Here is a 57,671-nt window from a genome sequence, read left to right as displayed (position 1 = left end):
CGCACGGATTCCCAAGGGAGTGCTGTTAGTTGGGCCTCCTGGAACTGGTAAAACTTTACTAGCAAAAGCGATCGCTGGTGAAGCAGGTGTACCTTTCTTCAGTATTTCCGGTTCGGAATTTGTGGAAATGTTCGTTGGTGTGGGTGCATCCCGCGTCCGCGATTTGTTCAAGAAAGCTAAAGACAACGCCCCCTGTATCATCTTCATCGATGAAATTGACGCAGTAGGACGACAACGCGGTGCTGGTATCGGTGGCGGTAACGACGAGAGAGAGCAAACCCTGAACCAGTTGCTCACCGAAATGGACGGGTTTGAAGGTAATACAGGCATCATTATTATTGCTGCGACCAACCGTCCCGACGTACTAGACTCAGCCTTGTTGCGTCCCGGTCGCTTTGACCGCCAAGTAACTGTCGATGCACCCGATATCAAAGGACGTTTGGAAATCTTACAAGTCCATGCGCGGAACAAGAAATTAGATCCTAGTGTATCTTTGGATGCGATCGCTCGCCGCACTCCTGGATTTACTGGTGCTGACTTAGCCAACTTACTCAACGAAGCAGCAATTCTGACTGCTAGAAGACGCAAAGAAGCTGTCACCCTCCGCGAAGTTGATGATGCGGTCGATCGGGTAGTCGCTGGGATGGAAGGTACTCCTTTGGTAGATAGCAAGAGCAAGCGCTTAATTGCATACCACGAAATTGGACACGCCTTAGTGGGAACTTTGTTAAAAGACCATGACCCAGTGCAGAAAGTTACCTTGATTCCAAGAGGACAAGCGCAAGGTTTAACTTGGTTTACTCCCAACGAAGAACAAGGGTTAATTTCTCGTTCTCAGTTGAAAGCCAGGATTACTGGTGCTTTGGGCGGTCGCGCTGCTGAGGAAGTAATTTTTGGGGCTGCGGAAGTCACAACTGGTGCTGGTGGAGACTTGCAGCAGTTATCAGGAATGGCGCGGCAAATGGTGACTCGGTTTGGCATGTCTGATTTAGGGCCATTGTCGTTGGAAAGCCAGCAGGGTGAAGTATTCTTAGGTCGTGACTGGACAACCCGCTCTGAGTATTCTGAATCTATCGCCTCTCGCATTGATGGACAAGTGCGAGCGATCGTGGAAGAATGCTACGAAAACTCGAAGAAGATTATCCGTGACCATCGCACTGTCACCGATCGCTTAGTCGATTTGCTCATCGAGAAAGAAACCATTGACGGCGAAGAATTCCGCCAAATTGTGGCTGAGTACGCTGAAGTCCCTGAAAAACAGCAGTACGTACCGCAACTGTAACCACTGTTTTCAAATCACTGAAATGGGTATGGTCAAAAGGCTATACCCATTTTTATTTTAAGTATTAATACTAGGATATTTTGTTTTGTGTCAGGGAATACTAAGTATAACTAAAAATTTGATCTTGCTATGCAATACCTAATCTACCCGATCGCAATTTACGTTCTACTGATTGTTATTCGCTATCTCATTCTCTTTTTACTACTTTGCAAATCTCAGATTCAATATCCCAAGTACCAGATTACAAAGGCTGAGACTGTTCCTATCTATTTAAAAGATTTATTTCAAACTCCCATTAAAGAACTAGAGCAATTCGGCTTTCTTCCATGCAGCTATTTGCAATATCAACCAATGGGCAAAGCCTATCAGCAAACAAATTGGGAACTTCTTTTATATAACAAAGCACTCAAAAGCTATGCCACAGTAGTTATTCGTTGTTTAGCCGAACCTGTCAATTTATTCGATATAGAGTTTTATACCTTTTTTAAGGATAGAACTTTATTACTGACTGTCAACGGCAAACAGCATGGACTTATAGGTGAGTTTCCCAACACTATTGTTCAGGATGTTTATACCAGCGAAGTATCAGTACAATGGCAAACTCATCAAGATCATCTCAAACAATTAACTACCAGCAAAACACCTTGTGGTTTATCACCAGAGTCTTTTGCTCAAGCACTACAGACACAGATGAGTGGCTATGTTAGTAACTTAGCCAAGACGGGTAAAATATCACCAATCAAGGGAACAGAGTTATTTCAGATACATTGGTTAACAATCTTGAGATCGTTTAACCCGATGACGCAGGGTAATAAGAAAGCAGCAAATATCATCAAGCAACGCAGACAACAAGCCAAAACTGATTCCAGCATTTTACAAGAAATCCCTATAGAACTGGAAGTTGAGGGATTTAAACAAATGGAATACACTCAAACAGGTTTGGTGGGTAAAAAATTTCGCACTTGGCTTTTGTTTGGTAGTCTAGGGTTGTTTATCGCCAGTTATACAAGCTTTCTTAATCCACAAAGTGTGGTGATTTTCATCGCTGTACTGTTTTTCCATGAAAGCGGACATTTATTGGCAATGAAACTGTTTGGCTATCGTGATACCTCTGTTTTATTCATACCGTTTTTAGGCGCTTTAGCAACCGCCCGTAAAGATGACGCCACACTCACCCAAAAGTTTTGGATATCTTTAGCAGGGCCATTACCAGGGTTAATTTTGGGGATTGGGTTGGCGGTTCTTAGTGCTTATCCTGATTGGGTACGAGAAACAACTTGGACGCTGATATTTCTAAATTTGTTCAATCTCCTCCCGGTTTATCCTCTAGATGGAGGACAAATTGCTGATTTACTGCTGTTTTCTCGTTTCCCTTACATTGGTGTTTTATTTAAAGTCTTTGGTGTGATTATCTTAGGATTTATCGGAAAAGATAGACCAATGTTGTTGTTATTTGCGATGTTGATAGCTATGGGTATCCCTAATAGCTTCCGCAGTGCTAAAATTAATCAAAAACTTCAAAAACAATTGCGACGAAATCCACCCATAGCTCAGGAAAATCTTTTGGATTTCATATTCAAGTATCTGAAACAACTCGGATATGGAAACTTGCCTTTCAGTAAAAGATACACCTTAGTAAAGGGATTCATTCAACAGCACCACGAATCCCATAGTAAATGGAAAACTAGAGTTTTTCTATTAGTTATATACTGTGTAAGCTTGTTAGGTGGAATGTTAGGTACTCTGCAAGCTATGACTCCTAGCTGGGTAAATTTATTAACTTATTACTCTCAAAATTCTCAGCAAAGACTTGAGCAGATTAGAAAAAATAGACAACAACAAATTGAGATGACAACTGCTACTTTACGTACAAATCCCAATGATGTTAATGCTTATATAAAGCGATCGCGGGCGCGTTTGGGACTGCATGACTATAAAGGCGCAGTAGCAGATTATGACCAAATTGTGCGCTTAAAACCCCACGATATTGAATCTCGGATGACTCGTGCCAACTTTCGTAATAGATTAAAAGATTATAAAGGCGCGATTCAAGATTATAACGAGATTTTGCGCCTTAACCCCAAAAATGTCAATGTTGTCTATTACCAGCGAGCGCGAGTTCTTAATTATCTGGAAGACTATCAAGGAGCGATCGCTGATTACAACGAAATTATTAAATTGGATGCCAAAGATACCTACGCTTATATCTCTCGTGGATATACTCGTCAAAAACTCCAAGATTACAAAGGTGCGATGTCTACGACGGGCTACGCCTACGCAGATGCTAACTATGTAATTCAACTAAATCCTCAAGCAGCAGCAGCATATATATTGCGTAGCCAAATTCGTCGTCATTTGGGAGATAATCAAGGAGCGATCGCAGATGAGCAAACTGGAAGTACTCTTTTTAAATCTATGGATGAGGAAGATCATAGCTGATAAAAACCAATTATTAAGGTTTAATTGAAGTAATATCAGAATTTCGCCAATCACCAATTTAGAAAATCCGAAACTGGCAGCACAGAGAATGTATACATAAATCTACCCACTTTGATTTACACAATTTATGAAAGCTAAATTATTAACTCTTGCTTTTTTAACGTTGGCAGTTTCTTCTTTAACTGTCAGCACAGTTGTAGCACAGGCAAAACTGACAAATCAATCAAAATTGTTCATTAATGGTGTCGGACGTGTTCGAGTTGGGATGACTGTTTCCCAAGCGGCAAAGGCTGCTGGTACTAAGCTAGTGGGCGATGCACCTAATAATAATTGCTACTATGTTAAGCCACAAAACCAACCCAAAAATCTTTCGTTTATGGTTACAAAAGGTCGCATTTCTAGAGTAGATGTGCGGCAAAATACCCAGATTACTACCCTCAAAGGTGCAAAAATTGGCGACACAGAAGCGCAAATCAAGTCTCTTTACCCAGGACAAATTAAAGTCACACCTCATAAATACGTCCAAGACGGCCATTACTTGACATTTATCCCGAAAGACCGTGCTAACCAGAACTATCGTGTGGTATTCGAGACTGATGGTAAGCGTGTTACTCAGTTTCGCTCAGGTAAACTACCGGAAGTTGAATTTGTTGAAGGCTGTTCTTAATTTGAGATATCATTAAACTTACTTCCCTAACTTCCGCAACTTGCGTAGCTTGCTGCACAACGGCCGCGCTCAGTGACCACCGTAGGCATCGCTGCACTTTACTCCCAAGATGATACCATGCAGTTAAGCGTGATTGAGAGGTGATACAGTGCCGTACAGCGCCTTTAATCTTAGTAAAGTAAAAACAGACTTTAAATTAATCTTTGTTGAAAATCAAGATTTATTTGTAGATGTGCAAGCAATTTCACCTAGTGAATATCTAAATTTGATTTTCTCTGAGCATCTACCATTGGTGACAGCAATAAATACAGAAAAAGCTCGTTCTGAACTAATTATTATGCCTGTTTTAATTGAAGTTAAACGCTTTTTTAAATCCCAAATTAGTATATTTTCTGGTTCAGAGTTTAATGTAGATGCTTCTAAAGACTTAGAAGGACGCTGTGATTTTATTCTCAGTTGTTCACCAGAACAATATGATATTACTAGTCCTGTTGTGACTATTGTAGAAGCTAAAAATGAGAGTATTAAATCTGCTTTAGGACAATGCATTGCCACAATGTTTGCATCTCAATTGTTTAACCAGCAACAAGGAAATATTATCAATGAAATTTATGGTGTAGTTACAACAGGAACAGATTGGAAATTTCTCAAACTTTCTGAGAATACCATTTTTATCGATAAGAACGATTACTTTATTAAAGAAATAGACAAAATCTTAGGAATTCTGACAACGACTCTGATGGCTTGTCCTCAATTTTAGTTTGGGGATAGTTCGTACCATCCCCATTTTTTATCTTTCCACTTCATCCACTGCTTTGGGAACTCCCGCAGTTAACACTTCATGTCCATCAGATGTAACTAACACATCATCCTCAATCCGAATACCAATACCAATCCATCGAGGATCAGTCTCAGGTTGATCTTCTGGTAGTTTGGTATCAGGCACAATATATAATCCCGGTTCCACTGTCAAAATTTGGCCTGGTTGTAAAATCTGCGGTTTGTCTTCACCGTGCTGGTAAACACCCACATCATGAACATCCAACCCTAACCAATGACTGGTGCGGTGCATATAATATGGTTTATATTTCTCTTCTTCAATTAACTTATCAATTTCACCTTTGAGGATACCCAGTTCAACTAAACCTTCCGTGAGGACGCGCACTGCTGTATCATGAACTAATTTGAAGGGATTACCTGGTTTAATTTGAGCGATCGCTTGTTTTTGCGCCTCTAAAACAATCTCATACAGCGTCTTTTGTTCTGGCGTAAATTTACCACCCACAGGAAATGTCCGCGTAATATCCGAGTTGTAATAACCGTAAGCACAACCGGCATCAATTAGCAGTAATTCTCCATCCTGCATTTGACGATTATTTTCAATGTAGTGCAGTACGCAAGCATTCACCCCAGAAGCCACAATCGAAGGATAAGCCGGACCTAACCCACCCCGCACTCGAAAAATGCGTTCCATCTCCGCCTGAATTTCGTACTCATAACGTCCGGGTGCGGCGATTTCTTGGGCATAATTGTGTGCTTCGACTGCGATCGCAACTGCTTGACGCATCAACCCCAACTCAGCTTGACTTTTTATCAATCTCATGCTATTGAGAACGGGGCCAGTATCTTCAATGGCGATCGGCCCCGTACCGCGTTTAGGATAAGTTCGTAGTAGACTTTGGTAATGTCTCAGGATTTGGTCATTGAAAGTGCGATCGCGTCCTAAGTGATAATAAATCCGGCTGGCTTTTTCCAAATACTGTGGTAACTTTTCATCTAACTCGCTAATGGGGTACGCTTCATCAGCACCATAAATTTCTTTGGCTGCATCTACCCCAGAAAGGTAACCAGTCCATACTTCCTTTTCGCGATCCTTTGGTTGGACAAATAGCACAAACCGATGTTCTGAATGATGCGGTGCTAACACTGCTACTGCTTGTGGTTCATTAAAACCAGTCAAGTAGAAAAAATCACTATCTTGGCGATAAACATACTCGACATCGTTATGCATCACTGCCATTGGCGCACTGCGAAAAATGGCTATACCATCACCAATTTTTGCCATTAACTGCTCACGACGCTGCCGATATTCTGCTTGCATAGCTGATGTCTTTATAAAAGTATTGTGTTATTTTACACTTTTGGCAACTAAAGGATGCATTCCTGCCTCTTAATAGTTGCTAATCTAAGTTATTCTAACCCAGGACTTACGCACAGGTAAGGGAAAATCGAACCACAGAGGACGCAGAGGACACGGAGAAATAAGAGTTTGAGAGGTTTTTTGCGTAAGTCCTATAACCAATATTTGTTTTCACTCAAGTCATAAATCATTCGAGAATACTCAATTAAGTAAGTAGGTCAAATTAAATATAAAACCTCACCCTCTATTCGGCTGACCCCGACAATAATAAGGAGAAGGATTGAGGTTGAGGTTTGATATAGATATTTAATTACGCTTACCTACTCATCTTGAAAAGCTCAGATCCCGGACTTCTTTAATAAGTCCGGGATCTAGTTATTCATAAAATAAATTAGATAAACAACTTTTCTCTGGAATTTATCATATTATAAAGCACAAAATGAATTTTAGAATTGCTTATATAGAACTTGAAAAATTTATCTGAATCGTTTAAAGTAAATAGATATTTATCTTGAAAAAACAACATTAATAAAGAAAAAATAATTATAAAGAAATCTTAAAACTCTCGTAAATGTTATTTAATTACAGAAAGAGATTATCAAAAAAAGTTAAAAAAATATGATAACCAATGATAAAAATACACCATGCCTGAAAGTACGAATTCCTCACCCTTAGCTTTGAATACATCTAAATGGGCATCAGACTCTTTTGCCAAATCACAAATCTTGACAAATTCTTTTGAGAATTTAAATTATGATCCGGTGGGGTTTTTGAGTAAGAGTTCCTCACCAACACTACAAACTGAAGCAGCAACCACGCCTGTCAAAGCATCATCAAATCCTAATCCTAATCCTTACTTAACTAGTGCGGCGATTACTCCTGACTTTAACGGTGATGGCAAAACGGACAAAGTTTGGGTAGATTCTACAACCGGTGAGATTATCATTCGGTTGATGGATGGTGCAAAAGTTATGGAACAGGGTTCTTTAGGTAAATTTGACCTAACTGCCTATGATTACAAAATTGCCGACTTCAATGCTGATGGCAAAACCGACTTCTTATTACGCAATAAGACAACCGGCGAAAATAGCATTGTGTTGATGGATGGAACCAAAGTTGGTACTGCGGCTTCTCTAACTAGCGTTGATCCAGCGTGGACTCCTCAGATTGGCGATTTCAATGGCGATCGCAAAACCGATATTTTCTGGCATAATGCTACAACTGGTGAGAACGCTATTTGGCAGATGGATGGCACCACCGTTTTGAATGCAACTGTTTTAGATAAAACAGACCCAGCGCTAACTCCTACCATTGTTGATTTTGACGGCAATGGTAAGAGTGATATTTTCTGGCGCAATCAGACAACCGGCGATAACACCGCTTGGTTTATGGATGGTACACAAAAGACTGAATTGGCGCTGCAATCACAAGATGCCGCCTGGACTGCTAGCCTCGGTGATTTCAACGGCGACTATAAGACTGACATTCTCTGGAGAAACGCTCAAACTGGTGAGAACAAGGTTTGGACGATGAATGGTATCTTAGTCACAGAAGGCGCTTTGGGGACACTTGACTCAGCCTGGACTTCTAAAATTGGCGATTTCAACGGCGATGGCAAGACCGACATCTTCTGGCACAATGGCACAACTGGTGCGAATACTGCTTGGTTGATGGATGGTACAACAGTTGCTACTGAAGCTTTCTTACCGGCTAATAACGCTGCCTTGACACCATCCCTTGGCGACTTCAACGGCGATGGCAAGACCGACATCTACTGGCGCGATCAGACAGCCGGTGCAGACAAAATTTGGACTATAGATGGGACGACGGCGGTTGAGACTCCCATCAGCGATGCAGATAAGCTTACCGGAGAGTGGTATACGTTTTAAAAGCTGGAGTTGGGAGTTGGGAGTTGGGAGTTAGGAGTTAGGAGTTAGGAGTTAGAAATCTTCCACTGCTTCCCCTACTCCTGTGATTCTGAAAAGTTTTAACTCAAAATTTGTAACTTAAAACCTGAATCACGCTATTTTCCGGCAAATCTTTCGAGTTAATGGAAATACTATCTCCATCGCTACGCCGTACTGTCATACCTTGCATCAAGGTCAGAAAATTATCCAGTGGTGAAATATCGCACTTAGCAGCATCAGCACCCTGTGTCCGGTAATGGGTTGGAATCACTATCTTGGGATTTAAAATTTGAACAGCCTGCTTTGCTTCCTCAGCATTGTAGGCTTTTGCACTGCCTCCCACTGGAATGAATGCGACATCGGGACGCCCCATCAAGATTTTTTGCTCAATGGAAATGGGTGCAGCAGCTCCGCCTAAGTGTAGGATATTAATTCCGCCTTGCTTCCAACTCCAAGCGGTATTTGAACCAAACTGCTTACCACTTTTGCGATCGTGGTCTATGGCAATTCCTTGAAACTTAATGCCTTTGAACTCGTAAACTCCCGGTTCGTAGATGAGTTTTGCATTTCCCGGTAGTACGTCCACAGCACCTTCATCCAGCAGTTGACTGCTAATCAATACCAAATCTGCTGCAACTTTTGGTTGACGATACCCAGCAGTACAACCGGCCGCCCGAAATGGATTGACGAGAATTTTCGCACCGCCACCAGTAAAAAGAAAGCAAGTATGACCCAACCACTGAACTGATAAACCGCTAGATTGTGCGTCAGCTTGATATTCAGAACCCAAGTTAGTAACCAAAGCTGTGACTAACCCCGCCCCAGCATAGCCCATCAACTGTCGTCGTTTCATTAATTATGCTCTCGACTGTAACTGTTCCAGAAAATTTCGCAATAACTGTTTTCCTGAAGATGTCAGGACACTCTCGGGGTGAAACTGGACGCCCTGAATATGAGGATATTTCCGGTGTCGCACTCCCATAATGGTGTTATCTTCAACCCAAGCGGTGATTTCTAACACATCTGGGCAAGTCTTACGTTCTATCACCAAACTATGATACCTGGTGGCAATTAAAGGATTTTCTAATCCCTGAAAAACCCCCACCCCAGTGTGAGACACTTGAGAAGTTTTGCCATGCATCAACTCTGGAGCAGCAATTATTTTACCACCGAACACTTGACCGATGCTTTGATGTCCTAAACAAACGCCCAAAATTGGCAAATCTTGCCCTAGCTGTTCAATCAATTCTAAAGAAATACCGGCATCTTCCGGGCGACCTGGACCTGGAGAAATAACCACGGCTTCCGGCTTTAATGCCCGAATCTCATCTATGGATATCTTATCGTTACGAAAAACTTTAATATCATCTGCCACTGAGAATTCTGCTGCCAATTCTCCCAGATATTGCACTAAATTATATGTAAAACTGTCGTAATTGTCGATAACTATAATCAAAGCTGATAACTCCTGGTTTTTACCACTCATCAGTTGCAAAAAGCATAGACAAATATCTCATGCTATTTGTTCGCTAGGTGTAAAAATAACGCTGACGTGGACGGCTAAAGATTACCAAGTAATCCTTTACCCAGGATGCTTGGCGCGACGCCGAATAGCCCGTCGTAAACATCGCCTCACTTTTGAATTGCTTATAATGTGTTCTCCAGGGGATCGGACAGAGTGCGATCGTCTTATCGGCTCACTTGGCGAAGGCAAATCACGTCTACAAAGTCGATATAATTAACTTTACCAGAGGAGGGAGCAATAGCGTACCAGCTACCAGCACCGCTACCAAAGCAGAAACAAGCACTGCACCAGCCGCACAATCTTTAGCAATTTTTGCCAATTCATGGTATGTCTGCTTAACGGTTAAGTCCACAAGAGACTCGATTGCTGTATTTAGTAACTCTAATGCCAAAACTAAACCACTAGTTACACCAATTACTGCTATTTCTACCGCTTGCAGATGTAAAAAAACGCTTAAAGCGATCGCTAACGCGCAAACACTTACGTGAATGCGAAAATTACGTTGAGTTTGAAAACTATAGCTGATTCCAGCCCAGGCATATTTAAAACTAACAAATAAATTAGAGGCTACTTTCCAGGAGAATTCCCGTTCGTTAGACACAAGTGTTTGTAACGAGGTAGGCGTTGGTGATGGAGAAATTTTTTGGGACATAGACTTAAAAACACAAAAACAGAGTTGCTACAGTCGGAATATTCGCCGATTTTAATGGCAGAATTAACTTTGAGGCAATCTTTAAGCAATTTTCCACAGAAGTATTATAAAAGTATTATCCAAAATTAACACTATAGAAATACACAAGCTACTGTTATTCCATGTCAATAGGAATACCTACCGCATTCAGCAATCTCACTTGCTGTTCTAACATTCGCCCCAAACTTTCTTCATCAGGATGATCCCAGCCCAAGAGATGTAACAAACCGTGACTAGCTAACCAGGCTAGCTCAGTTGGTAAGCTATGTTCCTGCTGTTGAGCTTGACGTTGTGCTGTATCTACAGACACAATTATATCACCTAAATATAATGGTACAGAAGCAAGCATCTCCTTGCTTTGAGGAAAATCCACCTCCAAAGCAGCAAAGGCTAAAACGTCTGTAGGCTTATTTTGTTGACGATATTGGGCATTCAGTTCTTGAATTTGCGAGTCATCTGTCAAACGCAGCCCTATCTCATAACTTGGCGCTGAGGGAATTTGAGGGTGAAGTATTTCCAACCACTGATTAAACCAATTTTCCCAAGTTTCAGGAGGAATTCGGGGATCAGTATCATCAATTTTTATAGATGTTGTCGGGGACAACTCGTAAAAATCATCCTCCACGTATAGTTCAACGCTCAGGGGCACACAGTCTCCTAGTCTGAGGTTTATAGTTTGTCGTTAACACTGTTTTAAGGCAATTAGTCATCTATCCTTTGAAATATAAATGACTAATGACTCATGATAACTCTCACCAGTTGCTCTCATAGCTTAGTGAGTTAGGTAAGCAAGACCAACAAGGAGAGATAAAAGTCCTACGGCAGTTAACGCAAAATGCTTTAGGGAAGTTCCACCCTTTTGCACCATGTTTCGCATGGCGAGTTTTACGTAGCTAGGTTGAGGTTCTGTTGAAGGAGTGTTGCTCATAGTTATTTGTCCACAGACTCTTTTATAACTGTAACAGTTGGTCTGGAATAGAATGGCGATCGCCTGTATATTACTCAGGAATTTCTCTGAAAAAGCCCAATCAGAGGAAATCGTGCGATGTCTACGACGGGCTATTCGGCGTCGCGCTAATCTTAAATACTAAAAAATAAATAACAAGTGCTAAGTAATATTAAAAATAATTACTTAGCACTTGTAAATAATCCCAAATTATGCAGAAGCGTTTTCTACTAATTTATTTTCTTGGCGCAGATAAGCTTGAATAAATGGATCAAGTTCGCCATTCATCACATCGCCAATCGCCGTTGTTTCTGTATTTGTACGTAAATCCTTCACCATTTGGTAAGGATGAAATACATAGTTACGGATTTGGTTTCCCCAGGAGGCTTCTACCATATCGCCACGAATTTCGGCAATTTCTTGGGCGCGTTGCTCTTTGGCTATGACCAACAGCTTTGCTTTGAGGCGATTTAGGGCTTTTTCTTTATTTTGGAGTTGCGATCGCTCCTCTGTACAGCGCACGGCTAGACCAGTGGGAAGGTGAACAATCCGCACCGCAGTTTCTACTTTGTTGACATTTTGCCCACCTTTACCACCAGAGCGAGTTGTGGTGATATCCAAATCTTTATCTGGAATATCCAACTGCACAGAATTATCTATCTGCGGCATCACTTCCACCCCTGCAAAACTGGTTTGTCGCTTACCGTTGGCATTAAAAGGTGAAATCCGTACTAAGCGATGTGTACCCATTTCCGATCGCAAGTAACCATAAGCATAGCGACCAGTAATTTCTAGGGTTGCCGATTTAATTCCAGCTTCCTCACCCTCCGACTCTTCAGCTAAAGTTACTTTATAGCCATGAGCTTCGCCCCAACGGGTGTACATCCGCATCAGCATAAATGCCCAGTCTTGGGAGTCTGTACCACCAGCACCAGCACTAATCGTCAGTACAGCACCTTCGGCATCATAGAGACCAGAAAGTAACTGTTGTAACTCCCACTGATCCAGGTCACGATTTAGCTTAGTGATGGTAGATTCTGCTTCTTGGAGTAGTGCCTCATCGGTTTCTAACTCCAATAATTCAACAACTGCCCTAGTATCTTCTAAATTGGCGTGCCAGCGATGGTATTGTTCGAGATGGGCTTTCAGGTCGTTGAGTTCTTTTGATGTTTCTTGGGCTTCGGTTTGATTATCCCAAAATTCTGGCTGTGCTGATATTTTTTCGAGGTCTTGAATTTTGGCTGTCAGTGCAGGTACGTCAAAGATACTCCTGGGTTTTACCCAGGCGGCCAGACAACGTTTCGATTTCGCGTTTGAGTTCTAGGACATCCATAATGGTTGCTGAATGATAGATAGAGCTATTGGGATTGGAAAATTGCTCTTTATTCTACTTATGTTTCTTGATTTTAGCTGTAGTTGGGCAAATTTTTTCTGCACCACTTATATTAAGTTACAAAAGTTACTCGGAATTATCAAGCGCTTCTTGGGTAACTGAAGTAGTGTGATTTAGCTGTTGCAGATAGGCTTTGATAAACAAATCAATTTTACCGTTCAAAACCTCTACCGCAGCAGGTGTTTCTACATTGGTGCGTAAATCTTTTACCTTGGTGTAAGGATGCAAGATATATTCCCTGATGAGGTTGTTGGATATAAATCCTATCTGCCGGGATTGAATTTTGTCAAGCTGGACACCTTGGGACAGTGCGTAGGCGTAGCCAGCCGTAGCCATCGCAAACAGTTTACTCTTGAGAATAGCTAGGGTTTTTTCCTTGTTTTGCATTTGGCTACGCTCTTGGTTACAAGATACACTAATCCCAGTAGGAATATGAACTATCTTTACCCATATTTCTGTGCGGTTGACATTCCCCCGATGACGATAATAAGTAATTTCCAAATCCTTCTCTGGAATCTCCCACTCAACAGACTCACCCAATATTGGGAAAACTTCTACACTAGCTAAACTCGTCCGCAAGCTGTTAGTAACATCAAAGGGCGATATTTGCTGTAGTTGATGTGTGCCTGTTTCTGATTTGAGGTAGCCGTATGCACAACTTGCTGTAATTTCTAAAGTTGCATATTTAATTCCGGTCTCATTGCCCTCATAAATCTCTACTACATCCAATGGATAATTGTGGCTTTTTCCCCAACGGCAGTACATTTGCAGCAACATATATGCCCAGTATTGACTGTCTGCATTATCAACCTCAGCAGTAATAGTGAGAAATGCACCTTTTTTGTCCTGGGGGTCAGACAATAACTGTCGTATTTCTGCTGTTTCGAGTTCTTTTTGGAGTTGGGTAAGGTTGCTTTGCGCCTCTTGCCACAATTGCTCATCGGCTGATAATTCCAGCAATTCCAGCGCAGCCTTAATATCTTCTAAAATCGAACACCAGCGCTGATATTGCTGATGCTTGTAGAATATGGAGTATTCAATTTCTTGAAGGACTTCATAAGCACGGGTTGGATTATTCCAAAAATCTGGTTGAGCAATTACTTGATCTAAATATTGAATTCTTCCAGTCAAATATCGGAGGTCAAAGACAGTCTTCGGCCTTACCTAAGATATTAGACAACTTTTCTACTTCGATTTTGATATTTAAGAATTCAAGCATAGTTTTGCTCACTTGAGGCTTAACTTATCTACATATTCTACTATTAAAACGATGAAAAACCCGTGGCTGCTGAAAATTTAACCACGGGTTTTACTTTATAAAACTTTACTTTTGTTATTGCCTACAGACAATTAATTGCGGCCATTTATGGAAATTAGCAACCGCAAGATAAAGACGAACAAGTTGATGTAGGTGAGGTACATCGACAAAGCAGCAGGTAGATATTGGTCATCGCTGTAAGTGCGGGGCAAGATGTAGAAATCGACGACAGAAACCCCAACAAATAGAAATACTCCTAAACCGGAGATGGCAATTTCTAACCAATTTGGCGTGTAAACACCAAACATGGCAAACGCGAATTGGGCAAGGCACACAACCACCAAAGCGATAACGCCAAGATTGATGGTTTTTGTCAAAGCCATGCCATCTTGTTCAGAAAGATTTGAACCAATTTGACGGGCGAAAATAAAAGTGACGCCACAACCAAGGGCAGCCAACCCAATACCTTGAATGCCAACACCTTGGGATCTCAAAGCGACAAATACTAAACCACTGAGAGTATATCCAGATAAGAGGCTGTAGGTTGCCAACAGGGGTAATGCAAGAGCCTTGTTACCTTTTTGGGCAACATTTTGGGCAACAAAGAACAAAATTAACTCCAAAATCACCGCACCAATGAAGGTGGGAAAGAAGATTCCGGGGTTAGTACGGATAACTCCTAAACCGCCGTAGGTTCCTAATGCCGTTAGCACCAATCCACCACCGACGTAGGGGAGGGCGTTGGCGATTACGTTTGGGCCAACGAGGGCGTGAGATTTAGCCTCACGGATAGCTTCACGAAAATTACTGGTATTGCTCATATTGAAAAACTATTTTTTAGAAAAACGTTCTGCCTATTCCTATTCTTACCGAGATTTATGGCGATAAACCAGCAAGGGATTGCCTAATTTAAGAGACAACTAAAGAAAAAAGACGATGTAAAGTTTGAATTTTTATGTGAAAAACAAACAGAACCTGCAATATAGGGGTTAACAAAATCATGCGTACAAATACTGAATTATGGAGTGCAGCCCCTTATAAGTTCAGTGAAACGACGATGGCTTATTCTGCCCTGACTAAGCAAAATAATAACAGCTTAAAAGAAAATATACGCAGCTCCATTTTCTGAGGAATAGGAGTTACAACAAAGGAATGTATATGGCAGCAAGTGAGTCCTCTTTACGAACTGATGGTATAGAATTATTACACTTGTACCACCAGAATCCCTCTATTAAACTTCGTAATAAACTTGTACAGTTACATACTGGCTTAGTACGGAAGATGGCTCATAAATTTAGCCATCAATGTAATGAACCTTATGAAGATTTAGAACAAATCGGTTATTTTGGTTTGATTAGGGCAATTGAGCGTTTCGACCCTAGCCAAGGATACGCTTTTAGTTCCTTTGCTGTGCCATATATTCGCGGTGAGATGCTGCACTTTTTGCGCGATCGCAGTACTCTATTAAAAATCCCCCGCCGTTGGCAAGAATTATATAATGAAGGGCAAAAGATTCGCAAGGATTTGGCAATGTCTTTAGGTCGCCAGCCCAAGGATGCTGAAATTGCCAGCCATCTCCGGGTATCTGTGCAAGAATGGCAAGAAACCAAGTTGGCTGCTCAAAACCGGATGCCTTTGAGTTTAGATGCAACCGCAGTTAATTATGTTGATTGTCAAATAACTTTGGGTGAGGCACTTCCTTGTCCTCGTTCTCATGTTCTTCTACAACAAGAAGAAGAACGCCAACAACTGCAAGGTGCAATCAATATGTTGGAAGAAAAACCCCGCATGGCAGTTGAAATGGTGTTTTTGAAGGAACTTTCTCGCAAGGATGCGGCTAAGAATATTGGCACAAGTCCGATGACGGTAACGCGGTATCTGCAAAAGGGAATCCAAGATTTGATTTGCTATTTACAACCGCAGGTAATGCCTACTGGGTCGTAGTGATTTGAGGGTTGGAATTTAAACGCAAAGGGGCGCAGAGGTAAGCGCAGAGGGGCGCAAAGGTTTAATTAAGGGAATTTTTTTGGTTAGTCGTGCTAAGTCAAAAATGCGATGAGTAATGACTAATTATCGAGATTTTAAATCAGCGATCGCACCTTTGGTCATAGCAGCTATAGCTTGATCTGTGGCTTTTGGCAAATGATAATATTTACCACCTGCTGTTTGCGATAATTCTTTAGCAAAGCCAGTAGATACAAATTTACTTTCTGTATCGATTACTAATAGTTGCATCCCTAAAGCCCGGATTCTGGCAGCAATTTCTAATAATTCTCCTTTGATATCTGGCTTTTCTCCTGGTTCTAGCTGTTCACCTAAAGAACGCGCTAAGGGAATATTACCCCGCCCATCGGTGATTGCTACAAGGACAACTTGCCCAATATCTCCACTCATCTGAGCATTTAAGCCGACGCGCACAGCTTGAGTTAAACCATGCGCTAAGGGCGAACCCCCACCACAGGGCAACCTTTCCAAACGGTTACGCGCCAAAGCAATAGAACGTGTTGGAGGCAATAATACCTCTGCTTGTTCCCCCCGAAAGGGAATTAATGCTATTTGGTCGCGGTTTTGATAAGCTTCTGTTAACAGTTGCATCACCGCACCTTTAGCCGATTGCATTCGATTCAAGGCCATTGAGCCAGAAGCATCTACCACAAACACTACCAGCGCCCCCGCTTTGCGTACTAGGCGTTTTGAGCGAATATCAGGCTGTTCTACAATAACTTTTCTATTTGGTTGTCTTTCTCTTCGGGCTTTTTGATAAGGAGCCGCTGCTCTCAGCGTGGCATCTACTGCAATGCGTCGCGCTTTCCCCTTGGGCAACATCGGCTTAATGTAGCGTCCCCTGTCATCAGAAAAGATGACACTGCGACTACCAGATTTACCTTGCCGCTTCGCCATTTGAGTGAAATACAGCACGTTGTCATCAAGGATTACCCCTTCTGGATCAAAAATGAATTCTTCCGGGATGCTAGGGGGTTCTTGCTCTTGATTTTCTTCTTTTTCTTCTTGTTCCTCTTGTTCCTCTTCTGATTCGTCCTGGGGTTCTTCTTGATTCTGTTGCGGTGGCGGTGGCGGTGGTGGTGGTGCTTGTTCGGGTGGTGGTGTCTGCACAACTGTGGCGCGTGGTACAATCACCAGTTCTACAGCACGGCGCAAATCTTCGGCATTAACTGTTGTTCGTCCCTCCAAAGCCGCCGCAGCTTTAGCTACCCGCGTGGCGAATAACTCAGCGCGATGTCCCTGAACTTTGCCGCGAATCGCCTCATCTACTAAGTAGGCAATTTGTTCATGGGTGATGATGACTTCTTTCAACCATTCTCGTGCCAAGATGATTTGGGTTTTCAGGGAGTCTAAATCTTCGTTGTACTGTTTGAGGAAGTCTTGGGGAGATTTAGAATAAGCGATCGCCACTTCAACTGCTTCTACTCTTTGATCTAAGCCGAGTACACCGTCAGCAGAGAGGGCGATCGCAATTCTATCTAACAAATGCTCCCGTAATCCGCCTTCTTCGGGATTGTAGGTGGCAATAAATAGAGATTTGCACGGATGCTGAAAACTAATCCCTTCCCGTTCTATCTGGTTGCGTCCTTCAGATAATACTGTTAAAAGCTGATTTGATATTTGGTCATCTAATAAATTAATTTCATCTACGTACAGTACACCCCGGTTTGCTGTAGCGAGTAATCCCGGCTGAAAAATCGTGTCACCTTGTTTTACCGACTTTTCCACATCTACTGAACCTAATAGTCGGTCTTCTGTAATACCTAGAGGAATTTGTAAAAAAGGCGCGGGGATAATTTCAACGGGGACATCTTCAATGTCTTTGTCTGCATACTCCGCCAACAGTTGATCGTCCCATTCTTCGGGGTGGTTGGGGTCACAATTACTGATTGAGCCTTTGACAACTTCAATCGGCGGTAGTAGAGCATGAATAGCACGAGCCATCACAGATTTTGCCGTACCGCGACGACCTGCGATCGCCACTCCTCCCAAACCAGGATCAACTGCGGCTAACAGCAACGCTAATTTAATTGCTTCTTGACCGACTACGGCACTCAAAGGAAAGGCAGTGATGGTGGGATTGATAGTAGGCGCGGACATTGTTTGCTGTTCATAGCGAGTCTTGTCCTTTAGCATACCAATTTCTGACACATTTAGAATAAGTATTATGGCAATCAGAGAAAGGTAAGGTTATGAGTATTGCTCAGGCTAAACGCTTCACACTAGATGAATACCACAGGCTTGGAGAATTGGGCTTTTTTCATGAAGATGACCACATTCAATTAATCAACGGGGAAATTATTGAGATGGCATCCAAAGGTAAAGCTCATGAAACTTGTTTAAGAAAACTGTGGAAGGAACTCCCCAAAATCCTGGGAGACAAGGCTACTTTGCAATCTCAAGCCCCGATTGCTTTGCCACCTAACAGTGAACCTGAACCAGATTTTGCGATTGTTCAAAACCGTGCTGATGATTATCTGTCGGCTCATCCTAAAGCGGCTGATGTGTTATTGGTGATGGAGGTTTCAGATTCTTCTTTAGCTTATGACCAAGATGTGAAAATACCTCTCTATGCTAAAGCGGGTATTACTGATTATTGGATATTCAATTTATTCGATAATTATTTGGAAGCTTACAGTGAACCATATCAGGATAATCAAGGCAGATATGGTTATTCAAATAAGCAAATTTTTTTGTCAAATGAGGTAATAACTTTTCCCTGTTTTCCTGATTTATCTCTTGATTTAGCTAGGGTATTTCCGCCAAAACTGAATGTTTAAACTTTGTTAGATAAATGAGATAGGATTCAGTCATAAGAGGATGTTTGAAAATTATTTTTCTGTAACTTTAGGCACTTTAGATCCCCCCTAACCCCCCTTAAAAAGGGGGGAGCCGGAGTCAAAGTCCCCCTTGAAAAGGGGGATTTAGGGGGATCTAAAACTTTTGATACCGATAAGAGAACTTTTCAAACATCCTCTAAAGCGCAAGTTTTTGGTAATGTCTCAGCAGCAGAATTCCTAGTTTCCTGCCGAGCTTCGTGTCATCCCTTCGACTGAGTATTTAGCCTAAACTAATTGACTAGACTTTCAATGGAAGGCAAGAAGTTTAAAAACTTTAGTCACTTTATTGATGCTGGGGTAAAGGATGGTAAGGTTCAAAAGCAAAGTCAGGAGTTGTTTTTAATCGAGTTAGACAAACTGGCTGCTTAAAATAGCTTTTAAAAACCTAGTTCCGAAAAACTGGGTTTTATCAAAACCGCAAACTGCGGTTTTTTCATGTCTAAAGACAATGACATTTGAAAAGTTCCCAACAATCAATTTAGGCAACAACACACAAGATAAAAATGCACAAACTTCTAATATTCCATGATGAAAAACTTCTCCGCCGTGCGCTTACCCACCGTTCTTATGTCCATGAAAATCCCGGAGAAGGTGAACATAATGAACGCCTAGAGTTTCTCGGTGATGCTTTGCTGAATTTCTTAAGTGGCGAGTATCTATATAAGTGTCACCCAGAAATGGGAGAAGATGAATTAACCCGGCGGCGTTCGGGGCTGGTAGATGAAAAGCAATTGGCAAAGTTCGCCGAGGAAGTAGGTTTAGACTTTAGAATGCGATTAGGAAAAGGCGCTATTCGAGACGGAGGCTTCCAAAATCCTAATTTGGTCAGTAGCACCTTTGAGGCTGTCCTTGGTGCTTACTATTTAGATAATGATTCTAATATTGAAGCAGTTCGCGCAATTATACAACCACTATTTGATTCTGTAGATCCTAAGCATATAATTGTGTCTCGTTCTAATGTAGACTCAAAAAATCGCTTTCAAGAATGGGTACAACGCAACGTTACTCCAAATCCTCCCAAATATTTTACAGAACAAATAGGAGGCCCTTCTCACGCGCCAGAATTCATAGCCAAAGTATTGGTAAATGAAAAAATTTACGGCGAAGGGAAGGGACGCAATAAGAAAGAGGCTGAGAAAGCTGCTGCTGAGGATGCGCTAGATAAGTTGAAAAAACAAGGATTGTTGTAAAGATGATTTTTATCGAACAGAATTCAGTTCTTCTGAATTCAAAAAGGCTGGATAATTACAGATGACCCTCTACATTTAAAGTGGGGTCAAATGTTTTAGGATTTCACCCGCAAAATGTCAGGCCACATAGGGGATATGCAGTTTCATAAGTTTTAAAATATCCTATAAACTTTCTCATATCTTGACTTCTAAGGGCAAAATTATAGTGAAGGTAGAACCAACACCCACCTTGGATACTAAGTTAATTTGACCTTGTAGTAGTTTTACTAAGCGGGATACTATTGCTAATCCCAATCCTGTACTATCAGGGAGATAGGGGCGATCGCTAAAACTGACGCGAAAGTAAGGTTCAAATATCTGGGCTTGGTTTTCTGGTGCAATGCCAATTCCAGTATCAGAAACTGCGATCGCCCATCTTTGATTCTCCAACACCTGACACATTATAATAACAGTCCCCGCCTCTGTATAGCGAATCGCATTACTAATAAGATTTGTGACAATTTGTTGGCATTGAAAAGGATCTGTGATTAATTCATTGGGGGCGCGATCGAAATCTACTACGACTTTTAAATTTTTCCCACCTGCTAAAGGTTCCAACATTTCACAGACATTATTGATTAATTCCCGCACATCGGTGGGTGCTAGGTGGAGTTTTATCTGCCCTGCCTCATACCGCGAAAGTTCTAATACATCGTTGATCAGGTGGAGTAATTGTCTACCATTGCGTAGTACCCGCTCAATATGTTCGAGATTGGCAGAAGTGTCTTTTATCTCAGTCTTTCGTCGTTGTTGGCGTAAAAACAGATCAGAGTAACCAATAATGCAAGTTAGAGGATGTTTCAATTCGTGGGCTAGTTGTGAAACATACTCTTGATTGGCGCTAATCAAACGGGTGAGTTCATCATTATGGAGTGTTAGTGATGCCTGCAACTGCTGTAATTCTCGCAACCGCTCCTCAACATAACTTTTGAAACAGCGAGCGATCGCTTCGTCTATGATAGCGTCAATCAAACGCATAGAACGAATTATCTCTACAGGTGTTCCCCCCAATAAATCTGGTTGTAGAGCATCAAATATTACTGTTCGCAGCAGATGATATTCTCTGGCAATTTCTGCTGGATCAAAGCCTTGTTCCGCTCGAATAGCTCCATGCTGAAAACTGGCAGTAACTATTGACTCAATATCATTATCCTGATGTTTTGAAAGCACTGTCACCATTGCTTTCAAAACATCAGGGATGTGATCCTTTACTGCTGTGTAAGATAGGTCATCAGCACTTTCAATCCGTCTATCCTTGCGAACTGCTAGAATCCATTTATCGATGATGTTGTCCCTTTTTTCAGCCAGTACTTGACTAAAATCCATTATGTTAAATATCAGCTAGGAGATAGATGATTGACACTCGCCGCAATAAATTGACGGCGATTCTAGCGGTTGTCTTAGCGGGGGATAAATCCACCCGCTAAGACGCTTTACCGGTTAACGGACTGTCAGTAAAGTTCCATATCCAATTAGTTTAGCGAGCGCAGAGAGGTATTACCAAATTTCATAATTTTATTCATCTATCAAAAGAAGTACATTCTCTATGTTCTTTTGTTTGCTAATTAACTAACCGGATCGAAAATTTTCTCAGTATCATCTATTTTGTCTTAAAAAATATTAATCAAGCAAATAACATTCTTGATACTTGGCTCGACTATATTATTTAGCTGTCTGTGCAAGGACTTCACGACAACACAACTAAAATAATAAGTTTTATTTACTACAAATAATTAAAAGTAAACACTTAATCTTAGTATTAAAATTAACAATAATTATTATAATATAAATGGATTTTACTGAGAATCGATGTTATATTGTGCATAATTTAGTATCCATATAGAGTAAGTCAGCCTAATTCAGCGTGTCACAGTGCATAACGCTGGAGCGGAGGAACCAAATTGTGGGGCGTATCTCATAGAAAGTGAGGAGTTGGGAGTGAGGAGTTGAAAGTTACTAATACTAAATATTTAACTCATAACTCATAACTCATAACTCATAACTTTCTTGTGAAGGGCATCTCTCAGCCCTAGCCCGTCAGCTAACTTCGTAGGCATTGAGAGGAGACTGAAGAGACGGCATTTTTATAATGTTCCGATCTCATCGGTGTCCAAGGCTGGTACTGCTCGGATTCTTTGTACCTGCACTTAAATCTGTTGAGGTCGTAAATGATATTTCAACTAAATTTAGCAGCGATCGCAGCGATCGCCGGACAAGCCGCTTGGAAAAAAACAAAACCTGTCATCCTCAAAGATGTCTTCTTTCTACCAGTGTTGGGGTTCTTGGGAATAATTGTGTTGTGGTGGATTATTGCACTTGCCAACCATGAATTGATGCCCACCCCACCAGAAGCGTTAATTGCTAATCTAGACTACATCTTAAATCCCTTCTATCAGCGAGGCCCGGGCAATTTAGGAATTGGTTGGTTGTTAATCGCAAGTCTGCGCCGGGTATTAATAGGCTTTTTGTTAGGTGCGGTAGTAGCGATTCCTTTGGGGTTTTTAATTGGCATGTCCAGATCGGCAATGTTAGCGCTCAATCCGCTCATTCAAATTTTTAAACCTGTATCGCCTTTAGCTTGGCTACCCATCGCCTTAGCAATTTTCAATTTAGCAGAGCCTTCAGCCATTTTTGTCATCTTTATTACTTCCCTATGGCCGACAATTATTAATACCGCTTTAGGAGTTTCTAGCGTTCCCAAAGATTATTTAGATGTGGCACGAGTGCTAGAAATGCCCCGCTGGCGACGGATTAAAAAAATCATTTGGCCTGCAAGTTTGCCTTATATTTTTACAGGTTTGCGAATTAGTTTAGGGATAGCTTGGCTGGTAATCGTTGCTGTAGAAATGCTCACAGGCGGTATTGGTATCGGTTTTTTTGTCTGGGATGAATGGAGTCGCTTAAACCTGAGTTCAGTATTTTTAGCTGTGTTCATAATTGGCTTAACTGGGTTAATTCTAGATTCCGCCGTAGGGAAAATTCAAGAATTAGTAACCCATCGCCCTAAAACTTCCAACTAACAAAATTCGGCTGCTATCAAAACAGCAGACACTCTGCGCCTGAAGCCTGAGTAATTAATCACCAATGGAGCTACAAGAATGGGTGATATTAACTGGACTCGACGAGATATTATCAAGGGAATAGGAGCAACAACGGCGGGAATAGCACTATCTTCTTGTGCGATTTCAGGAGATAGATCCGCCAAAGGACTAACTCCAGAAGCCTTAGCTCTACAACCAGTAGTTAGATCCCAAGACCTAGAAAAAGCCGATCTTACAGTTGGTTACGTTCCTGTTAATGATTGTGCGCCATTTGCGATCGCCTGGAAAAAAGGCTTCTTCCGCAAATATGGTTTGAATGTTACACTCAACCGCGAAGCCAGTTGGGCTACCTCCCGCGACGGTTTAATTTTTGGTCGCCTCGATGCTTCACCCGTAGTATCTGGTGCCGTCACCAACGCCAGAATTGGTGCTGAAGGCGCACGCCACGCCCCATTGTGTGCAGCGATGACCATTCACCGCCACGGTAACGCCATGACAATGAACAAAGCCATGTGGGACTTTGGGCTGCGTCCGTGGTACGAGTATCAAGAAAAATATGGCGATGGGGCCCTAGAAGCCTTTGGGCGCGATTTTAGAGGCTACTTTGACAAGCAGCCGCCAGAAGGCAAAGTCTGGGCGGTAGTATTAAGTTCGGCCATTTACGAATACTTTATCCGTTACTTATCCGCCTCTGCTGGTGTTGATCCGCTTAAAGAGTTTCGCATCATCATCGTTCCCCCGCCCCAAATGGTAACAAATGTGCGAATTGGTGCAATGCAAGCTTACATGGTTGCAGAACCTTGGAATACGCGAGCAATAACAGGTAATGAAAACATCGGCTTTACCTTCGCACAAGGTAAAGAAGTCTGGTTGGGACACCCAGATCGGCTTTTGGGGGTGATGCAATCTTTCATTGACCAATATCCCAAAACCTATCGTTCCCTAGTCAAGGCGATGATTGAAGCCTGTCAATATTGCAGCAAAGCAGAAAACCGCCAAGAAGTAGCCGAACTGATTACAGACCGTTCCTTTACAGGTGCTAGACCTAAAAACAAAAATGCCCCAATTGCGAAATTTACAAGTCCCGGAATTCTCGGCAATTACAACTATGGCGGCTTTGACGGCAAAGACCGCACCATCAAAGCGGCTGACACCACGATTTTCTTCGATATTCCTAACAACCTTCCCAAACAGCTAGGAGAACATTCCACATTCTTATGGAGATCGAGAAGTATCTGGTTGATGACACAAGCCGCACGGTGGGGACAAATTAAGGAGTTCCCTAAAAATGCGGATAAACTAGCCGAACTGGGCTGGAGAACAGATTTATATCGGGAGATAGCATCTGAAATGGGCATCAAATGTCCCAAGGATGATTACAAGGTCGAACCACCAGAAGTATTTATAGATAAGAAAGGCTTCGACCCCAGCGATCCTGTGGGCTATTTGAATAGTTTTGCCATCAGGGCTAATGCTCCCACTAAGATTTTCATGTCTTAAATCCCTACCAATTTTGGATTTTGGATTTTGGATTTTGGTTCCTTGGTTTATGCTCTGTCGCTTTTGGGTGAAATAAACATAAAATCCTCAGCAACCCAGCATCCTTTTGATCGGGAACAATCTAAAATTGCAAATCTAAAATCCAAAATTGATTGACTAAATTATTCCCGGAGCATTTTGATGATGGAATATACCTCATTACCTATTAATACCCAGACCGAAGTTCTGCCCCGTCCTGGATTTTTAGAAATTGAAAATTTAGTCAAGTCTTATCCGACACCTGATAAAGATAATTTTGTCGTTTTAGATGGAGTTAATCTGACGATTGGTGAAGATGAATATATTTCTGTAATTGGTCACTCTGGTTGTGGAAAATCAACTCTACTAAAGATAGTAGCTGGTTTAGAAAAAGCAACTTCCGGCTCAGTCAGGCTAGATGGACAAGAAATTCGTCAGCCAGGAGCCGAAAGGATGATGGTATTTCAGAACTATTCGCTGTTACCTTGGTTAACAGTGCGAGAAAATATCCGTTTAGCCGTGGATGAAGTGTTAAAAAATGCTAATCGGGCTGAGAAAATTAGCATTGTAAATCAACACTTAGCAATGGTAAACTTGACGGCAGCTGCTGACAAATATCCTGATGAAATCTCTGGAGGGATGAAACAACGAGTAGGTATTGCCAGAGCTTTAGCAATTCGTCCAAAAATGTTGCTGATGGATGAACCTTTTGGGGCGCTAGATGCACTAACTCGTGGCAAATTGCAGCGCCAGGTATTGGATATTTGGGAAAATAATCGTCAGGCAGTGATGATGATTACCCACGATGTAGACGAAGCAATTTATATGTCCGATCGCATCGTCTTGATGACTAATGGCCCATCTGCTACTATAGGAGAGATTTTAGAAGTTCCTTTTGAACATCCACGCGATCGCGCGGCCATGCGAAACTCAAAAGAATATTTTGAACTTCGCAACCACGCCCTAAATTTCCTCGATCGCTATTTTGCCCAAGACGAGTAAATTAGATTATCATTTTTTCTAGTGGGTAGCCTAATTCAAATTCATGAAAGCTGCATTTGGAACGGAGGAACCATATTGTGGGGCGTATCTTGCAGAGAGCGGCAATTTGAGAGTAAAAAGTAAAGAATAATTAATCTTTAACTCAGCACTCACCACTCCTAAGAGAGAGACACCTTCCAGTCTTAGCCCGTCAGCTAACTCCGTAGGCAATGGAAGGAACCCCCAAGACTTTGGCTGTAATACAGTTATTATTGGGGTTTCCTTGATTGATTTAAGATTTGAAATTTTGGTTATCGTCACTCAATCTAAAATCCAAAATCCAAAATCCAAAATCTCAAATTGATCGCCCTGCTTCTCATTGTTAACTCATTTCATTGGGAGAAGTAAAACTGTGCAAATTAAGCCAATGTTAGCACGTCTGCAAAGTGCCACAGGCCGAGATGACTTAATTGAACAAATGGTACTATTGCCAGAACCAAAAAAACCTTTTTCTAAAAAACCTCAAAAAACAAGAGCAGTTAATCTTATCGTTGCTTATGACGCATCTCCTAACAGTCATACGGCACTAGATATTGCCTTCTGGATTGCCCATCAAACGCGTTTAGCTACTAATGCAGAAGTCACCGTTCAAGCCGTTTATGTGCTAGAAGACAATTCAAAAAGCCAGTATTCAAATGTCTTGAGCTTACCAATACAACAGCCTGCATTTGAGTGCCAAATCAGTCAAATATCAAAGTCTGCCACACAGGTATTAACTCACCCCAAATTGCAGACAGTGGTAACTCCCCTGCAACAAGCAGATATAATTCTCTGGCAAGCCCGAAGTCTGGCTGAAGAATGGCAAGGTTGCTTCAAATCTCATTTACGGTTTGGCTGCATTTCTAGAGAACTTCAAAAAGTTGTTGAATCAGAAACTGCCGATATTCTGTTTCTCGGTTGCAACTCTGTTAATCATCCGATGATTGAGGCACTAGGTTCTAATTTCCCCTGCGCTGTTTTGGGTATTCCCAGTTGTATTGATGAATAATCACTGTTAAAAATTTCAGTAACTTTTATCCGATTGCAATCATAGATAAGTCACCTATAACTGGGTGGCTTTTTTTGCTAATAAGTAGGTAGAGGTAATTAAATATAAGATTAAACCTCACCCTCAATCCCTCCCCTTATTATTGTCGAGAGAAGCCGGAGGTAGGGTGAGGTTTTATATTTAATTTGACCAACTTACTTAAATAAACTTAATTAATATTATCAAAGGAGGAGCCACTGCGTTGCAGGGGTTCCTCCTAACTTTTTAGCTATTGCTGCTAATAACTAATGATGTGTAGCACGTCACGCAGAACGCTATAACCAGCTAAATCCCACAATAAATAGGCTAGAAAACCAATTGCTGCCAAGCGACCATTCCAAATTTCGGCTTGAGGTGTCCAGCCAAACAGAAATGCATTGCGATCGCGCCCGTTGTATTCTACTGCAACAGGTGGTAAATCAGTAGAAGGAGGAGTTCCTTGAGTTGCCATTTTTTTTCTCCGATATCTAGTAAACTGTTCTACAAATAAACTTGCATAAGCTGGGCGGGCAGGATGCCCACCCTACAAGAGTTATATTTAACTCGATTGGGCAAATTTCACGTGTTTAATGTTCTAGTAACCAACTATGCGTAAAACATCACGCAGAACACTATAACCAGCTAAATCCCAAAGTAAATAGGCTAGAAAACCAATTGCTGCAAAGCGACCATTCCAAATTTCCGCTTGGGGAGTCCAGCCAAACAAAAATTCATTGCGGTCTATGCCGTTGTATTCTTTTGCAACAGGTGGTAAATCAGTAGAAGGACGAGTCTCTTGAGTTGCCATTTTTTTCTCCGATATCTAGTAATGTTTCAAGTGTTTAATCTTCTAATAGCCAATTAAGCGCAAAAGGTCACGAACAACGCTATAGCCAGCTAAATCCCCAAATAAATAGGCAAAAAAGCCAATTATTGCAAAATGACCGTTCCGAATTTTGGCTTGAGGAGTCTAGCCAAACAGAATTTCATTGCGATATTTGCGATTCCATTCTGTTGGAAATAGTGGCAAATCTCTGGAATAACGAGTTGCCATTTTTTTATCCTCAACGATTCATTTCTTAACTTTAATGTAACTGTTTGTAACTAGACTTATTTCTGTCTCTGGGTACAAACCACAACCACCTCTTCTGGACGATTATCAGAAAGGTATTTTTTTAGACAAATCCACCTTGAGAGGGTGACCAAAAACCAATATGTAAATAAATGTAAAGGACTTCTAAAAAATTACAATTCAAACAGAATCAATCGCTACAAATAACCAATTAAAAAGTAAAAACTAGCTATACATAATTAAGATTAGGTGGTAATTTGATTAAAATTCTCACCGAGGGATAAAAAAAGTTATATCTTTCGCTGGATACACTTTTCAATCTTTAGAGAGATGCTTTAAATAACCAAATTCCAGGATTCTGAGCTAATGAGTTAGGTATTGCCATAGGTACAAACATACATAAATACTAAGAGTTGCTTCTCAAGAAAATCTTAATTCCCCAAATTTAAACCTTAGAAGAAGGAAATACAATGTTCCAAAGTACGCAAATCATGCTGGGATTCTACAAACCACTGTTGTGGTTGGCACAGAGTTCATCAGTAGATACCTCAAACGTCACGCCAGCACAGGCATCGGCTCTCATTTCCGGGCCGCACTTTTTTGTGGCTTTAATCTCCGGCGTGATCCTAGCCTTTGCTTTCCAATTAGTTTTAACTAATCTTTCCCTTGCAGCCGGTATTTCCTACCTGGGGAACTCATCTGACTCAAATTCAGATAGTGGGGAAAGTGGGGAAGCGGAAAGTTTGGGCGGTAACATTCGCAAAATTGGCACCGCAGTGGGGCTTTGGACATTAGTCACTGTGACGATCGCCTTATTAATTGCTTGTTTTCTGGCGGTAAAATTGAGCCAGGAAATCTTTAGCCCAGGATTGGGAGCGATTCTCGGTTTGGTGATTTGGGGCGCTTACTTTTTGCTCCTCGTCTGGGTAAGTTCTACTACCGTGGGTTCCTTAATTGGCTCAGTCGTCAATACGGCAACTTCCGGTTTTCAGGCGATTATGGGGACAGCCACCGCCGCACTAGGTGCAAAGGCTGTCAATAACCAAGTTGTCGCAACAGCTGAAGCCGCCGCCGCCGCACTCCGTCGGGAACTAGGAAGCGCTATCGACCCTGGAAGTATCCGGGAAAACATAGAAGATTACTTAGACAAGCTGCGTCCTCCAGAGCTAGATTTGTCAAAGATTCGCAGTGACTTTGAAAATTTACTCAACGATCCGCAATTAAAAGCGATCGCAGGGACTCCAGATATTCGCAACATCGACCGCGAGAAGTTTATCGAGTTAGTCAGCAGCCGCACCGACCTTTCCAAAAAAGATGTTAGCCGCATTGCTGATACCTTGTATAAAGTTTGGCAACAGGTAGTGAGCCAGCAATCACCCACCGAAGACCGCCTGGGTGATTTAATGGATTATCTGAAATCACTTCCAGCAGGACAAAACAAGACAGATGAACTCAATGCCAAACTGGATCGGTTATTAGCAGAAAAGGGTGGTTCCAAAGAAGGTGACCAAAACCAAAAGGCAGGCCAAGGGCCAATGCAAAGTACAATCCAGCAAGCACTATCGGCTTTAACCGCCACTGTGATGGGACGGGCAGATTTGCCTGATTTGGATGTGGAAAAAATCTTGCGTAGTCTCACCACCGCCAAAGATAAAGTCACCCAACAAGCAGATAAGATAGGGTTGCCAACACCATCACAACCCTATAGCCCAATTCGGGCTGATGTCGAAAACTACCTGCACAACACTTATGCTTGGCAAATGAGCCAGGAAAAAATCGCCCAGGAATTTCGTGATGTTCTCTACGACCCAGCAGCTGACCCGGGAATAGTCCGCAGCGAACTAGAACGACTATCCCGCAACGATTTCGCCAATATCCTGCAACAACGGGGACTGCTTACCCAAGCTCAAATTCAGCGCATTGCAGATCAGTTAGAATTTGTCCGCCGCGATGTGCTAGTGACAGTTACAGGTGTCGAAGAAAGAGAAATAGTCCAAGACTTGCAACGGGCAGTGGAAAGTTATCTGCTAGTTACTCCAAAAGCCGATTTGACAGCAGAAGGTATTGAGCAGAATTTCAAACCACTGGTGCAAGACCCAGATGCAGATTATGAAACCCTGACATTGCGACTAGCCCACCTCGATCGTCAGGAAATGCGGGCGATATTGCTGCAACGGAATGATGTCCAGCTATATGAAGTAGACAGCATTCTCGAAGAGTTGGAAAAACAACGCGATCGCGTCTTGGTAGAATCTAAAGGGCTAGCAGAACAGGCGCAATATCAAGCAGAAACCCTGTGGCTGAATGTAGAATCATATCTCCGTAATACAGGAAAATCAGAACTGAATCCTGATGCCATCCGCGCGGAGTTCAAAAAGCTACTGGAAGATCCCCAAGCTGGAATCACCTCAATTCGAGCGCGGTTGTCTCGCTTTGACCGCGATACCTTGGTGCAATTGTTGAGTCAACGGCAAGATTTGAGTGAAGATCAAGTTAATCAAATCATCAATACTACTCAGGAGTCGTGGCATAATATTCGCCAGACACCCCAAGCTGTAGTGGATAAAGCCAAAGAGCAATACGATTCTGTTACTACCACGATCGCAGATTATCTGCGGAATACTGGTAAACAAGAATTGAACCCAGAAGGTATCGGGCGAGATTTGACCAGATTGTTTGAAAATCCCAAAGAGGGAGCCGTAGCACTGCGCCGTCGGTTGTCGCAGGTAGACCGGGATACACTGGTGAAGTTACTCAGTCAACGTCAAGACTTGAGCGAACAACAAGTCAATGAAATCATTGATTCCACCCAAACTTCGATTCGGAACTTTGTGCGTGCGCCTCGGCGTTTAGCTACCCGCACACAGCAAAGAGCGGCAAACTTCAAAGGTTATCTGGAAGAGTATCTGCGCCAAACTGGTAAAGAAGAACTTAATCCTGAAGGTATCAAACGCGACTTGCAACTACTGTTGCACGATCCGCGAGTTGGGGTAGAAACTTTTAGCGATCGCCTTTCCCATTTTGACCGTTCTACCATCATCGCCCTGCTGAAAATTCGGGAAGATATGAGCGATGAAGAAGCGGCGCGGATTGCCGATAACATTGTATCCGTAAGGGATCAATTTGTAGAACAAGTGCGGAATATCCAACGAGGCATTCAAGACGCAATTGACGGGGTTTTTGGCCGCATTCGTAACTATCTCAACTCCTTGGATCGCCCGGAACTTAACTATGATAGTATCAAGCGCGATGTCCGCACATTTTTTGACGATCCGCAAGCGGGATTTGATGCTCTGCGCGATCGCCTCTCCTCTTTCGACCGTGATACCCTAGTAGCTATAATGAGTTCGCGTGACGACATCTCTGAGGAAGATGCCAACGGGATCATTGACCAAATTGAACGGGCCCGCAACACAGTATTGCAACGTGCAGAACGCATACAGCAGGAAGCCCAACGCCGCCTAGAACAGGTGAAACATCAAGCACAGCGTCAAGCGGAAGAAACCCGCAAAGCCGCAGCCACAGCAGCTTGGTGGCTGTTTGCCACAGCATCCGTATCTGCGGTTTTCTCTGCATTAGGAGGAGTCATCGCTGTAGTTACGCAGTAGTTTAACAAGTTTTCTCCGCTAACTTTTAAGCCTCCTACTATGGGAGGCTTTTTTTTGTTTGGGTATCATATCATCTGACAATTCAGATCATCTGGAAAACCTCTCTCGAAAAGTGGGGAGGGAAGACGAAGCGTAGCTTTCTTTGGCTCTTTGGAGTTCTTGAGGTTTAATAAGTAATCAAGCGGACATGGTATAACTATGCCTTTCAGTCATATATGAATATCTTTTACCGCTTTAATTTCAGCAATTAGATAGGTGAAAATAGATTTTATTTAATGCTTTAATATTATTAGATAATTTGCATTAGCCTATTCTCAATAGAGCGCCCCATAATTGCAAGCTCCTCGCTTCCTCTTAGGGGCTTGTGGGTGCAGTTCACTACCTACTCAACTGGAAGCATCCCGTCAGGTGCAAAAACCTTGATAGCCCTCATCCCCTAACCCCTTCTCCCAAAAATGGGATTCGGGGGACTAGAATTATTTCTCCCCTCTCCCATATATGGGAGAGGGGCTGGAAGTGAGGAAAAAGATTTAAGCACTCATTAGGATGCTCCCACTCAACTGAGAACGGCTATAGTTGATCAAACCTTCGGTGACAGCAATGGCAAAATTGTTTTAGCTAAAATCCAAAATGTGAATAAAGTCATGCTGAAATTATGACTTTATTCCATTGTGTATTATTTTTTAGTATTTTAAACTGAGAGCAACACAGCAAAGCAACTGATTGGTGTAACAAACTAAACTTACTGGAAAACTGATAATTAAGAAGATTTGTTCATAAATCAATTTAATTAATATGAAAATCTATCAAAATTCTCGGCTTTTAAAAAAAATTCTAATAGTTCTACTTGGAATTAGTTTATTGACAGCGTGCGATTCCATTCAGGCTGAACAAAAAAGTATAACTAAAGCAAAAATCTTGAATGGTGATAATTATGGAGAACTGTATGACCAAGGAAAGTTACGTACTTACTATTTGTACACTCCAAAATCTTATAATCCAGACCGCCCAATGCCATTAGTTTTAGTGTTTCATGGAGATGAAGGTAATGGTCGGTCTATCAGTAATGTGACTCGCTTCAATGAATTAGCAGATAAGAAAGGATTTATTGTTGTTTATCCAGATGGAATTGACCAAAAATGGAGCCTTAGAGGTAACGCTCAAGGAAGGGTGGATGATGTTTCATTTGTCAATGTTTTGATTAATGATCTTAAGCAGCAAATCAATATTGATAGCCATAAAATTTATGCCACCGGTTTTTCTAGAGGTGCCATACTTACCCAAGCACTAGCTTGTAAGTTACCTGATAAAATTTCTGCTTTTGCATCAGTAGCTGGTTCGCTCCCAGTTAGACTCAAATCTAATTGCCAGCCTCGAACTTCTATATCGATGTTAACGATCAACGGTACAAACGATCGCGATGTCCTTTATGAAGGAGACGATCACACTCAACGAGGAGCGCTGCTTTCTATCTCAGATATGGTAGATTTTTGGCGATCGCACGATCAATGTACTTCATCAAATGAATCTCCTAACTTTTCTAAAGATAAAGTGAAAACCGCTATCTATACTGGTTGTAGTGGCAACTCAGAAGTATGGCAGCTAGCGGTAGTAAACGGCGGACATTTCTGGCCTGGTGGTTCCTCAACTGACAAAAGCCTAAATAAATTCAATGCAAAGCTGGGGCTAAACGCCAGTGAAACAATTTGGAACTTTTTTCAAAGTCACAGTTCCTAAACCGAAACTTTGTTAAACACCATTTTGCTTAAACCACGCCAAAAGACGTTTCCAACCGTCCTTAGCATCTTTCTCGCGGTAGGAAGGGCGATAATCGGCAAAAAAAGCGTGGCCTGCATCGGGGTAGACGATGATTTCAGATTTGCTGGTGCTGGACTTTAAGCCTACGCGCATCTGCTCTACTGTATCAAGGGGAATACTGGTATCTTTCCCACCATAGAGTCCGAGAACGGGGACTGTCAGTTTTGATGCAATATCAATAGGATATTTGGGTTGAAGTTCGGTAGCATCGCCCACAAGTCGTCCATACCAAGCTACACCAGCCTTCACCTTGGGATTATGTGCGGCATATAACCAGATAATGCGACCACCCCAGCAGAAGCCTGTAATTGCCAATTTACCGGCATTACCTTTAGCTGATTTCACAGCCCAGTTTACCGTTGCATCAAGATCGGATAACACTTGGGCATCTGGCACTTTGGCGACAATTGGGCGAATTTCGTCTATGCTGCTTAATTTCGAGACATCGCCTTGACGGATAAATAATTCCGGTGCGATCGCTAAATACCCCAACCGAGCAAAGCGACGGGTGATATCCTGAATATGCTCGTGTACTCCAAAGATTTCTTGAATTACCAGAACAATTGGGAAATTGCTACCAGTAGCAGGTGCTGCTCTATATGCAGGAATTTCGCCATCTTTGACGGGAATTTTCACCGCACCAGCTATCAACCCCTTAGCATCAGTGGTGATGACTCCGGCAGAAATGGGCTGTACTGCTAAGGCAAAACCCGTCGCCACGGTGGCTGTTGCAATAAATTTGCGGCGTGTTATTTCTTGCATCATCTCTACTTTACAATTGGCGAAAATTTTATTGTTGCTTATCCGTACAGTACTACAATGTAAATACTACGGTTTAGGAATCAGTTTACTGTAATATTACATTCGTTTGTTGTCTAAGCGTTCTTTTTATGTGCCTCTTGTCAGGGAAAAGTCAGACGTATAGTCAGCCCCTCCGGGGAAGTCAAAAATCAAATGCGCGGTAGGGTAGGTGTACAAATTCCACAGCCGAAAAAAAGTGCTTCTATCTCAACCCCAGCAAGCATTTCACCCCACTGATGCCCAATTTCCATTCGCGCAATCTCTGAAATGCTTACAGTTAAGTATATTTTAGCCTTCAACCTTTCCCGACACTCTTCCCAAACGAATTCTCTAATGCTATGATTGCTCTTGAATCGCGCAACCGCACCTTGAAAACTAAATATAGCTTGGCTTTCAGGCTCCCGCTATTGCAATTCATCAAAATCCCTATTAGGGATTGAAACTTGTACCAATATTGGAGCGTACATCAACGCTTAATAAGATTGCAATTCATCAAAATCCCTATTAGGGATTGAAACCTAAGATTACTCATATCTTTAGGGGGGAACCAAGAATTGCAATTCATCAAAATCCCTATTAGGGATTGAAACCCCGAAGGTGTGGGAACTGCAACTCCTTCTAAAAATTGCAATTCATCAAAATCCCTATTAGGGATTGAAACACGCTTACCCCAAACAACGGTTCATAGCCATTAAATTGCAATTCATCAAAATCCCTATTAGGGATTGAAACGAAGTCCGGTGGCTCACCGGACTAAAGAAATTAAAGATTGCAATTCATCAAAATCCCTATTAGGGATTGAAACCCTCGGTATTTTGTCGAGCGCATACAAGTGGAATTGGATTGCAATTCATCAAAATCCCTATTAGGGATTGAAACAAAAAACATCTTGGTTGTACCTTGACACAACCAAATTGCAATTCATCAAAATCCCTATTAGGGATTGAAACATAGCGTGGTGAAGGCTTACCAACGCTCGATTATTGCAATTCATCAAAATCCCTATTAGGGATTGAAACTATTAACCGAACCACTATATATAGAAGAAATTAAGAATTGCAATTCATCAAAATCCCTATTAGGGATTGAAACTTTAAAAACTTTTCTTGATTTGCCCCCCAATAAATCATTGCAATTCATCAAAATCCCTATTAGGGATTGAAACTCCACAGCGCACCTCTAAAAACCCACCTCTTGACATTGCAATTCATCAAAATCCCTATTAGGGATTGAAACATCAACAAACAAAAGCTTCTTTTTACCTTTAGCTATATTAATTCCTGTGTCAATTTTTTTTACCGCCTACCTGCTTTCCAATCTTCTCCACCGACTAGCTGAGTTAAATTTTCAGCCACAATTGCGGGTAACTCTTTAGCTGAATAAGAATAAGTTAGCGCTAACAACTTCAAAGCACTCTGAATTATCTGGTTTATATCTAACATTTCAGCAAGTTGAAATTGATTATATACTCCATCCATTACTTCATCGCTAGCATCTGCGATCGCATCCTCAATTACTTCCTCTTCTATGAAATTCTCCCACTCATCTAAATTAATATAGTAAGATTTTTTATGATCTTTGATATTTAACTTTTTAATTTCTCGGATTGAATTACGAATAGAAGCAACCCAAGAATTGGTTAATCGCTGCTCTAGTTGGTTTTTAATTAAATGAATCAGCAGAATCCTTAAATAAGCTTGGATATTCCGCAGAATAGCTTGTTTACTCATGCCTTCTAATTCTTCAACAATTGCCAAGGCATCTGCATAACGTCCTTCCAAAATACTCTTTTTGAGGTCTATTAATTCTTGTGTCATTTTTTTACCGCCTACCTGCTTTCCAACCTTCTCCACCGACTAGCTGAGTTAAATTTTCAGCCACAATTGCGGGTAACTCCTTAGCTGAATAAGAATAAGTTAGCGCTAACAACTTCAAAGCACTCTGAATTATCTGGTTTATATACTTTATTAATAGCAGGTAAGATAAGTAAGTGGGCGCAAATAATTATCACTGGCTCGTAGTTGCGCTAAAGCGCAAGAGGGCGCAACTACGAGCCAAATACAGAGATTTTACTTTTCGTTATATAGTTTGGTTTTATCTTGCCTACCTACTTAACCTCCCATTAATAAAGCAGTATTGTTCACTTTTTAGCTTGTATCACTTGCAAACTACCACCTGCATATAAAGTTGCCTCACTCGCATTAAATCCACTCTCAGTTAACAATCCAGGCAAATCAGTTTTCAGCAATTGCCAAGCTGTTTCCGTCTCAAACAACAACAAAAACACTGATACCCCAGGCCAAAATATCGGATTTGTAGGAGCATGAAAATCCACCAGTGTAAATATCCCTCCTGGCTTCAACACCCGATAAACTTCACTAATAATTTTTCGCAATTGCTCAGGCTGCATCTCGTGTAAAGCAACGCTAGTATGCACCACATCAAATAGATTATCTGCAAATGGCATCTTCTCGGCAAAAGCTTCGAGATAGACTGCTAATGGTACATTTTGCCGCGCCCGTTGCAAAGACTTGGGTGAAGCGTCCAATCCTGTTACATTTTGTGATAATTTTACCAAAAATTGCGTTGTTTGGCCACTGCCGCAACATAAATCTAAAACCTGAGTATCTGAGTGAATTGTTAAACCTTGTAAAGCAAGTTGTCGAAAACGGGCTTCACCACCTACACTTAAGGCTGCTAAACGAGAGATACCATCATACAGCCACTGATAACGGTAACTCCAATCTCTTAAAATTGTTGCCATTGCATATTTCCTTGCTATTAAGCTTTATATTTAATAAAGATATATTATTAACATTAGTAAAAAAACTGAAAAGATTGGGGGAAAGTAACTGCTATGGGTCGTGTAGGCGTCTTATTACTCAATCTCGGTGGCCCCGATAAGCTAGAGGATGTCGGGCCGTTTTTGTACAACCTATTTTCCGATCCGGAAATTATTCGCCTACCATTTCGCTGGTTGCAAAAGCCCCTAGCCTGGTTTATTGCCTCACGGCGAACCAGAACATCTCAAGAGAATTATAAGCAAATCGGTGGTGGTTCTCCACTGCGGCGGATCACAGAAGCGCAAGGGGAAGCTTTAAAAGAACAGTTGGGTTATTTAGGACAAGAAACCAAGATTTACGTCGGAATGCGTTATTGGAATCCCTATACAGAAGAGGCGATCGCACAGATTACTCAAGATAATATAGAACACCTGGTAATATTACCACTATATCCCCAGTTTTCTATCAGTACCAGTGGTTCTAGCTTCCGGCTTTTAGAAAAACTTTGGCAAGAAGACCCAAAGCTTCAACCCATTGATTACACCGTCATTCCTTCCTGGTACAAAGAACCAGGCTACCTGCAAGCAATGGCCCAACTCATAGCCCAAGAACTAGAACAGTTTCCTAACCCGGATGAGGTTCATATATTCTTCAGCGCTCACGGCGTTCCTAAAAGCTACGTTGAAGAGGCTGGCGACCCTTATCAGCAAGAAATTGAGGAATGTACTGCTCTAATTATGCAGACCCTCAATCGACCCAATGCCCACACTTTAGCTTACCAAAGTCGCGTTGGCCCAGTAGAATGGCTCCAACCTTATACTGAGGATGCCCTCAAAGAACTAGGGGCAAAGGGCGTGAAAGATTTGGTTGTCGTGCCTATCAGTTTTGTCTCAGAACACATCGAGACTCTGCAAGAAATTGATATTGAATATCGAGAAATAGCCGAAGAGTCAGGAATTCACAACTTCCGCCGCGTACCTGCTCCTAATACCCATCCAGTATTTATTAATGCACTGGCAAAATTAGTGATTGATGCGCTGAGAAACCCCAGTTTCAAGCTTTCGCAGGCTGCCCAAATGAAAAAAATGGTGAAAATGTATCCACAAGAGCGTTGGGAATGGGGACTGACTACTAGTGCTGAAGTATGGAATGGTCGAATTGCCATGCTCGGTTTTATTGCATTAATCATCGAGTTGATTACCGGTCACGGATTCTTGCACATGATTGGGCTTTTGCAGTAAAAAGTATTGGAGCAGAGGCGCAGGGAGATGAGGGAGATGAGGAGATAAACAAAACTCCTCACTCTTAAGGAAAATGAATTAAATAAAATACAAAGCTTTATCCCGTCTCTAGCTTCCCTCTCCTTGTAAATATTGTAATTGTTTATCGATAATTGCTAATTTCCACAATCATTTCTCCTTGACGTAATTGTTCCACCGCATTAGGCAAAGTAATTGTCAGAAGTTGACGCAAATTACGATTAGTAACATTTCCACAAGTCAACCAAAGAATTTGAGGAGGTATCCCTAGCCGACAAACCAAGTCAACAAAATCACTATCTTTCGTCATAATGATGACATTGGCGATTCTTGCAGCCTCAAAAATTTCTATATCTTTAGCGTCACGTAAACCAATATCTCTTAACGACAAAGCTTCTATGGCAAAAGTATTTGTTACCCAACTTGCCAATGTCGGGGGTAACTGTGCATCAATCCAAAGCTTCATGCTGTCAACCGCACAAAATCAGTCCGTCGTGCAGCAAACAGAAGACAAGCTTGAATATCTTCTGGTTCTAAATCGGGAAAGTCTTCTAAAATTTCGCTAACGGTGACATTTTCCGCTAACATTTCTAAAATGTCACTAACTCTAATTCTCATACCTCGAATGCAAGGACGACCCCCACATTGACCCGGAATTTGCGTAATACGAGTCAATAATTCATTCATTGAGTTAATTAGTTATTTGGCTAACAAATAATATTTTATCATGTCACTAGTTTTGCACTTTGTTTAATCAGCATTCCTAACTATTAACTCAGCATCGGCTAAACCATAGCTATCCGCTAACAGCACTTAGTACTCAGCACTTTTTTGCCCTATTCTTTATTCCCCTGTGATACCAGTCATACCACTGCTTGGCACTACGAAGTGCAAACCAGAGCAGTATTAAAGCAATTAATCCTCCTTGCCAGGGAGCGCCAAAGGCAAAAAGTACTAGAGCAACACACAAGGTATCTTGAAGAAAGACTGCCCACAACGGTAAGCCGCGTAACCGATAGAACCAACCAACTTGAACTAGCTGGAGTACTAAAGCTAACGAACCCCCAATACAGGCAATAATCCAGCTTGGCGTTGCTGTTGCACTAGCTACTGCTAACCCCATAATTGCCCCCACGATGGGAGACATGAATAATTGAACTAGTTGTAGTAATCTTTGCCCCCATAGCTTTTTTGAGGCTAATAATTCAACTAAAGACCAACAGCTGAGGCAGGCGAATAAGATTGGTGGGGAAATGTGAGATAAAATTGGCACTTGCGACCACAAGCTAGTACCCTGCAACAATCCAACGATTAGCAGAGGTGTAGCTATTCTCATTCCTGCCGCCGCCGAAGCTGAAAGTGTGGCTAGGATTTCAATCATGAAAGCACTCGAAGCACTAATAAATAAGTAAATATGTGTTATTCATACTACCCAGTGTTATCAAAAATTCCAGCACCAAATTAACAGTCTTCAGCAATGCAATACTAAAGATTTTTGGTATTTTTATATATTCTTTTTGAATAACAGGTTAGTAGTGAGCGTTTAAGCGCTCACTAAAAGGGACTTCCAAGAAATAAATTACCCAAATAAACGAACCTTATTAGGCACAGAGAACACAGAGGAATGAGGAGGGGAGGAGAGAGTTTTTTCGTCTGTTTTTGGGTATTTTTTTATTTGGAAGTCCCCAAGCAAATTAATCTTAAATTCCCAACCGTTGATAAACCTCTTCTAAATGGCTCAGATGCTGCTGGGGGTCAAAACAGACTTCTAGTTCTGCTGGGGACAACTTTTCGGTAACGCGAGGATCTTTGCTAATCAAGTCTTGGAAATTACCTTCTGGCTTGTTCCAAGCGGCGTGAGCGCTTTCTTGAACCATCGCATAAGCTTCTTCTCGGCTGCTTCCCTTGTCTATCAAGGCAAGCAGGACTTTTTGACTGAACACAACGCCGCCGTAGCAGTTGAGATTTCTTTCCATGTTTTCAGGATAAACCAATAGGTTTTTCACCAAATCGGTTATTTCTATTAACATAAAATGCATCAAAATGCAAGCATCTGGCAAAATTACCCGTTCTACAGAACTATGGGAAATATCCCGCTCATGCCAGAGAGCGACGTTTTCTAAAGCTGCACCTGCATGGCTTCTGACGAGTCGCGCCATTCCCGTCAGGCGTTCCGAACGGATGGGATTGCGCTTGTGTGGCATTGCGGAGGAACCTTTTTGACCTTTGGCGAAGAATTCTTCAACTTCGAGAACGTCTGTTTTTTGTAGATTGCGAATTTCTACAGCAAAACGTTCGATGGATGCCGCTACTAAAGCTAATTGTTGCACATAGTCGGCGTGGCGATCGCGGGAAATAACTTGAGTTGAGGCTGTATCGGGTTTGAGTCCGAGTTTTTGGCAAGCGATCGCTTCTACACGCGGTTCAACGTTAGCATAAGTTCCCACCGCACCAGACATTTTACCCACAGCGATCGTTTCGTGGAGAATTTTCAGGCGTTCTTGGTGTCGCAACACTTCTGCTAACCAGCCAGCTAGCTTGAACCCAAAAGTAATCGGTTCAGCATGAATACCATGCGATCGACCAGCCATCACTGTATGACGATGTTCCCCTGCTTTTTGGCGAATTACCTGAATCAAATCTTCCAAACGTTGCAATAATATATCCAGGCTGGCAACTAATTGCAGTGCTAAAGCTGTATCCAAAACATCCGAACTAGTTAAACCCAGGTGAATATAGCGTCCGGCTTCACCTACATATTCGTTGACGTTTGTCAAGAAAGCAATAACATCGTGGCGGACTACAGCCTCAATTTCCAACACCCTATTGGGATCAAAATCTGCCTTGGCCTTAATTTCCTCAACCGCCTCAGATGGAATGTAACCTAGTTCAGCTTGAGCCTCGCAAACAGCAATTTCGACTTGCAGCCAAGTTTTTAGTTTATAGGCTTCACTCCATAGATTAGCCATTTCGGGCAAAGTATAACGCTCAATCACGGTTCGGCACAGAATACAACCGTCATATTTTACAGTTTAATTAATGTATATCGCTTTTTACTATTGCTTTTTGCTCAGGGACGGGACTAGTTTTGGAGTCGAAGGTGATGATACTAATCCTGCCGTCAGCCTCCATATATGCAAACTTCACATCTGCTAAAAATTCTACACCTTGCTGGCGTAACTTGCTCATCAACTCATCCTCTGTAATTAACTCTCGTTGCAAATGACGCTCAATCATCCGACCATTTTTTATTAATAGCAGTGGTGGCTGATTCAGAAAACGTTGGAACCGGGGTATTTTATAGCCCAACCAGTTCAGCAAGTAACTCCAAAAAATCACAGTTCCTACTAGGATAGCGCCTTCAGTAATCGATGTATAATTACTCACCATAGCATTTTGGGCAGCTTCAGCAAATAGCACAACTACGAGTAAATCAGTGATTCCTAGTGTTCCTAGTTGTCGGCTAGGAAGCATGCGTAGCACTGAGAACAGCGCTAAATAAACCAGCGAACCACGGATAATTAACTCAAAGATGCTGATGCTAGGAACAAAGATTGCTTGCCAATTGATAAAAAACCATTTTTCGATTAGCACTGATTTTCTTCCTTTCTCAATAGACTTCTGGAAAAAATCCAGTGTCACGTTATTTATCTGTGGTCTTATTTCATAAAGCTGACTTTTATTAGAGGTTAAATACTTCAATATCTATCAGATTTATAAACATATAATTTCCGGATTAAAAAATTAAAATCGCTGATTTTTTCTTTTCTGTTTTAAGCGCTTGGGTTTATTGAAAGATTGGAATAAGCGATTAATAAAGTTAGAAGAAGACTTCTTATTATTGGACGATTGCTCCGTTGGAGCCTTGCCATTATTTTTCGTGTTATCAGATAAAGGTATAGCATGTTTAGATGGGGTTATACCGCTACCGTACCTTCTGGCATAAACTTGGGTAAACTCCGCACCGAAGAAAAGAATCTGCGCGGCATAGTTAACCCAAGCTAAGATTACTACCAGTGAACCAGCTGCACCATAGGCTGAACCAAAACTGCCATTACCTAAATATTGTCCTAACAAAAATCTCCCGATAGAAAACAAAAAGGAGGTGAGCATAGCTCCAATTAAAACATCACTCCAAGCAATTTCGACATCTGGTAGAACTTTAAAAATCAGCCCAAATAGAAACGTAGTGATCGCAAAAGAGAGGATGAAATTGAGAATATGCCAGAGAAAATCGACACCTGGCAGCAAGTTACTAAAGTATGTTACTAATGCTGCTAATGCCGTACTAATTACCAGAGAAACTAAAAGTAAAAAGCCAATACCGATCACCATTGCAAAGGCCAAAACGCGTAGGCGAATCATGTTAGTTACATTGCGTCCGGGTTTCGGTTTCACTTCCCAAATTGTGTTGAGGGAATCTTGCAACTCGGTAAATAAGCCAGTAGCACCCACTAGGAGAACTACAATACTAATAATAGAAGCGATCGCTCCTGTTTGTGGTTTGTTAGCATTCTGAATGGCTGTTTGGATAAATGCTGCGCCATCTCGGCCGACTAAACCTTGAATTTGTCCAACGATTTGCCCCCTCGCCGCTTCTTCTCCAAATACTGCCCCTGCGATCGCAATTACAATAATTAGCAATGGTGCAATAGAAAAAATCGTGTAATAAGCTAACGCCGCCGCTAACCGTGAGGCTTTATCCTCACTCCATTCTTTGAATGTCTCTTGTAATAACTTGCCAATTGCCTGCACATTCATCCAATCAGTCTCCTTAAGGATATCGCTTACTTCTTGATATATTTGATACTGATTTCATAAGTAGAGGCATCCTCCCAAGGGGGTTTTTGAAGGATTCTTGAGGAGGAATTTAGAATTTTATTGTGATATGACAATGCGACAGCGCCAATTAGCGATAATTAAGATGCACTGATGTTGATAATTTAGCAAAGCAATTTTTACCTAGAAGCAATGACACAGACGGCAGCAATTACAGAAGCGATTATTACTCTTCAGGATGCAGAAAATCGATTCGGTTTTGTCCGTGTTGAAGACGAGAAATTTTTCCCAGAGTGGTATGAGGGATTGTCTGAAATTACGGAAGCGGAAAAAGCCTCTGTGGATGTCGTGCGGCGTAGGTATCTCTATCACCGTGCCGGAGGTGATTTACTAGAAGGGACAGTTATATTGTTGTTGGTGTCACCAATACTTGCACTCTCTGGATTTTACGATCCTCCTTTCAGAATTAAGGCTGAATCATCTGTGGAACTAGTGCTAGATGATGGCGAAGAGATACTGCGCGGACGGATTGATGTTTTAGTGTTACAAGAGCAGTTGTGGGTGATGGTGTTGGAGTCTAAAAAAACCACACTGTCAGTTTGGGCGGCTGTACCGCAAGCCCTAGCTTATATGATCGCTAACCCCAACCCCAATCAACCTGTGTTTGGGATGGTGACGAATGGAGACGATATTTTATTTGTCAAAGTGACGCAAACAAATATACCACAGTACGATTTTTCAAGGGTCTTTGCTCCGTTTGCATCTGCGAGAGAACTGTACACCGTTTTGCAAATTCTCAAGCGTATTGGTGAGTTGATTTCTGCTGCGTCTTAGAGGTTGTTAGGACTTACGCATCAAGTACGAAATGTAGGGGCAATTCATGAATTGCCCCTACGAGAAATCAAGTCTTTCAGTGCCTTGAAAGCGTAAGTCCTAGTTGTTTGAAAAATGTTTCGCTGTAAATTTTAGGCAGTTTGCAAAAGTAAAGCGCTGAGTATTTTGGAGCAATTCATAAAATAAATTGCAATCCGCTTGGGTTAATACCATTTATTTGTGAAGCTGCGCCAAACCCTCTTAACTTCTTCTTTCTTTCTTTGTGTTCTTTGCGGACTTTGCGGTTCGTTTTTCTTTCTTGTACTTAAATATGGTTTAGGGCATCTTCATACAAAATTGGTATAAGGCTAAAATCCTTTGTTAAATTCAATTTTTTTAACGAACCTTATTAGGCACAGAAAAGCCAGTGCGCCCTTGCGGTTAAAAGACTTGAAGCAACTGGCGCGACACCGAGAGAAGAAAGAAATGCTTAACTGAACTGTATTAAAATAAGGTGTAGTTTCTAACCGCCGTTTCACTGCATTCTATCGATTGTGCGATACTGAATTGCCTCCGCTACATGATTGGTTTTTAACTCATCTTCTCCTGCCAAATCTGCAATAGTCCGTGCTACTTTGAGAATGCGATCGCTGGCTCTTGCTGATAAACCTAATTTTCTAATTGCTACTTCTAATAAATTGCGGCTAGCATCATCTAGCTTGCACCATTTCTGGAGATGACGACTCTGCATGTGGGCGTTACAACGCAGATTTGCTTCTCCTTGGAAGCGCGTAGTTGCGCGATCGCTTGCTTGTTGCACTCGTTGTAGTACTATTGTTGATGCTTCTCCAGTAGGTTGTTGGGTAATTTCTTCTGGTTTCAAGCGATTCACCGCAACTTGTAAATCAATTCGATCCATCAACGGCCCAGAAAGTTTTGCCCAATATTGCTCGCGTTGACGGGGAGAACAAGTACATTGTTGGATGGTATCGCCATAGTAACCGCAAGGACAGGGATTGGTACTCGCCACCAAGGTAAACTGCGCGGGAAACATTACCGATAGTTTGGTACGGGAAATCGTCACATAACCATCTTCCAAAGGCTGACGCAAAAATTCTAAAACATCTCGTTTAAATTCAGTTAATTCGTCCAAAAAAAGCACACCCCTGTGAGATAATGAGATTTCCCCAGGACGAGGAAAGCTACCGCCACCAACCAGAGAAGGCCCGGAGGCTGAGTGGTGAGGACTGCGAAAAGGGCGATCGCGTACCAACGAACCGCGATTTTTCAATAAACCAGCCACCGAATGGATACGAGTTACTTCTAAAGATTCGGCAAAACTCAAGGGCGGTAAAATTCCTGGTAAGCGGCGTGCTAACATGGTTTTGCCACTACCAGGTGGTCCGACAAAAATTAAATTGTGTCCACCAGCAGCAGCAATTTCTAAAGCACGACGCGCATGAGCTTGTCCTTTCACATCATGCAAATCTGCGCCAGGGTAAGATACTGTTGCTATCTCGGTTGTAGAATCAATTTGCACAGGTTTGTAACGTCCGGGATTATTTAAAAAATCCACCACATCAGACAGATGTTTGCAGCCGTAAACAGCCAATTCTTGAACTACTGCTGCTTCTTGGGCATTATCAGCAGGAATAACTAAACCTGCAATTCCCATTTTTTGGGCTGCTGCTGCGATCGGCAAAACACCAGCCACCGGGCGCAAACTACCATCCAGAGAGACTTCGCCTAAAAATAGATAATCTCCCAACAAATCAGGGCTAACTTGCTCAGAAGCCGCCAAAATTCCTACACTAATAGGCAAATCGAAACAGGGGCCTTCTTTGCGTAAATCTGCTGGAGTCAAATTGATCACAATTTTTCGCATCGGAAAGGCGAAACCTGCATTCTTCAGCGTTGCTTTGACTCTTTCTCGTGATTCTTGAATTGCTGAATCTGGCAGTCCTAAGACAACAATTCCCGGTAATCCCCCTGAGACATCGACTTCTACGCCGACTTTGACGGCATCGATGCCCACAATTGATGCACTCCAAACTCTGGCAAGCATTTATTATATAACAGTAAACCTTTCAAATCTCTAGCAGATGAGCCGCTACATTGGCATTAGTGAAACTACAGAGACGATTTTTTCAGCAAAATAGTTAGACCAATTTTCAGGTAAATAGACCACCCCGTAGCACAGCATTGCTCCATTAGTATCAAATTAACGCTAATCCCCCTTTTTAAGCTACTGTGTACGTCTCTGTTGACGCAATTTACGGTTTATCGAATAGCCCACAGAAACCTCACCCTGGTTTTGCTTGTGCAAAACCTGTCCCTCTCCTTAGTCAGGAGAGGGATGTGCGTTAGGACAGGGAGATAATTAGATGACTTATGTGTACGCCGTAGCCTTTTTAAGGGAGAATTAGAATCGAATGCCCCCAATTTATCGGGGGTTGGGGGATCTCTTCTGCGTAAGTCCTAATAAAAAACCAACCTAACTGGCTGCAACAACAGCAGTATCATTTACTAGCTTGCCATCTTCCATGTAGACGATGCGATCGGCAATATCTAAAATGCGATTGTCATGAGTAACTAAGAGAATGGTACAATCCTGTTCTTTAGCTAGGGTTTGCATCAGGTTGACCACATCTCGTCCCGATTTACTGTCAAGGGCGGCGGTGGGTTCATCTGCTAAGACTATTTTAGGACGACCGACCAACGCCCGAGCGATCGCAACTCTTTGTTTTTGTCCCCCAGATAAATCATCAGGATAATAATTCAGGCGATGCCCTAATCCTACCTCTTCTAACATTTGGGCTGACCGGAGTTTCATTTCTGCCGGGGAAATATTATTATGCACTTCCAAGCCCATTCTGACGTTCTGGAGTACTGTTAAACTACCGTGCAAGTTGTGCGCTTGGAAAATATAACCGTTACTGCGTCGCGCTTGGGTAAGTTGTCTTTTGTTAGCGCCACACAGTTCTTGTTCCAATATTTGCAAACTGCCGGATTGGGCAGAACGCAAGCCGCCGACTAAGGTGAGAAGTGTAGTTTTACCAGAACCAGAAGGCCCAGTCATAATAATAATTTCGCCAGCGTTAATATCTAGGTTGATATCAAACAGAACTTGCTTGCGAAGTTGCCCATGACCAAAATAGTGGTCGATATTTTTAACAGAGATTACAGGAGACATACTAATTTTAGATTTTAAATTTTAGATTTTAGATTTGGAATTGGGTAAGTATCTTTATGCCCAATGCCCGATGCCCAATGCCCATTTTCTAAAACATATCTGCGGGGTCGGCTGACTGTAATTTACGGGTGGCGATCGCACCAGAAATTATGCACATAATCATTGTCAGCGTTAATACTGTCAAGGCTCGTGCTACGGTCATATAAAGTGGTAAATTGGTAGCATTACGAGTTAAATGATAAAGCCCTAAAGGTGCGATCGCTCCTGGGATAAAACCTAAAACTGCCAAAATTATCGCCTCTTCAAACACTACACCTAATAAGTAAAGATTGTTATACCCCATTGCTTTGAAAGTGGCATATTCTTTTATATGGGAATTTACATCTGTAGAAAGAACTTGATAGACGATAATCACGCCTACCATAAACCCCATTGCTACACCCAGGCTGAAGATAAATCCGATAGCAGTATTTGTTTTCCAGTAATTTATTTCAAATTCGATAAATTCGGCTTTGGTTAAAACTTTAACATCATTATCCAAATAAGCTTCTAAAGCTGTTTTGATCTGTTTTGGATCGTAGCCTGGTTGTAGTTGTATTAAACCTAGACTGACACCACTGGCTTCTCGTCTGGGAAATAGTCGCAGAAAGTTCTGGTCGTTGGTGATTAAAGTACCATCGGCTATGAAGGAAGCCCCGACTGAAAATAAGCCGCTAATAGTAATTGTCCGGCGTTCTATTTCGGTTGTGACAGTTTTACCTTGGTCAATTTTAGCGATCGCATCATTATAATCTCCTCTAGAGGCGCGATCGAACAAAACGGTATCTGGTAGCTTCAGAGCATCTATCTGGCGATTCACATCCGCTAAGTTAAACACTTGCCGATCGGGATTGAACCCCATAACTAATATTGTCGTCTTCTGATGTGTTTGGGGATTTTTCCAATCAACAATATTAATATACATTCCTTCTGCTGACTTTACACCTGGTACATCCATTGCTTGATACAGCCGTCGCCGCGTAAAGCTAGACATATTTGCTAGGTTACGTGCTTGGGGACTGATGACAAACATATCAGCCTGCATACTGCGATGTAGGATTGTGTTACTTTCAAACAGGGCAGTCTGAAACCCTAGCTGCATGAACATCAGAACATCGGCAAAGGCAATGCCTGACAATGCTACCAAAAGACGGCCTTTTTCATGACTCAGTTGCAGCCATCCTAAAGGCGTTCGCCGTCGCACTTGTTCGATTAATTTCATAAGACGGAGTGGGGAGTGGGAAGATGGGGAAGCAGGGGGAGCAGGGGGAGCAGGGGAAGCAGGGGGAGTAGGGGAAGAATAACTATTAATTATTGACCAATGCCCAATGCCCAATGCCCAATGCCCTTTAAAGTTCAATTACTGCCTTGACTTGCAAATTAGTTAAGCTAGAAGCATTTTGGCTGGATAGTTTATTTAGTTGCACATGAACTTCCACTACTCTGCCATCAATATTGCTAGAGGGATCAGCGTTGATTAGATTTTGCCGCTTTACCTCCATACCAATCCAATCCACTCTTCCCTCTAATTCATGGCGTAGGGAATCACTACTTACCCGCACATTTTGTCCGGGACGCACTTTTTTGATATCACTTTGGTAGACTTCTACTACTGCATACATCTGGTCGGTTTGACCGAGTGCCACAATTCCTTCATTACCAACAGTTTCTCCGGCTCGTGTATTAATCTCCAAAATTCGACCGGCTTTAGGAGCCACAACATAAGCCTGCGCCAGTTGTACTCTAATTTTATCTGCCGTGGCTTGAGCGCTGTCTATTTCTGCTTGTGCGTTTTCTATATCTGTTGGACGGACTTCAGCAGTTTGATTCAAGTTAGCTTTTGCTTCGTTAATCTGCTGTTGCAAGCTGGCGAGGGTTTGATCCTGGTTGGCTTTTGCTTCGTTAAGTTGCTGCTGTAGGGTAGCTACAGTTCTTGTCTGGGTGGCTTGGCTTTCAATTAACGCTTGAGTCGAAGTTTCGGCGTTTAAGCGTCTGCTATCAACTTCCTGGCTAGAAATTGCTCCTGCTTTGTATAAAGTCTCATAGCGCTGCACAAGAGCTTCGGCATTACGTCTCTCGGCGGCTACGCGAGCCACTGTTGCTTGCAAGGTGCGTTGTTGCCCAAGGAGTTCTGCTTCTATACGATTAATTGTGGCTTGCTGAGTTTTAATATTTCCTTGTAGTTCTACTTGTAAACGATTCACGGTAGCTTGACGCGCTCCAATTTCTCCCTGTTTGGCTCCTGCTTTTACCTGATTAAGGCGGGTTTTGGCAACTTGAACTTGTTTTTGTGCTTCAACCAAACTAGCTTGTAGGCGATCGCGGTTGTCCATAATCGCAATTACCTGCCCAGCTTTGACGCGATCGCTTTCTTTCACCAATAGTTGCTCTACCCGATTTCCTTCACCAGTTGAAGAAGGTGCTGACAGTTTTATTACCTCTCCCTTTGGTTCCAACCGCCCTAATGCTGTTACTGTTTTTACCACAGGCTCAACTGCTACTGGTGTTTTTTGTTGGCTATTAGCTGTAGCCTGGAACTTCATCACAGCATAAACACTGATTCCACCTATTACTAAAGATGTAATTATTGCAAGTAGAACCGGCGATCGCACAAGATTCTGAGAAGACCTTAAATCCTCTGAATTCCTGTTTTGCTCCATACTATTTTCCCCTTACGACCAGTAGCAACTTGTACTAAACTGTCCAGTTCAATTATGCTAAACTAAACCGACTAGTTTAGTCAATATGATACAACTAAACTTGTGAATCAATTTGCAAAGGCATTATGCAGCGAAATCCTATTCCTGCCCCCTGCCCCCTGCCCCCTGCCTGCTTCAACGAAGGGTATATTTATTTTCGCCATTTTGTACAGAGGCATTTTGCAGCATCTATTAATATTGTTTATAAGAAAGGATGATTAATAAATGGTACGCATCAAAGCTGGCGAAGTTGATCGAGACAATTCCGTTGATAAAGTGGAGCAAATTCTGCAAGGGGCAATGCAAGAATTTCTTCAACATGGCTACGCTGGTACAAGCATGGATCGGGTAGCAGTAGCAGCAGGTGTTTCTAAAGCGACAGTCTACAGTCACTTTCAAGATAAAGAAGGACTTTTTAAAGTACTCTTAGAGCAACTGACAAGCAAAAAGAACAGCTCCATTTTTGGCACAGAACCTATGGAGGGAGAATCAGCCGCTATATTGCACCAGGTAGCAAGCAAAGCATTAGAGCACATGCTTAACGACAAAGAACATAGTGCATTTATCCGAGTATTAATCGGGGAATCTGGGCGTTTTCCTGAATTAGCTCAAATTTGTGTTCAGGCGATGATTAAGCCAGTAGCCCAAACTCTCACTCACTACTTAGCGGCTCCTGAATTAAAGATACCTGACCCAGAGGCAACAGCAAGAATTTTTATAGGAGCATTGGTGCATTTTCATATTACTCAAAATGTGATGCATGGGAAGGACATTGTACCAATGGAAAACGATCGCCTGATTGATGCCTTGACACACCTAATCAATAAATGCGCCGATTGATGCGTAACAATAGTTAAAAAATAATTGTTTTTTTGTTTGGCTATCTCATCAGGAGAGAATAGTCTCAATTCCCTGGCGACTGTCTTAAAAATTATTTTGCCTGACAATTCAGGTTATGTGGAAATCAAACAGCTGGCAGGCGATGTCAAGCTGAGGGCTTTTCGTCATCATCTGCGAGGTCTTAAAAAACCTCAACCGAAGCAGACTTATCTTAAGAATCGACCTCATATCTCAACTTTTAAGATTCTAAACCAGAAAAAACTGGAAAATAACACACCTTGAAAGGGCAAGTCCTAGCTAGCCTATACATATTGGGTCTTGATTGGCAGATTGACAATGAATGTTGCCCCCAGTCCAATTCCTGGACTTTCGGCAGAGACTGTGCCGCCGTGTAATTCTACCAAGTGTCGGACGATCGCTAACCCTAATCCTAGTCCACCATGCGATCGCGTGGTCGAACTGTCTTGTTGACGGAAGCGTTCAAATACATGGGACAGGAATTCGGCAGAAATTCCTCCTCCCGTATCGCTCACCCGAATTTGTATATAAGATTCAATGTGCTGCAATTGCACATCAACTCTTCCCCCCTTGGGTGTAAACTTAACGGCGTTGGAGAGCAAATTCCACACAACCTGTTGCAAGCGGTTGGCATCACCCATAACTACCCCTACTTCCGGCTCGAATTTACAGTTGATGCTAATCTCTTTGGCTTGGGCTGCTGGGTACACAGTCTCGATTGCTGCTTCTACAATTGGTACAAGTTTTACCCGATGAATATTTAGATGGAGTGTGCCTTTAATAATCCGCGAGACATCTAAGACATCTTCGAGCAGTTGAGCTAGGGATTTGGTGTTACGCTCGATTGTCTCTAGCGCTCGTCCACTAGTAGTTTTATCAAACGTGCGATTCCTAAGTAGCTGCGTCCAGCCCAATATAGCGTTTAAGGGTGTGCGGAGTTCGTGGGAGAGTGTGGCGAGAAATTCATCTTTCATGAGCTTTGCAGCTTCTGCGTCAGCCCGTGCTGTCTGTTCGCGCTCAAGCAATTGTTGGCGTTCTTGCTCTGTTTGCTTGCGTAGACGCAAAGCGGCTTCTACTCGCTTGCATTCTGTGATGTCACGTTGGGTTCCCCATGCTCTGACTAAAAGACCATTTTCGACAATTCCCACCAGATTATTTAAAAAATATTTGGAATTACCTTGCTTATCTATTTCATGAGACTCTGCATCGATGAGTCGGTAGTTAGAACGGATAAAATTACACAGATATACAATATTATCTGGATCGGAGGGAATGAGCAAGTCTCTTAGTCTGGCGCTAATAATTTCTTCGGTACGAGAAAAGCCATACATCTGTGCCATAACATTGTTACATTCTGCTAAGTAACCATATTTATAAAAATGTTGAATTTGTTCATCTTCTGGACACTCTGGTGAAATTGGTACTTCCAATTCCATGCACCAAATACCTTCTGAACTCTGTTCTAAAAAAGCGCGGTGGCGTTCTTCGCTTTTGCAAAGGGCAAGTTCTAGTTGTTTGCGTTGGCTTAAATCAAGTACAAAACAGATAACATCCTCTGGATTATTTTCTAACAAGGCGGAACTTAATAAAATGGGAACGCGGCTGCGATCTTTGCGGATGTATTCGTTCTCAAAAGGCTGACAGACACCTTTAGTTTTGAGTTCTGCGTAGGCGTAGCCCGCCGTAGGCATCGCACTGTTGTTAGCTTCAATATATTCTGGTGGTATCATGTCGCGCCATCGAAGCCCTGCTAGCAAATCCTCTTGCGAATAACCTACCATTCGTAAAAAAGCATCATTAGCCTCTGCGATCGCCCCGTCCATATTGGCTACAATTACCCCAATCATGTTGGAATCTACCAACCTTTTAAACTTTGCATCGCTCACCTCTAGCTTCTGCAAACTCATTTGAAGATGTTGTTTAGCAGTGTGTAACTCTGAGGTGAGCAAGCTAATGACTATTGTCACCAGCATAAACAAGCCTAACCGCCCTATGCTGTCAAGATTTTTAATAAAGAGCGAAAATACTGGCTCTAAGAAAAAGTAGCTGACGGCTAAAATAGACAAAGCAGTAGCCAGTAACCCTGCTTTCATGCCGCCATAGCAGCCACTAACCGCCACGGCAGGAAAAAATAACAGGAAAATAGTTGGTTTCAGTAGTGGCTGTAGCAATAGTGTTAGTAGCAATACGCTACCAACAGCTAATAATGTCACAGCATAGGACGCTAGAAGGGAGCTTGTTCCTTTCAATGTGGCTTCTCCTTGTATGCAGCTAGATAAAGGATTATTCCCAAAATCAGCTAGACAATGCGACGCCGAATAGCCCGTCGTAGACATTGCTCAACATTTATTATGCGTCGGAAAAATACACACCTAAGCAGTTAATTGCTCTGAATCTATCTAAAGTAGTAAAAATTTGTTTTAGCAAATCTGCAATAATCTGATAAATTTAGCTCTAATTATATAGATTCATTTTTTAATATCCATCAAAAAGCATAGATATATTAATTTGTTAAGTTAATTTCTTTTAGTATATAAGCTATCATTTATCCTTTGCCCTTAACCTGAATTCAACCTCGTTTATTCAATAAGTATTTATCTTTCAAAAGCTGACAACTTGTTTCATAAGCCTGGATAATACCTGCTATACCGTGTGATTATATTCTACCAAGTAGGTAGGCGTATTATCTTGCCTTCTAATTGTGAATTTAGGTTCAGCAGAAAGCTATGTGGCTATTTTTTGTAGGATTTGGCAAGGTTCTTATAGGTTTGGTTTGTCGATCAGACATTCCAGAAATAATGAGTGCATGTATCTATAGCACTCTTAAATCATTTGTGAACAACATCCCGACTTCGTAAAAGTTGTCGCGGATCTGAGCCTATCGATCACAACTCATTTAGGATTGCTATAGTTTGGTTTTGTCTTAATTACTTGGATGAATCATGCACTTTTTGGGTTATTAGTAATCAATAGACTAGGGAATGGAAAAATTACCAATGCCCAATCCCCAATGCCCAATCCCCAATGCCGAATACTTATGGCTCGTACCCCTACATTAAATTTTGATCGTGGCACATTAATTTTGCATCCACCACCACGTGGTAAAGGTTGGATGGATTATGCTACGTGGGATGATAGAGTTGAAAAATTCCGGATTCCCGCAATTAGATACCGATCGCTAGTGGAAGCACTACAAGCGGAAGATGTTTATTTTATCGATGAGGCTAAGGCATTTTATCCAGTAGATTTGGTTCCTAGTCTGGAAATGGAACCCTATCCCCATCAGAATGAGGCACTAGCGGCTTGGAAACTGGCGGGTAGGCAAGGAGTTGTTGTGCTTCCCACAGCGGCAGGAAAGACTTATTTGGCGCAAATGGCGATGCAGTCAACGCCGCGCACAACGCTAATTGTGGTACCAACTTTGGATTTAATGCATCAGTGGTATGCACACTTAGTAGCGGCTTTCCCGGATGCTGAGGTGGGATTGCTAGGAGGTGGTTCGCGGGATAGAACAGCAATTCTCGTTGCAACTTATGATAGTGCAGCAATTCACGCTGAGACGTTGGGGAATCAATATGCGTTGATTGTTTTTGACGAATGTCATCATTTACCGACAGATTTTAATCGGGTGATTGCTGAATATGCGATCGCACCCTATCGCTTAGGACTCTCCGCTACACCAGAACGCACCGATGGTAAACACGCTGACTTAAATATCCTCATTGGTCAAGAAGTATATCGCAAACGCGCCGAAGATTTGGCGGGAAAGGCGTTAGCAGAACATGAAATTGTTCAAATTAAGGTAAAGTTATCGCAACTTGAGCGGGAAAGATACAATCAACTAATTCAAACCCGCAATGACTTTTTAAAGCAATCTAAAATTTCTTTGGGAAGCCTTCAAGGCTGGCAAATGTTCGTGCAAATGAGTGCTAGATCGCAATCTGGACGTAGGGCTATGTTAGCGCATCGGGAAGCGAAAGATATTGCTTTGGGTACTGATGGGAAGTTGCGAATTTTAGTTAATTTATTGGCAGAACATTATCCGGCAAGAATTTTGATTTTTACTGCTGATAATGCAACGGTTTATCGCATTTCTCAAGAGTTGCTAATTCCGGCAATTACTCATCAAACTCCTGTGAAAGAACGGCATGAGATATTAACAAAGTTTCGGGAGGGTAAATATAATACTTTGGTTGCTTCTCATGTGTTGAATGAAGGGGTTGATGTACCTGCGGCAACTGTTGCAATTATTTTATCGGGGACGGGTTCGGCTAGGGAGTATACTCAGCGATTGGGGAGGATTTTACGGAAGGGAAATATTGAGAATAAGCAGGCGATTTTGTATGAGGTGGTGGCGGAGGATACGAGTGAGGAGGGGACTTCGGCGCGGCGAAGGGGGGAGAGGAATAACGAACCGCAGAGGCGCAAAGGGCGCACAGAGGAGGGGAAAGGGAAGTTACAGGTTGTGTATGGGAGTGGGAAGGAACGGAGTTTGAAGGCTGCGGAACAGTTAGAGATTAATTATTCAACTGGAAGTTCAAAATCTAAAATCCAAAATTCAGCAGATGTTACCGACAGATTTACTGATGCATCGCCAAAACGGAGAGGAGATCATTCCGAAGAGGCTGAAGATTGATCAAAAAACTTTGGAGTTGGCGATTGAGTTAATTAATTATTTTCAATCAGCAGTGGGGAAGACTCAGGGTGTGCTTGAGCGACAACTGACTGATTTTGAAGGAGATTCTACAGATTATCGGGTGAAGCGAGGGTTAGCTTATATTCTTAAAAGCAGTTTTTGCACTTTTGAGGTGGTAAGTCCTTTGGAACCACAGATGTTAAGAGAACGGGTGTTTTCTTTGGCTGCAAAGTCGGTTTCTAGTCGAGAATATACACAAGTTACTCTGAGTAAAATTGCTGATGAATTAACTCAAGAACTTGAGCGGGAAGTTTTATTAGAACAGGTTCGGAATGGACTCTATGCTGATTTATCTGAAAATAAAATTTTGACTGTTTTTGATGCACCAACAGCGCCAGATTTATTAAATAGATATAACTTATCTCAGGTGCAGGGTGTGTTTTATAAGGCCAGTAAATTGGTATTAAATGCTCACCGAAATGTTCCGGGTGAATATAAGCTGTTATTTCGCTATCTAAAGTTGTTTCAATTGATGGCTTATATTGAGGGTGATGCTGACCACGGGTTTACAATTACGATAGATGGTCCGACGAGTTTGTTTAATTCTAGTACGCGATATGGGCTAGCGATCGCTAAACTTATTCCCGCTTTACTTCACGTTACAAAATGGAGTCTTTCTTCGATTCTCCAAAGCCGCGATGCTTATACAAATACTTGGAAAACTGGACGTTTCACTCTCAATTCAGAATGTGGTTTGGTATCCCACTACCCACCAGGAAAGCCCTACGATAGTATGCTAGAAGCATCCTTTGCTGATAAGTGGGATGCTTTAAAAAGTGGTTGGGCGTTAGAGCGAGAAGTTGATTTGATACCGATTCCTGGTAGTGTGATGATTCCCGATTTCCGCTTGGTGCATTCTGATGGACGCACATTCTTATTAGAAATTGTTGGTTATTGGCGACCAGAATATTTACAAAAGAAGTTTTCTCAGGTGCGACGGGCTGGACGTGATGACTTAATTTTAGCCATTTCTGAGCGACTTAATTTAGAAAAGGCGGGAGTAAAATTAAATGATGTCCCCGCGAGAATTGTTTGGTTTAAAGATAAGTTATTGCCGAAAGCCGTGTTAGCTGTAATCGATTGATTAAGGATAAATGAGATGAAAACTATAGAAACAATTGCCACAGTTACCAAAGATGGTAAGATTACAGCGCAATTACCATTGGATATTCCAGAGGGTGAGCATCAGGTGGTAATAGTAATTGATGAAAAGCTTTTAACTGAGGAAACGGAGAAGAAAGAAAAGAAAGCGCCTCTCAAATTTTCCGCCTATCCTGTAGGATTAGTCTCGGAAAGTTTAACTTTCCGCAGAGAAGACCTTTATACAAACGACTAATAGCTCTGTATTCATGGAAGCGGGGTTCCAATTTCGGTAATTGTACAATTCCACTGACTAACTCCAAACACTTCTGCGTTCCCAATATTGGGCAACTCTTTTTTCCCACTGCTCCCAGTAATCTTTAATGACTTCTGATTCAAACCAAAATACCTCTGCTGGCATTTCTGGAATCGCTACTACTAAAAGAGCGTGCTTTAACTGAATACCATAATCTTGATAATACTCGTTAGCTGCTCCTATGTACGCCGTCAGTTGCAGTGGATGTTCATATAAATACTCAATTGAACCTTTGGGTTTGTCTGCTGTTTTCCACTCGCAAATACAGGGTATACCTTGATAACTGGCAATACAATCAACTTTGCCAGAATAACTTAAATCATCATGAAAAACAGAGCCTTCTACAAGTCTAACTGTGTCGATTTCTTGTAAAACTGGCTTGATACTCTCCCAATAAGGGCGACTCGCTTCAGGACAAACAGGATTTTGACCAAGAAGGTAGCGCTCAATTTGTTTGTGTGTTTGGGTTCCCCGACGGCTAGCAGATGTAGTAATGCGGGTAGCTTCTTCTGTACCAACACGCGTTTTCCAGTTTAATAATCTGTCTCTGTCTGCTTGTGATTTGGTGGCATTAAGTATTGTAGTAACGCTGGGAAAGCGATTTCCGTTAGCATCTACATAATATTGTTTACCATTTTCTCTCTTGGCTGTGGCATTAATGCGTGGTAGCAGTTGGGTATCAAATTGCATCAGTTGGTGTGTTGACTTTGAGATTCCCTCAAGAAGGAAAGTAAATAAAACCTCTCTCCAAATCCAGAATAAGCTAGTTTTGTGCAAAGCGTACCATGTTAAAAGTTAGATTTGCGATCGCCTAAACTCGGCTATTCTTGTTCTGAACTCGGCTATTCTTGTTCTGAACTCGGCTATTCTTGTTCTGAACTCGGCTATTCTTGTTCTGAACTCGGCTATTCTTGTTCTGAACTCGGCTAT

At 42.0% G+C, this 57,671-nt stretch carries 48 protein-coding genes, 1 CRISPR repeat array and 2 riboswitches (1 of these 51 running past the window's edge); of the genes, 20 read left to right on the top strand and 28 right to left on the bottom strand.

Annotated features, from left to right (window positions below; translation table 11 throughout):
• The 4 genes from ftsH2 to V7K32_RS18360 all read left to right on the top strand — a co-directional run.
• On the top strand, positions 1-1,282 hold the 3' portion of the coding sequence (ftsH2, locus tag V7K32_RS18375) for an ATP-dependent zinc metalloprotease FtsH2 (RefSeq protein WP_334995241.1). Its footprint begins 605 nt before the window's first position; 1,282 of the gene's 1,887 nt are visible here — the last part of the coding sequence; the start codon falls outside the window, past its left edge; it ends in the stop codon at positions 1,280-1,282.
• Positions 1,283-1,411: 129 nt separating this feature from the next.
• On the top strand, positions 1,412-3,721 hold the full coding sequence (locus tag V7K32_RS18370; protein ID WP_334995240.1) for a site-2 protease family protein: 2,310 nt from the start codon (positions 1,412-1,414) through the stop codon (positions 3,719-3,721).
• A 127-nt stretch (positions 3,722-3,848) separates the two neighbouring features.
• Positions 3,849-4,388 carry a hypothetical protein gene (locus tag V7K32_RS18365; protein ID WP_334995239.1) on the top strand — a complete coding sequence of 180 codons (540 nt, stop codon included), beginning with the start codon at positions 3,849-3,851 and terminating at the stop codon, positions 4,386-4,388.
• Between the two features lie 148 nt (positions 4,389-4,536).
• Complete coding sequence (locus V7K32_RS18360) at positions 4,537-5,148, top strand: hypothetical protein (RefSeq protein ID WP_334995238.1); 612 nt, start codon at positions 4,537-4,539, stop codon at positions 5,146-5,148.
• Between the two features lie 30 nt (positions 5,149-5,178).
• On the opposite strand, the gene V7K32_RS18355 is transcribed toward V7K32_RS18360, so the two are convergent.
• A complete protein-coding gene (locus V7K32_RS18355) occupies positions 5,179-6,489 on the bottom strand; it encodes an aminopeptidase P N-terminal domain-containing protein (protein ID WP_334995237.1) in 1,311 nt (436 codons plus the stop codon).
• A 683-nt stretch (positions 6,490-7,172) separates the two neighbouring features.
• Here V7K32_RS18355 and V7K32_RS18350 point away from each other — a divergent pair.
• Positions 7,173-8,417: an FG-GAP repeat domain-containing protein gene (locus V7K32_RS18350; protein ID WP_334995236.1), complete on the top strand. Its 1,245-nt coding sequence runs from the start codon at positions 7,173-7,175 to the stop codon at positions 8,415-8,417.
• A 103-nt stretch (positions 8,418-8,520) separates the two neighbouring features.
• Here V7K32_RS18350 and V7K32_RS18345 read toward each other — a convergent pair whose 3' ends face one another.
• The 8 genes from V7K32_RS18345 to V7K32_RS18310 all read right to left on the bottom strand — a co-directional run bounded on the left by V7K32_RS18345 (position 8,521) and on the right by V7K32_RS18310 (position 15,069).
• Positions 8,521-9,288: an MBL fold metallo-hydrolase gene (locus tag V7K32_RS18345; protein ID WP_334995235.1), complete on the bottom strand. Its 768-nt coding sequence runs from the start codon at positions 9,286-9,288 to the stop codon at positions 8,521-8,523.
• A gap of 3 nt (positions 9,289-9,291) precedes the next feature.
• Positions 9,292-9,891 carry an anthranilate synthase component II gene (locus V7K32_RS18340; protein WP_334995312.1) on the bottom strand — a complete coding sequence of 200 codons (600 nt, stop codon included), beginning with the start codon at positions 9,889-9,891 and terminating at the stop codon, positions 9,292-9,294.
• A 265-nt stretch (positions 9,892-10,156) separates the two neighbouring features.
• Complete coding sequence (locus V7K32_RS18335) at positions 10,157-10,612, bottom strand: diacylglycerol kinase family protein (RefSeq protein ID WP_334995234.1); 456 nt, start codon at positions 10,610-10,612, stop codon at positions 10,157-10,159.
• A 154-nt stretch (positions 10,613-10,766) separates the two neighbouring features.
• Positions 10,767-11,294, bottom strand: coding sequence for an rRNA maturation RNase YbeY (gene ybeY / locus V7K32_RS18330; RefSeq protein ID WP_334995311.1), 528 nt, complete (start codon positions 11,292-11,294; stop codon positions 10,767-10,769).
• Between the two features lie 129 nt (positions 11,295-11,423).
• Positions 11,424-11,579: a DUF3285 domain-containing protein gene (locus V7K32_RS18325; protein ID WP_334744709.1), complete on the bottom strand. Its 156-nt coding sequence runs from the start codon at positions 11,577-11,579 to the stop codon at positions 11,424-11,426.
• 228 nt (positions 11,580-11,807) lie between these two features.
• Positions 11,808-12,930 (bottom strand): peptide chain release factor 2 gene (prfB, locus tag V7K32_RS18320; protein ID WP_334995233.1). Its coding sequence is split into 2 segments (ribosomal slippage): positions 11,808-12,857 and positions 12,859-12,930, totalling 1,122 coding nucleotides; the frame shifts between segments, so codons are not numbered across the junction.
• 126 nt (positions 12,931-13,056) lie between these two features.
• Positions 13,057-14,209, bottom strand: a protein-coding gene (locus V7K32_RS18315) for a PCRF domain-containing protein (RefSeq protein ID WP_334995232.1) whose coding sequence is annotated in 2 segments (ribosomal slippage) — positions 13,057-14,133 and positions 14,135-14,209 — 1,152 coding nt in all. Because the reading frame shifts where the segments join, the coding sequence is not laid out codon by codon here.
• 131 nt (positions 14,210-14,340) lie between these two features.
• Positions 14,341-15,069, bottom strand: coding sequence for a Bax inhibitor-1/YccA family protein (locus tag V7K32_RS18310; RefSeq protein WP_334995231.1), 729 nt, complete (start codon positions 15,067-15,069; stop codon positions 14,341-14,343).
• Positions 15,070-15,406: 337 nt separating this feature from the next.
• Here V7K32_RS18310 and V7K32_RS18305 point away from each other — a divergent pair, with 337 nt between their 5' ends.
• A complete protein-coding gene (locus V7K32_RS18305; RefSeq protein WP_118167949.1) occupies positions 15,407-16,192 on the top strand; it encodes an RNA polymerase sigma factor SigF in 786 nt (261 codons plus the stop codon).
• Between the two features lie 126 nt (positions 16,193-16,318).
• Here V7K32_RS18305 and bchD read toward each other — a convergent pair whose 3' ends face one another.
• Positions 16,319-18,352, bottom strand: coding sequence for a magnesium chelatase ATPase subunit D (gene bchD, locus V7K32_RS18300; protein ID WP_334995310.1), 2,034 nt, complete (start codon positions 18,350-18,352; stop codon positions 16,319-16,321).
• 92 nt (positions 18,353-18,444) lie between these two features.
• Between bchD and V7K32_RS18295 the strand changes: the two genes are divergently transcribed.
• Together V7K32_RS18295 and rnc are read left to right on the top strand one after the other, a co-directional pair.
• Positions 18,445-19,032, top strand: coding sequence for a Uma2 family endonuclease (locus V7K32_RS18295; RefSeq protein WP_334995230.1), 588 nt, complete (start codon positions 18,445-18,447; stop codon positions 19,030-19,032).
• Between the two features lie 563 nt (positions 19,033-19,595).
• Positions 19,596-20,282: a ribonuclease III gene (gene rnc / locus V7K32_RS18290; protein WP_334995229.1), complete on the top strand. Its 687-nt coding sequence runs from the start codon at positions 19,596-19,598 to the stop codon at positions 20,280-20,282.
• A 174-nt stretch (positions 20,283-20,456) separates the two neighbouring features.
• Here the strand turns inward: rnc and V7K32_RS18285 are convergent, their stop codons facing one another.
• Entirely contained in the window at positions 20,457-21,647 is a 1,191-nt protein-coding gene (locus V7K32_RS18285) for a sensor histidine kinase (protein WP_334995228.1), read from the bottom strand.
• A gap of 515 nt (positions 21,648-22,162) precedes the next feature.
• Positions 22,163-22,392, top strand: a riboswitch (cyclic di-AMP (ydaO/yuaA leader).
• A gap of 97 nt (positions 22,393-22,489) precedes the next feature.
• Between V7K32_RS18285 and ntrB the strand changes: the two genes are divergently transcribed.
• From ntrB to V7K32_RS18265, 4 genes are all read left to right on the top strand, one after another.
• Positions 22,490-23,341 carry a nitrate ABC transporter permease gene (ntrB, locus tag V7K32_RS18280; RefSeq protein ID WP_334995227.1) on the top strand — a complete coding sequence of 284 codons (852 nt, stop codon included), beginning with the start codon at positions 22,490-22,492 and terminating at the stop codon, positions 23,339-23,341.
• A 78-nt stretch (positions 23,342-23,419) separates the two neighbouring features.
• Entirely contained in the window at positions 23,420-24,862 is a 1,443-nt protein-coding gene (locus V7K32_RS18275; RefSeq protein ID WP_334995226.1) for an ABC transporter substrate-binding protein, read from the top strand.
• Positions 24,863-25,045: 183 nt separating this feature from the next.
• Positions 25,046-25,882: an ABC transporter ATP-binding protein gene (locus V7K32_RS18270; protein WP_334995309.1), complete on the top strand. Its 837-nt coding sequence runs from the start codon at positions 25,046-25,048 to the stop codon at positions 25,880-25,882.
• A 17-nt stretch (positions 25,883-25,899) separates the two neighbouring features.
• A riboswitch (cyclic di-AMP (ydaO/yuaA leader) is annotated at positions 25,900-26,106 on the top strand.
• Between the two features lie 182 nt (positions 26,107-26,288).
• Positions 26,289-26,909 carry a universal stress protein gene (locus V7K32_RS18265; protein WP_334995308.1) on the top strand — a complete coding sequence of 207 codons (621 nt, stop codon included), beginning with the start codon at positions 26,289-26,291 and terminating at the stop codon, positions 26,907-26,909.
• Between the two features lie 277 nt (positions 26,910-27,186).
• Here V7K32_RS18265 and V7K32_RS18260 read toward each other — a convergent pair whose 3' ends face one another.
• Together V7K32_RS18260 and V7K32_RS18255 are read right to left on the bottom strand one after the other, a co-directional pair.
• Complete coding sequence (locus tag V7K32_RS18260) at positions 27,187-27,399, bottom strand: high light inducible protein (RefSeq protein ID WP_334995225.1); 213 nt, start codon at positions 27,397-27,399, stop codon at positions 27,187-27,189.
• Positions 27,400-27,522: 123 nt separating this feature from the next.
• Positions 27,523-27,735 carry a high light inducible protein gene (locus V7K32_RS18255; protein ID WP_334995224.1) on the bottom strand — a complete coding sequence of 71 codons (213 nt, stop codon included), beginning with the start codon at positions 27,733-27,735 and terminating at the stop codon, positions 27,523-27,525.
• A 734-nt stretch (positions 27,736-28,469) separates the two neighbouring features.
• On the opposite strand from V7K32_RS18255, the gene V7K32_RS18245 reads away from it, so the two are divergent.
• Positions 28,470-31,607, top strand: coding sequence for an MFS transporter (locus tag V7K32_RS18245; protein ID WP_334995223.1), 3,138 nt, complete (start codon positions 28,470-28,472; stop codon positions 31,605-31,607).
• A gap of 861 nt (positions 31,608-32,468) precedes the next feature.
• Positions 32,469-33,344: an extracellular catalytic domain type 1 short-chain-length polyhydroxyalkanoate depolymerase gene (locus tag V7K32_RS18240; protein ID WP_334995222.1), complete on the top strand. Its 876-nt coding sequence runs from the start codon at positions 32,469-32,471 to the stop codon at positions 33,342-33,344.
• A gap of 12 nt (positions 33,345-33,356) precedes the next feature.
• On the opposite strand, the gene V7K32_RS18235 is transcribed toward V7K32_RS18240, so the two are convergent.
• The 3 genes from V7K32_RS18235 to V7K32_RS18225 all read right to left on the bottom strand — a co-directional run bounded on the left by V7K32_RS18235 (position 33,357) and on the right by V7K32_RS18225 (position 36,990).
• Positions 33,357-34,187, bottom strand: a complete 831-nt coding sequence (locus V7K32_RS18235; RefSeq protein WP_334995307.1) for a dienelactone hydrolase family protein — start codon at positions 34,185-34,187, stop codon at positions 33,357-33,359.
• A gap of 445 nt (positions 34,188-34,632) precedes the next feature.
• Positions 34,633-35,462: a CRISPR direct-repeat array (repeat unit 37 nt; unit sequence ATTGCAATTCATCAAAATCCCTATTAGGGATTGAAAC).
• 59 nt (positions 35,463-35,521) lie between these two features.
• The gene (locus V7K32_RS18230) at positions 35,522-36,043 is read right to left on the bottom strand and encodes a DUF29 family protein (RefSeq protein WP_334995221.1); all 522 of its coding nucleotides are present in this window, start codon (positions 36,041-36,043) and stop codon (positions 35,522-35,524) included.
• 323 nt (positions 36,044-36,366) lie between these two features.
• Positions 36,367-36,990, bottom strand: a complete 624-nt coding sequence (locus V7K32_RS18225) for a class I SAM-dependent methyltransferase (protein WP_334995220.1) — start codon at positions 36,988-36,990, stop codon at positions 36,367-36,369.
• Between the two features lie 93 nt (positions 36,991-37,083).
• On the opposite strand from V7K32_RS18225, the gene hemH reads away from it, so the two are divergent.
• Positions 37,084-38,250 (top strand): ferrochelatase, encoded by a 1,167-nt coding sequence (gene hemH / locus V7K32_RS18220; protein ID WP_334995219.1) that lies wholly within the window; start codon positions 37,084-37,086, stop codon positions 38,248-38,250.
• A 142-nt stretch (positions 38,251-38,392) separates the two neighbouring features.
• Here hemH and V7K32_RS18215 read toward each other — a convergent pair whose 3' ends face one another.
• The 6 genes from V7K32_RS18215 to V7K32_RS18190 form a co-directional block, all read right to left on the bottom strand.
• Positions 38,393-38,734, bottom strand: coding sequence for a DUF5615 family PIN-like protein (locus tag V7K32_RS18215; RefSeq protein WP_334995218.1), 342 nt, complete (start codon positions 38,732-38,734; stop codon positions 38,393-38,395).
• Positions 38,731-38,964: a DUF433 domain-containing protein gene (locus tag V7K32_RS18210; protein WP_334995306.1), complete on the bottom strand. Its 234-nt coding sequence runs from the start codon at positions 38,962-38,964 to the stop codon at positions 38,731-38,733. The genes V7K32_RS18215 and V7K32_RS18210 overlap by 4 nt, the downstream gene beginning before the upstream one ends.
• A 124-nt stretch (positions 38,965-39,088) precedes the next feature.
• The gene (locus V7K32_RS18205; RefSeq protein ID WP_334995217.1) at positions 39,089-39,649 is read right to left on the bottom strand and encodes a DUF4126 domain-containing protein; all 561 of its coding nucleotides are present in this window, start codon (positions 39,647-39,649) and stop codon (positions 39,089-39,091) included.
• A gap of 319 nt (positions 39,650-39,968) precedes the next feature.
• Positions 39,969-41,264 (bottom strand): adenylosuccinate lyase, encoded by a 1,296-nt coding sequence (gene purB / locus V7K32_RS18200; RefSeq protein ID WP_334995216.1) that lies wholly within the window; start codon positions 41,262-41,264, stop codon positions 39,969-39,971.
• Positions 41,265-41,304: 40 nt separating this feature from the next.
• Positions 41,305-41,856 carry a DUF421 domain-containing protein gene (locus V7K32_RS18195; RefSeq protein ID WP_334995305.1) on the bottom strand — a complete coding sequence of 184 codons (552 nt, stop codon included), beginning with the start codon at positions 41,854-41,856 and terminating at the stop codon, positions 41,305-41,307.
• 156 nt (positions 41,857-42,012) lie between these two features.
• Positions 42,013-43,029 carry a YihY/virulence factor BrkB family protein gene (locus V7K32_RS18190; RefSeq protein WP_334995215.1) on the bottom strand — a complete coding sequence of 339 codons (1,017 nt, stop codon included), beginning with the start codon at positions 43,027-43,029 and terminating at the stop codon, positions 42,013-42,015.
• A 210-nt stretch (positions 43,030-43,239) separates the two neighbouring features.
• Between V7K32_RS18190 and V7K32_RS18185 the strand changes: the two genes are divergently transcribed.
• The gene (locus V7K32_RS18185) at positions 43,240-43,881 is read left to right on the top strand and encodes a type I restriction endonuclease (RefSeq protein WP_334995214.1); all 642 of its coding nucleotides are present in this window, start codon (positions 43,240-43,242) and stop codon (positions 43,879-43,881) included.
• Positions 43,882-44,395: 514 nt separating this feature from the next.
• On the opposite strand, the gene V7K32_RS18180 is transcribed toward V7K32_RS18185, so the two are convergent.
• The 4 genes from V7K32_RS18180 to V7K32_RS18165 all read right to left on the bottom strand — a co-directional run bounded on the left by V7K32_RS18180 (position 44,396) and on the right by V7K32_RS18165 (position 49,752).
• Positions 44,396-45,925 carry a YifB family Mg chelatase-like AAA ATPase gene (locus V7K32_RS18180; RefSeq protein ID WP_334995213.1) on the bottom strand — a complete coding sequence of 510 codons (1,530 nt, stop codon included), beginning with the start codon at positions 45,923-45,925 and terminating at the stop codon, positions 44,396-44,398.
• A 429-nt stretch (positions 45,926-46,354) separates the two neighbouring features.
• Complete coding sequence (locus V7K32_RS18175; RefSeq protein WP_334995212.1) at positions 46,355-47,053, bottom strand: DevA family ABC transporter ATP-binding protein; 699 nt, start codon at positions 47,051-47,053, stop codon at positions 46,355-46,357.
• An 88-nt stretch (positions 47,054-47,141) separates the two neighbouring features.
• Entirely contained in the window at positions 47,142-48,314 is a 1,173-nt protein-coding gene (gene devC / locus V7K32_RS18170) for an ABC transporter permease DevC (protein WP_334995211.1), read from the bottom strand.
• A gap of 127 nt (positions 48,315-48,441) precedes the next feature.
• Positions 48,442-49,752 (bottom strand): HlyD family efflux transporter periplasmic adaptor subunit, encoded by a 1,311-nt coding sequence (locus V7K32_RS18165; protein WP_334995210.1) that lies wholly within the window; start codon positions 49,750-49,752, stop codon positions 48,442-48,444.
• 264 nt (positions 49,753-50,016) lie between these two features.
• Here V7K32_RS18165 and V7K32_RS18160 point away from each other — a divergent pair, with 264 nt between their 5' ends.
• Positions 50,017-50,631 carry a TetR/AcrR family transcriptional regulator gene (locus V7K32_RS18160; RefSeq protein ID WP_334995209.1) on the top strand — a complete coding sequence of 205 codons (615 nt, stop codon included), beginning with the start codon at positions 50,017-50,019 and terminating at the stop codon, positions 50,629-50,631.
• A 302-nt stretch (positions 50,632-50,933) separates the two neighbouring features.
• Here V7K32_RS18160 and V7K32_RS18155 read toward each other — a convergent pair whose 3' ends face one another.
• Complete coding sequence (locus tag V7K32_RS18155) at positions 50,934-52,898, bottom strand: sensor histidine kinase (protein ID WP_334995208.1); 1,965 nt, start codon at positions 52,896-52,898, stop codon at positions 50,934-50,936.
• A gap of 788 nt (positions 52,899-53,686) precedes the next feature.
• Between V7K32_RS18155 and V7K32_RS18150 the strand changes: the two genes are divergently transcribed.
• Genes V7K32_RS18150 through V7K32_RS18140 form a run of 3 tightly spaced genes read left to right on the top strand, consistent with a single transcriptional unit; the run spans position 53,687 to position 56,681 of the window.
• Positions 53,687-55,285: a DEAD/DEAH box helicase family protein gene (locus V7K32_RS18150; RefSeq protein ID WP_334995304.1), complete on the top strand. Its 1,599-nt coding sequence runs from the start codon at positions 53,687-53,689 to the stop codon at positions 55,283-55,285.
• Positions 55,215-56,429, top strand: coding sequence for a DUF790 family protein (locus V7K32_RS18145; RefSeq protein WP_334995207.1), 1,215 nt, complete (start codon positions 55,215-55,217; stop codon positions 56,427-56,429). The genes V7K32_RS18150 and V7K32_RS18145 overlap by 71 nt, the downstream gene beginning before the upstream one ends.
• 15 nt (positions 56,430-56,444) lie before the next feature.
• Positions 56,445-56,681 carry a hypothetical protein gene (locus V7K32_RS18140; RefSeq protein WP_334995206.1) on the top strand — a complete coding sequence of 79 codons (237 nt, stop codon included), beginning with the start codon at positions 56,445-56,447 and terminating at the stop codon, positions 56,679-56,681.
• Positions 56,682-56,738: 57 nt separating this feature from the next.
• Here the strand turns inward: V7K32_RS18140 and V7K32_RS18135 are convergent, their stop codons facing one another.
• Positions 56,739-57,431: a PD-(D/E)XK nuclease family protein gene (locus V7K32_RS18135; protein WP_334995205.1), complete on the bottom strand. Its 693-nt coding sequence runs from the start codon at positions 57,429-57,431 to the stop codon at positions 56,739-56,741.
• Positions 57,432-57,671: the final 240 nt, after the last annotated feature.

The sequence above is a fragment of the Nostoc sp. genome (assembly GCF_036917635.1).
Lineage (GTDB): Bacteria > Cyanobacteriota > Cyanobacteriia > Cyanobacteriales > Nostocaceae > Nostoc.
This window is presented reverse-complemented; position numbering and strand designations above follow the sequence as displayed.

Bases quoted from the DNA above. Each gene is read 5' to 3' on its own strand.
- V7K32_RS18305 (WP_118167949.1), top strand. From the start codon at position 15,407: ATGGCAGCAAGTGAGTCCTCTTTACGAACTGATGGTATAGAATTATTA.
- V7K32_RS18295 (WP_334995230.1), top strand. From the start codon at position 18,445: ATGAGTATTGCTCAGGCTAAACGCTTCACACTAGATGAATACCACAGG.
- devC (WP_334995211.1), bottom strand. From the start codon at position 48,314: ATGAAATTAATCGAACAAGTGCGACGGCGAACGCCTTTAGGATGGCTG.
- V7K32_RS18145 (WP_334995207.1), top strand. From the start codon at position 55,215: ATGTTACCGACAGATTTACTGATGCATCGCCAAAACGGAGAGGAGATC.
- V7K32_RS18225 (WP_334995220.1), bottom strand. From the start codon at position 36,990: ATGGCAACAATTTTAAGAGATTGGAGTTACCGTTATCAGTGGCTGTAT.
- V7K32_RS18350 (WP_334995236.1), top strand. From the start codon at position 7,173: ATGCCTGAAAGTACGAATTCCTCACCCTTAGCTTTGAATACATCTAAA.
- V7K32_RS18140 (WP_334995206.1), top strand. From the start codon at position 56,445: ATGAAAACTATAGAAACAATTGCCACAGTTACCAAAGATGGTAAGATT.
- V7K32_RS18365 (WP_334995239.1), top strand. From the start codon at position 3,849: ATGAAAGCTAAATTATTAACTCTTGCTTTTTTAACGTTGGCAGTTTCT.
- V7K32_RS18135 (WP_334995205.1), bottom strand. From the start codon at position 57,431: ATGCAATTTGATACCCAACTGCTACCACGCATTAATGCCACAGCCAAG.
- V7K32_RS18185 (WP_334995214.1), top strand. From the start codon at position 43,240: ATGACACAGACGGCAGCAATTACAGAAGCGATTATTACTCTTCAGGAT.
- V7K32_RS18260 (WP_334995225.1), bottom strand. From the start codon at position 27,399: ATGGCAACTCAAGGAACTCCTCCTTCTACTGATTTACCACCTGTTGCA.
- V7K32_RS18160 (WP_334995209.1), top strand. From the start codon at position 50,017: ATGGTACGCATCAAAGCTGGCGAAGTTGATCGAGACAATTCCGTTGAT.
- V7K32_RS18235 (WP_334995307.1), bottom strand. From the start codon at position 34,187: ATGCAAGAAATAACACGCCGCAAATTTATTGCAACAGCCACCGTGGCG.
- V7K32_RS18230 (WP_334995221.1), bottom strand. From the start codon at position 36,043: ATGACACAAGAATTAATAGACCTCAAAAAGAGTATTTTGGAAGGACGT.
- V7K32_RS18215 (WP_334995218.1), bottom strand. From the start codon at position 38,734: ATGAAGCTTTGGATTGATGCACAGTTACCCCCGACATTGGCAAGTTGG.
- V7K32_RS18180 (WP_334995213.1), bottom strand. From the start codon at position 45,925: ATGCTTGCCAGAGTTTGGAGTGCATCAATTGTGGGCATCGATGCCGTC.
- V7K32_RS18190 (WP_334995215.1), bottom strand. From the start codon at position 43,029: ATGAATGTGCAGGCAATTGGCAAGTTATTACAAGAGACATTCAAAGAA.
- V7K32_RS18310 (WP_334995231.1), bottom strand. From the start codon at position 15,069: ATGAGCAATACCAGTAATTTTCGTGAAGCTATCCGTGAGGCTAAATCT.
- V7K32_RS18325 (WP_334744709.1), bottom strand. From the start codon at position 11,579: ATGAGCAACACTCCTTCAACAGAACCTCAACCTAGCTACGTAAAACTC.
- V7K32_RS18245 (WP_334995223.1), top strand. From the start codon at position 28,470: ATGTTCCAAAGTACGCAAATCATGCTGGGATTCTACAAACCACTGTTG.
- hemH (WP_334995219.1), top strand. From the start codon at position 37,084: ATGGGTCGTGTAGGCGTCTTATTACTCAATCTCGGTGGCCCCGATAAG.
- V7K32_RS18335 (WP_334995234.1), bottom strand. From the start codon at position 10,612: ATGTCCCAAAAAATTTCTCCATCACCAACGCCTACCTCGTTACAAACA.
- V7K32_RS18355 (WP_334995237.1), bottom strand. From the start codon at position 6,489: ATGCAAGCAGAATATCGGCAGCGTCGTGAGCAGTTAATGGCAAAAATT.
- V7K32_RS18270 (WP_334995309.1), top strand. From the start codon at position 25,046: ATGGAATATACCTCATTACCTATTAATACCCAGACCGAAGTTCTGCCC.
- V7K32_RS18175 (WP_334995212.1), bottom strand. From the start codon at position 47,053: ATGTCTCCTGTAATCTCTGTTAAAAATATCGACCACTATTTTGGTCAT.
- V7K32_RS18285 (WP_334995228.1), bottom strand. From the start codon at position 21,647: ATGGATTTTAGTCAAGTACTGGCTGAAAAAAGGGACAACATCATCGAT.
- V7K32_RS18370 (WP_334995240.1), top strand. From the start codon at position 1,412: ATGCAATACCTAATCTACCCGATCGCAATTTACGTTCTACTGATTGTT.
- bchD (WP_334995310.1), bottom strand. From the start codon at position 18,352: ATGTCCGCGCCTACTATCAATCCCACCATCACTGCCTTTCCTTTGAGT.
- V7K32_RS18150 (WP_334995304.1), top strand. From the start codon at position 53,687: ATGGCTCGTACCCCTACATTAAATTTTGATCGTGGCACATTAATTTTG.
- rnc (WP_334995229.1), top strand. From the start codon at position 19,596: ATGCACAAACTTCTAATATTCCATGATGAAAAACTTCTCCGCCGTGCG.
- V7K32_RS18345 (WP_334995235.1), bottom strand. From the start codon at position 9,288: ATGAAACGACGACAGTTGATGGGCTATGCTGGGGCGGGGTTAGTCACA.
- V7K32_RS18165 (WP_334995210.1), bottom strand. From the start codon at position 49,752: ATGGAGCAAAACAGGAATTCAGAGGATTTAAGGTCTTCTCAGAATCTT.
- V7K32_RS18205 (WP_334995217.1), bottom strand. From the start codon at position 39,649: ATGATTGAAATCCTAGCCACACTTTCAGCTTCGGCGGCGGCAGGAATG.
- ntrB (WP_334995227.1), top strand. From the start codon at position 22,490: ATGATATTTCAACTAAATTTAGCAGCGATCGCAGCGATCGCCGGACAA.
- V7K32_RS18265 (WP_334995308.1), top strand. From the start codon at position 26,289: ATGTTAGCACGTCTGCAAAGTGCCACAGGCCGAGATGACTTAATTGAA.
- V7K32_RS18255 (WP_334995224.1), bottom strand. From the start codon at position 27,735: ATGGCAACTCAAGAGACTCGTCCTTCTACTGATTTACCACCTGTTGCA.
- V7K32_RS18275 (WP_334995226.1), top strand. From the start codon at position 23,420: ATGGGTGATATTAACTGGACTCGACGAGATATTATCAAGGGAATAGGA.